This window comes from Streptomyces sp. NPDC060049, from assembly GCF_042736715.1.
In the GTDB taxonomy this organism is placed as follows: Bacteria; Actinomycetota; Actinomycetes; order Streptomycetales; family Streptomycetaceae; genus Streptomyces.
In genome coordinates this window covers 57672-115342 of sequence record NZ_JBHWVV010000008.1, presented here as the reverse complement: position 1 = coordinate 115342, position 57671 = coordinate 57672, and the positions used below count along the sequence as shown (strand labels likewise).

Below are 57671 nucleotides of genomic sequence, written 5' to 3'. Positions count from 1 at the left end.
CGTCCATGGTGCGGGTGGCCACGGCGAGGACGCGCAGGCCCCGACGGTTGTTGTCCTCGGCGATGCGGGTGACGTGCCAGCGCAGCTGCTCGGTCAGTTCGACCCGCTGCCCGCGGTCCCTCATGTGGCTGCAGAGATCGAGGACCTCCTCGACCGCGCCCTTGGTGATCATGACGTGTTCGGGGCGGCCGAGGTCGCCCACGATGCTGTTGCGGTTCAGGACCACGGACATCCTGCGGCGGGCGAAGTCGAAGGGGATCTCGTCGACCATCTTGAACCGGGCATCGACGACAACCTCCTCGGCCTCGCCCACGCGGTCGATGACCGCCTGGTCCATCAGGTTCTTCAGGCCGGTCTGGAAGTGCGAGTTGAGGTAGCCGTACTCCAGGACCTCGTTGTCGTCGTTCCCGTGCACGTCCAGGTAGCGGTCCAGGACGATCCGGTCCTCGGTGAGGGTGCCGGTCTTGTCCGTGCAGAGCACGTCCATGGCGCCCAGGTTCTGGATCGCGTTGAGCCGCTTGACGACGACCTTGCGCTTGGACATGGCGACCGCGCCGCGCGCCAGGTTGGCGGAGACCACCATCGGCAGCATCTCGGGCGTCAGGCCCACCGCCACGGCGATGCCGAGGAGGAAGGCCGCGTTCCAGTCGCCCTTGGTGAAGCCGTTGATCATGAAGACGACGGGGACCATCACCAGCATGAAGCGGATCAGCAGGAAGCTGACCTTGCGCACGCCGGTGTCGAAGTTGGTCTGCGGGCGCTCGCCGGACAGTGAGCCGGCCATCGAGCCGAAGTAGGTGTCGGCGCCCGTGGCGACGACGACTCCGGTGGCGGTGCCGGAGGTGACCGAAGTGCCCATCAGGCAGAGGTTGTCGGCCTCGACCGGGTCGGTGGTCTCGAACTGCCCGAAGTCCTCGGTCCGGGTGTCGGCCTTGGCGACCGGCAGGGACTCGCCGGACAGGGCGGCCTGGCTGACCATCAGGTCCTTGGACGTGATGAGCCGCAGGTCGGCCGGGATCAGGTCGCCGGCGGCCAGCTTGACCATGTCGCCGGGGACCACCTGGTCCATCGGGACTTCGAAGGTGGTCGGTCCGGAGCCGCTGCCCGCCCGGCGCTGCACGGCGCAGGTGGTGGTGACGAGCTTCTGGAGCGCGTCGGCGGCGCGGCCCGAGCGGAATTCCTGCCAGAAGCGCAGCAGTCCGCTGATCCCGACCATCACCGAGAGGATGATGACGCCGGGGTCGGCCGGGTCCTGCCAGTACATGACGGCGGCCAGGAAGATCAGGACCCCGATGAACGGGTTCCAGTAGGCCTTCGCGAGCTGGAACCACCAGCGCGGGGCCCGGTCGTGGGCGATGACGTTCGCGCCGTGGTGCTCCAGGCGCAGTGCGGCCTCGGTGTGCGTGAGGCCGTTGCGCGAAGCGTCCACTTCCTGCAGGACCTGGACGCTGGAGCGGGCGCTGGACGCGGCGAGCCGCTCGCCGGAGGCCCGGGTGCGGGCCTCCAGCTCGGCGGCCTTGCGCTCGCGGCGTGCCGAGCCCGGCGGTGCGAGCTTCGTGGGGGTACGAGGGGTGAGCATGGTCATGACGAAAAACTCCCTCCGTGGTGCCGGACAGCACGAAGCCGAACGGTCACGTGGAGTGATCATGGGGCGGCGCGAAGGGGCACGTACGGCCACGGGGCACGCCGGTGGGCATGGGTGACGCAGGCCTGACGGAACCGTCAGGTCATGCGGAAGGAATCACGAAGGTGAATGCAGAAACGCACGGGGGCGGCACGGAGCCGCGGCCGTACACGCTCGGGAAAGGCCGACCCGCCCGTGGGCGGTCAGCCGGAGAGAGCGCTGCAAGGACTTCGATCGGGACTCATCCCGAACACCTCCTCGCGTCGCGCTGTCATGACAGGGGGCGCCCGATCCGGCCGTAAAAGACCGTAGAAGAACGACGCCTCAGCGACCGTAGCACGCCACTGATGGATGTTTCTCTCATACTTATGACCCATAGTGGCCGATTCGTGCTGCGTCGGCCCCTTGACGTCTCGAGGCGCAAAGGCTCGACTTAAGGTTCACAAGTTGGAGAGACGCCGGGGTCTCGGAGCACGCAGCCGCTACGGTCCCGGCCGGGGGGCGACGGCTTGCCGTCGCTTATGGGCAGGAGTGGATGAGTCGTGCAGACTCCCGGATCGCAGTCTTCACTGCATCGCGCGAATCTGGAGCGCGTCGTACGGGCGGTGCGGCTCGCGGGTTCTCTGACCCAGGCCGAGATCGCCCGGAGCACGGGGCTGTCGGCGGCCACGGTCTCCAACATCGTGCGCGAGCTCAGGGAGGCCGGGACCGTCGAGGTCACGGACACCTCCGCGGGCGGCCGGCGCGCGCGCAGCGTCTCGCTCAGCGGTGACGCGGGCATCGTGATCGGCGTCGACTTCGGCCACACCCACCTGCGGGTGGCCGTCGGCAACCTGGCGCACCAGGTACTGGCAGAGGAGTCCGAGCCACTGGACGTGGACGCCTCCTGGGTGGACGGCTTCGACCGGGCGGAAGCCCTGGTCGGACGGCTCATCGAGGGCATAGGGGTCGGCCGCGACAAGGTCATCGGCGTCGGCCTCGGCGTACCGGGCCCCATCGACGTGGAGTCGGGCACCCTCGGGTCCACCGCGATCCTGCCGGGCTGGGCCGGGATCAACCCGCGCCAGGAGCTCTCGCGCCGCCTCGGCGTGCCCGTGTACGTCGACAACGACGCGAACCTCGGGGCGCTGGGGGAGCTCGTGTGGGGGAGCGGGCGCGGGGTGAAGGACCTGGCCTACATCAAGGTCGCCAGTGGTGTCGGCGCGGGGCTGGTGATCAACGGCCAGATCTACCGCGGACCCGGCGGCACGGCCGGCGAGATCGGGCACATCACGCTGGACGAGTCGGGCCCGGTCTGCCGCTGCGGCAACCGCGGCTGCCTGGAGACCTTCGCCGCCGCCCGGTACGTCCTGCCGCTCCTGCAGAGCAGCCACGGACCGGAGTTGACGATGGAGCGGGTGGTGGAGCTCGCCCGGGAGGGCGACCCCGGCTGCCGCCGGGTGATCACCGACGTGGGCCGCCACATCGGCAGTGGCGTGGCCAGCCTGTGCAACCTCCTGAACCCGAGCCGGGTGGTCCTGGGCGGTTCGCTGGCGGACGCCGGCGAACTGGTGCTGGCCCCCATACGCGAGTCCGTGGGCAGGTACGCCATCCCCAGCGCGGCCAGGCAGTTGTCGGTCCTGACCGGGTCGCTGGGCGGCCGCGCCGAGGTGCTGGGAGCGCTCGCCCTCGTGCTCAGTGAAATGGGTGATTCGACGCTTTTGGCGGAAGAGGGCAGTGGGGTGCGAGCGCCGGCCGTCTTGTCTTCAGTTAGATAACGGATGGCACCGTTGTCATCTCGTTAAGGATTCACTCCTTGACGGCAAACTCGCGGCCGGGGTTGACTCACATCCACCTCGGCCGCAGTGTTGCGGCCTCGTCAGGGAGGTTCAAGTAATGAACACGCGTATGCGCAGAGCCGCCGTAGCCGTCGCCGCCAGCGCCATGGCCGTCTCGCTCGCCGCTTGCGGCAGTGCGAAGGAGTCCGGCGACAGCAAGGGCTCTACCGCCACCGTCAAGGGCAACGCGATCAAGGTCGGCCTGCTCCTGCCGGAGAACCAGACCGCTCGTTACGAGAAGTTCGACAAGCCGCTCATCGAGAAGGCCGTCGCCGACCTCACCGCGGGCAAGGGCGAGGTCGTCTACGCCAACGCCAAGCAGGACGCGACCACGCAGAACTCGCAGGTCGACACGATGATCACCAACAAGGTGAACGTCCTGATCATCGACGCCGTGGACTCCAAGGCCATCGCGGGCTCGGTCAAGAAGGCCAAGGAGGCCGGCATCCCGGTCGTGGCCTACGACCGTCTGGCCGAGGGCCCGATCGACGCCTACACCTCCTTCGACAACGAAGAGGTCGGCAAGGTCCAGGGCAAGGCGCTCCTGGAGGCCCTGGGCGACAAGGCCAAGGACGGCCAGATCGTCATGATGAACGGCTCGGTCACCGACCCGAACGCCAAGCTCTTCAAGTCCGGTGCGCACTCCGTCCTCGACGGCAAGGTGAACATCGGCAAGGAGTACGACACCGTCGAGTGGAAGCCGGAGAACGCCAACACCAACATGGCGGCCGCTCTCTCGGCGCTCGGCAAGGACAAGGTCGTCGGCGTCTACTCCGCCAACGACGGCATGGCCGGCGGCATCATCACCGCCCTCAAGGCGGCCGGTGTGTCCACGCTTCCCCCGGTCACCGGTCAGGACGCCGAACTCGCCGGTGTGCAGCGCATCGTCGCCGGTGAGCAGTTCATGAGCGTCTACAAGCCGTACGCCCCCGAGGCCGAGGCCGCCGCAAAGATGGCCGTCGCCCTCGCGAAGGGCGACCGGCTCGAGGTCATCACCACCTCCAAGGTGGACAGCCCCTCCGCCAAGGGCGTTCCGTCCCTGCTGATCCCCGTCGTCTCGCTGACCAAGGCGAACATCAAGGACACGGTCATCCGGGACAACGTCTACTCGGCCGACGAGATCTGCACCGACAAGTACGCGGCCGCCTGCGCCACCCTCGGCCTGAAGTAAGGCCCCCGCCGCTCGCCCCGCGAGCCGGCCCCATGCCTGTCCGGCGCCCCCGCCTCCATCCCGCCACTGGCGGGGCGCCGGACAGAAACGTTTCACCTCATCAGATATCCCCGTGGTCCTGCTTCTTTTGCACGACATCCCCGCCGGTCAGGCGGCAAGGAGATGGTTCATGTGTCCGCTGCGCCCGTACTGGCGTTGCGAGGGGTCTCGAAGCGGTTCGGCGCCGTTCAGGCCCTGACCGACGTAGAACTCGAGATCCACTCCGGCGAGGTGGTCGCCCTCGTCGGCGACAACGGCGCCGGCAAGTCCACGCTGGTCAAGACGATCGCCGGCGTGCACCCCATCGATGACGGTGTCATCGAATGGGAGGGCCGCCCGGTCTCGATCACCAAGCCCCACGACGCCCAGAACCTGGGCATTGCGACGGTCTACCAGGACCTCGCGCTGTGCGACAACATCGATGTCGTCGGCAACCTCTTCCTCGGCCGCGAGCTCAAGCGGCGCGGCGTCCTCGACGAGGTGGAGATGGAGCGGCGCGCCCGCGAGCTCCTGACCACCCTGTCCATCCGGATCCCCAGCGTCCGCATCCCCATCGCCTCGCTCTCGGGCGGCCAGCGCCAGACCGTGGCGATCGCCCGCTCCATGCTGGGCGAGCCCCAGCTCGTCATCCTCGACGAGCCCACCGCCGCCCTCGGCGTCGAGCAGACCGCACAGGTGCTCGACCTGGTGGAGCGGCTGCGCGAGCGCGGCCACGCCGTCATCCTCATCAGCCACAACATGGCCGATGTGAAGGCCGTGGCCGACAAGGTGGCCGTACTGCGGCTGGGCCGCAACAACGGCGTCTTCTCCGTGAAGAACACCTCGCAGGAAGAGATCATCTCCGCCATCACCGGGGCCACGGACAACGCCGTGACCCGCCGGGCGGCCCGTACGGGGGAGGCCCGCAAGTGAGCACCCATAAGCATGCCGCCGGTCCGCTGGGCAAGGGCCCCGCAGGCCGGACGCGGCACATCGACCCGGTCAACCCGGCCGCCGCGCACGACGCGATCCCGGCCGTGGACCCCCGGCTGCTCGTGCGCGAGCAGGGCCTCGCCGGATACATGAACGAGTTCGGCCGCAAGCTCAAGGCCGGCGACCTGGGCTCCGTGCCCGTCGTCCTCGGCCTGATCATCATCTGGAGCATCTTCCAGGGCCTGAACTCGAACTTCCTCGGCCCCGAGAACCTCACCAACATCGCGATCACGATGACGGCCACCGGCATGATGGCGGTCGGCATCATCTTCGTGCTGCTGCTCGGCGAGATCGACCTCTCGGTCGGCTCGGTCAGCGGTGTCTCGGGCGCGATCGTCGCGGTCCTCGCGGTCACCCACGGCGTCAACGAATGGCTGTCCCTCGTCGCGGCGGTCGCCGGAGGCGCCCTGATCGGCTCCATCCACGGCTTCTTCTTCGCCAGGATCGGCGCTCCGGCCTTCGCCGTCACCCTTTCGGGCCTGCTCTTCTGGTCCGGCGCGATGCTGCAGATCCTCGGCAGCAACGGCACGATCAACCTCGACTCCGACGGCGTGGTCGGGCAGCTGACCACGTACTTCTTCTCGGACGTGGCCGTCGGCTACGGGCTCGCCGGCCTCACCGTGGCGGGGTACTTCCTCGGCACGTTCTTCGACGCGCGGCGCCGCGCGGCCGCGGGCGTCCCCTCCCGCCCGCTCGGCGACATCCTGCTGCGCACCGCGCTCCTCGCGGTGTTCACCTTCGGTCCCGCCGTCGTGTTCAACCAGTACAAGGGACTGCCGCTCGCGGTGGTGCTCTTCCTGCTGGCCCTGGTCGTCTCGGACTTCGTGCTGCGGCGCACGACCTTCGGTCGTCAGGTCTTCGCGCTCGGCGGCAGTGTCGAGGCCTCCCGGCGCGCCGGCATCAACGTCAACCGGGTCCGGATCACGGTGTTCGCGATCTCCGGCACCTTCGCGGCGATCGGCGGCCTCTTCTGGGCCTCCAAGATCGCGGCGGCTAACCAGAGCGCCGGCTCCGGCGACCTGCTGATGAACGTGATCGCGGCGGCCGTCATCGGCGGCACCAGCCTCTTCGGCGGCCGCGGCCGGACCTGGAACGCCCTCCTCGGCGTCATGGTCATCACGTCCATCCAGTACGGTCTGGCCCTGGAGGGAATCGCGACGCCGATCCAGTACATGATCACCGGTGCGGTACTGCTCGCCACCGTGGTGATCGACTCGGTCACCCGCAAGACGCAGAAGACGGCCGGACGTGCCTGATTCAGCGGTCCGCGAGTGACGCGGCGGTAAGAACCGTCACAGTGCCCGGTGCCACTACGAGTGGTGCCGGGCACCTGTGCGTAGATATTTGCGTATATCTGTACGGGTGTGCGCCCGTTTGACGGGTGTGGCTTCGCGCAGGTGCGTACAGGTATGACAAAGCTGTGACCCCGACCGGTACCGCCCGATGATGCCCGCCGCGAGCGGAACATTAGACTCGACGGACCAGCTGGCAACTGCAAGGAGGCACGGGTGCTGCTGACCCGCATCAAGGGACCGCGCGATCTGGACCGGCTCAGCCAGGAGGAGCTCGAACAGCTCGCCGCCGAGATCAGGTCCTTCCTCGTCGACGCCGTCTCCAAGACCGGCGGGCACCTCGGCCCCAACCTCGGTGTGGTCGAGCTGACGATCGCCCTTCACCGGGTCTTCGACTCGCCCAAGGACAAGGTCCTCTTCGACACCGGCCACCAGGCCTACGTCCACAAGCTGCTCACCGGCCGCCAGGACTTCGGGAGCCTGCGCTCCAAGGGCGGCCTGTCGGGCTACCCCTCGCGCGCCGAGTCCGCCCACGACGTGATCGAGAACTCGCACGCCTCCACCGTGCTGGGCTGGGCCGACGGCATCGCCAAGGCCAACGAGGTGCTCGGCCGCGAGGACCACCACGTCGCCGCGGTCATCGGTGACGGAGCCCTGACCGGCGGCATGGCCTGGGAGGCGCTGAACAACATCGCCGCCGCCAAGGACCGCCCGCTCGTCATCGTCGTCAACGACAACGAGCGCTCCTACGGCCCCACCATCGGCGGCCTCGCCAACCACCTGGCCACCCTGCGCACCACGGACGGCTACGAGCGCTTCCTGGCCCGCGGCAAGGACCTGCTGGAACGCACCCCGGTCGTCGGGAAGCCGCTCTACGAGACCCTGCACGGCGCCAAGAAGGGCCTCAAGGACTTCATCGCCCCGCAGGGCATGTTCGAGGACCTGGGCCTGAAGTACATCGGGCCCATCGACGGCCACGACATCGAGGCCCTGGAGTCCGCCCTGCAGCGCGCCAAGCGTTTCAGCGGACCGGTCATCGTCCACTGCCTCACCCAGAAGGGCCGCGGCTACGAGCCGGCCGTCCAGGACGAGGCGGACCGCTTCCACGCGGTCGGCGTCATCCACCCCGACACCGGGCTCCCCGTCAGCACCGACGCCGCCAGCTGGACTTCGGTCTTCGCCGACGAGATGGTCAAGCTCGGCAAGGAGCGCAAGGACATCGTCGCCATCACCGCGGCCATGCTCCAGCCCGTCGGCCTGAAGAAGTTCGCCGACGCCTACCCGGACCGGATCTTCGACGTCGGCATCGCCGAGCAGCACGGCGCCACCTCGGCGGCGGGCCTGGCGACCGGCGGAGCCCACCCGGTCTTCGCGGTGTACGCCACCTTCCTCAACCGCGCGTTCGACCAGGTCCTGATGGACGTGGCCCTGCACAAGTGCGGAGTCACCTTCGTCCTGGACCGGGCCGGTGTCACCGGCACCGACGGAGCCTCCCACAACGGCATGTGGGACATGTCCATCCTCCAGGTCGTCCCCGGACTGCGCCTGGCCGCCCCGCGCGACGCGGAGCAGCTGCGGGCCCAGCTGAACGAGGCCGTCCTGGTGAAGGACGCGCCGACCGTGGTGCGCTTCTCCAAGGGCGTCGTCGGCCCGGCCGTTCCGGCCGTCGGCAAGGTCGGCGGCATGGACGTGCTGCGCCGTCCGGGCGACGAGGTCACCCGGCCGGACGTACTGCTCGTATCGGTCGGCGCGCTCGCCCCGATGTGCCTGGAGATCGCCGACCTCCTCGACCGGCAGGGCATCTCGACGACCGTGGTCGACCCCCGCTGGGTCAAGCCGGTGGACGAGGCCCTGGCGCCGCTCGCGGACCGCCACCGCGTGGTCGTCACCGTCGAGGACAACAGCCGCGCCGGCGGCGTGGGCTCCGCCATCGCGCAGGCCCTGCGGGACGCGGGCGTCGACGTACCGCTGCGCGACTTCGGCATTCCGCAGCGCTTCCTGGACCACGCCACGCGCAAGGAGGTCATGGCCGAGATCGGTCTGACCGCCCCGGACATCGCGCGGCAGGTCACCGGCCTGGTGGCCAAGCTGGACAGGCGCTACGACAGCGAGCCGGCGGCCGCCGTCGACTAGGACGGGTACCGCGCACTAGATCGCCGCGCGGTTGCACGGCACGGGCCGGGAGATCACTCTTGAGGAGTGGGCCTCCCGGCCCGTTCGCGTGCGTGCACACCTGTTTCGGAGGTGCGTCGGTGAGTAGGGATATGCACAGCCCCTTCCGCACCAAGTCGGTGGAGCAGTCCATCCGCGACACGGAGGAGCCGGAACACGCGCTCCGCAAGTCGCTCTCCGCCAAGGACCTGACGGTTTTCGGTGTGGGTGTCATCATCGGCACCGGCATCTTCGTCCTCACGGGCATCGCGGCCCGGAACAACGCCGGACCCGCCACCGCCCTCGCCTTCGTGGCAGCGGGCGTCGTCTGCGCCCTCGCGGCGCTCTGTTACGCCGAGTTCGCGTCCACCGTGCCGGTGGCCGGCTCGGCGTACACGTTCTCGTACGCCTCGATCGGTGAGCTGCCCGCCTGGATCATCGGATGGGACCTGGTGCTCGAATTCGCGCTCGGCACCGCCGTCGTGGCGGTCGGCTGGTCCGGGTACGTGCGCCACCTCATGCACACCAACCTCGGCTGGGACCTGCCCGTCGCGCTGTCCGGGCCCGACGCGGGAGGGACCTTCGACCTGCTGGCCTTCCTGCTGATCCTGGCGCTGACCGCGATTTTGGTCGTCGGGACGAAACTCTCGGCGCGGATCACCGCGATCGTGGTCGCCATCAAGGTCGCCGTGGTGCTGCTGGTCATCATCGCGGGCCTGTTCTTCATCAAGGCCGACAACTACTCGCCGTTCATCCCCCCGGCCCAGCCACAGGAGGCGGGCAACGGTCTGCACGCGCCACTGATCCAGCTGCTCTTCGGATACGCGCCCACCAACTTCGGCGTCATGGGCATCTTCACCGCTGCCTCGCTCATCTTCTTCGCCTTCATCGGCTTCGACGTCGTGGCCACCGCGGCCGAGGAGACCAAGAACCCGCAGCGGGACATGCCGCGCGGCATTCTCGGCTCCCTGGTGATCTGCACGCTGCTCTACGTCGCGGTGACGCTGGTGGTCACGGGCATGCAGCACTACACGAAGATGTCGGCGAGCGCCCCGCTCGCCGAAGCCTTCAAATCGGTGGACCAGCCCTTCTTCGCCGGTGCCATCAGCCTCGGGGCGGCCGTCGGCCTGATCACCGTGAGCATGATCCTGCTCCTCGGCCAGACCCGGGTGTTCTTCGCGATGAGCCGTGACGGACTGCTGCCGCGCTTCTTCTCGGTCACCCACCCCAAGTACCGCACCCCCTACCGGGCGACCATCCTGCTCGGTGTGGTCATCGCCGTCCTCGCGGGCTTCACCAGCCTCGAGAAGCTCGCGGAGCTGGTGAACATCGGCACCCTGTTCGCCTTCGTGCTCGTCGCCCTCGGCGTGATCATCCTGCGCCGGACCCGCCCCGACCTGCACCGGGCCTTCCGCACCCCGTGGGTGCCGCTGATTCCGATCCTGTCGATCCTGGCCTCGCTCTGGCTCATGCTCAACCTGCCGGCCGAGACCTGGATCCGCTTCGGGATCTGGATGGCGATCGGCATCGTCGTCTACTTCGCGTACGGACGCCGCAACAGCCGCCTCGGCAAGGCCGGCGCGGACGCGAAGTACTAGGTGTGAAAGCCGGAAGCCGGCCGTACGGGTCACCCGTACAGCCGGCTTCGTGCGCGCGGGGCCCGTCAGCCGCCCGTGGCGGGGGACTTCTTCGCCGAGGCGGGGATCGTCTTGTCGTTGCGCAGGGCTTCCCACAGCTGGCCGGCCTGCGGCTCCGCCGCGACGACGCGGTTGATGTCCACCTTGTCGTAGGCGACCGGCATCATGATCGTCTCCATGGTGTCGGGATCCACGCCCTTCATGCTCTGGGCGAAGTCCGACAGGCCCTTGAGGGAGCCGAGTTCGGAGTCGGTGGTCAGCGACTTCGTGCCGGCGTCGGCGAGCTTGTAGAGCCGCGTCGGGTTGCCGAAGGTGTCCTGCCGCTTGATCTCGGACAGCATCGCCATCATGAACTTCTGCTGCAGGCCTATGCGCCCGAGGTCGCTGCCGTCGCCGTAGCCGTGGCGGGTGCGGACGAACTTCAGGGAGTCGGTGCCGTCCAGGCGGTGCGTCCCCGCGTCCAGCTTCAGGCCGCCCGACCCGCCGTTGATCGGCTTCTCGAGGGTGACGCTCACTCCGCCGAGCGCGTCCACCAGGCCCTTGAAGCCGGCGAAGTCCACCTCGACGAAGTGGTCGACACGGATGCCCGACATCTGCTCGACGGTCTTGACGACACAGGCGGGGCCGGCGATGGAGTAGACGGAGTTGAACATGACGCGGTTCGCCGTCTTGACGGTCTTGCCGTCGCCGTCCTTGCACTCCGGCCGGGTGACGAGGGTGTCGCGCGGGATGCTCACCGCGGTGGCCTTCTTGCGGCCCTCGGGTACGTGCACGAGCATCGCGGTGTCCGAGCGGGCGCCGCTGACGTCGCCGTGATCGAGTTCACCGTTGGCCCCGGCGCGCGAGTCGGAGCCCAGTACGAGGATGTTCTGCGCACCGGCGACGACCTTCGCCGGCCGGTTGTCGACACCGATCGCCTGGTCCAGGTCGACGCTGTCGATGTTGCCGTTGAGGTGGCTGTACGCCCACCAGCCGGCGCCGCCGGCTATGAGGAGCAGGGCGAGCAGAACGAGTGAGACGACGCGGAACACCCGCTTCTTACGGCTGCTTCTGCGCGGGGCCTTGCGGGAGCGCGGCGGTGCGTCGGTTGCCTGAGTCATGCCGTAGAAGTCCTCTGATCCCGGTGGTAGGCGGTCGTAGGATGCGAGCGCCAGCATGTGGGGAGGCGCGAGCGGCCGGATGTGCGTGTGCGGCGGACCTCGAGCCGGGTTCTGGAGTCGCCCGCGCGGCGCGTTACCGGGGCCACTATAGGCAAACGTGCACGTCGAACGGGAGTGCCCTTATCGTGGGCGCCGACCACGTGCGGAAACACGCGGCGGGCAAGGAAAAGGAGCGGGATCCATGGGGTACTCGGCCGGTCGTCGAAGAGGTGACCGCCGCGGCACCGAGCCGCAGCCCACGGGGCCGCTCGCGGCGACGGCGGACAGCAGCCGGATCCTCATCGTCACCCCCGGGCCGGGCACGGCCGCCGTGTTCCTGCGCGAGGAGTCCGGTTCCGGGCCGGTCACCGTGCTCTGCCTGGAGGCGGGTACCGCTCAGGAGCGGGCCGAGTTCAACCTCGCCGCGGAGGAGGCCGCCGGCCGCGGCCGCTCCGTGGAAGGCGCCCCGCGGGTCCTGCCCGCCGACGATCCGGTCCGGGCGCTGGCGCGGGAACTGCGCGCCGCGGCGCCGGACCGGGTACTGACCTGCGACCCGCTGGCCCTGCGGGAGGAGGGCGCCGAGGGGGAGCGGGAGAGCGCCCTGGCGATGGCGGTGCTCGACGCGGTCGAGGAGTACCAGGCCGAGACCGGGCGCCCCGTCTTCACCGACTGCCGGATCCTGGACCACGGGGCGTGGCCGGCCCCGGCCTCGCGCTCGCGGTACCCGGCGCCCGCGGCCTGGGCGGTGTGCGGCACCGACGGCAGGGTCTCCGCCTATCTGCCGGTGCCGGGGGCGGTCGCACGGTGGACCGAGGGCGCGGACGGGAACTGGGCGGGGCCCCAGCTGCTGGAGGCCCCCGGCATGCTGCCCGCCCTGACGGTCCTGCAGGATCCCGACGGCTACGTGGAGCTGATGGCCCTGCGCCGGACGGGGCCCGCCGGGGGCGAGTGGAACATCGACGTCGGACACGTGACCCAGTACCAGTCGGGCCGGCCGCCGGGCCCCTGGTACCACCACATGAACCCGCACCGCGCCGAGCCGCTGCGCGGGCGTTTCATCGGCGTGCCCGTCGCCGCCTACGACGCCGACGGGACGCTGCACGTCTTCGTCCGCAACGACGGGCACCACGTGAACACCTGCCGCAGGAGGCGTGACGGGGTCTGGTCGAGCTGGGGCCTGCTCAGGGGCGCCAGGGTCGCCGACGAGATGGTCGCGCTGCGGAATCCGGACGGCAAGGTCGAGCTCTACGCACGCCACGAGGACAAGCCGGGCCTCGTCCGCTGGTACCGCGGCCCGGACGCGAAGTGGGCGGTGGATTTCAGCCCGAACGTCCACGCCCTCGCGGGGAGTCTCGCCGCGGCGCCCGAGAGCGGGGCGCTCAGGTACCGGTACGCCGAGAACGGCGAGCTGTGCCAGTGGCCGCTCGGCGCGTACGGGCCGCTGAGCCTGAACGGCCCGGCGGCGCGCGGCATGGTGCACGGTGCGGCGGGCGTCCACATCGACGGCTGGAGCTGCACGGTGCTGGCCGTCGAGGACGAGCAGGGCAAGTGCGCGATCGGGGCGTATGTGGACGGACGCCCCGACAGCGGCGTTTGGTGGATTTCCACCGCCCAGCGGACCCTGATGCCTCCCGTGGCCGTTCGGAAGCACGACGGCACGGTGATCGTCCTCACAATCGGGTCCGGCGCCCGCCTCGCGGTGGCCCGCCAGGTGGCCGACGGCCCCGGGCTGGAATTCGAGCCCTGGCTTGATCTATGCAGGTAGCGGAGGCGGACGGGCGGACTCCGCACGGCGCTTAGAACTGCTCGGCGTTTTATGCGTTACTTACCTGTTACCTGATTGAGGGGTACGATCGCCACTCCAGGTAAAGGTCGGGTGAAGGCTTGATGTCGTCACGGGGAAGCCTTCCGGACGTCATCGCGACGTCCGGACCCGTTGGTTGATGCGGCCTCAGCCTCAGAGGGAAGAGGTCGAAGCGTGATTGCCGCGCTGATTCGCCATGCGGAGATCAGCAAGGACCGGAACGTTCTCGTTCTCCTCCTGCTGCTGGGCAGCTATCTGGGCATGCTCGTCGCGGCCGTGCTCGGTATGTTCTGGGTTTTCACCGCAGCGCTCGCAGGCAGTTACTTTTCGGACATCTACCTCCACAAGCACGAGCCGGACCTCATCAAGTTCCTCGGCAAGCTCAAGTGGGGCCTCAGCATTCGCGTCATGGTGCGCGAACTGGCCGTCCTGGTCGTACTGCGCGGCATAACCGGCGTCGGCGGCGAGGAATTCATCGTCGTCTTCCTCGGTTTCGTCGCGGTGCACGCGCTGCGCCTCGCCTACACGTTCCTCTGCATGTTCATCAAGCGCCGCCGCGCGCTGCCGGTCCGTGTGCGCAACCTCGACCTGAGCAAGCTCAACATGCCCGAACCGCCGCCGGAGCGCGCGTTCAAGAGCTACGAACGCAAGCTGCTGTACCTGGACACCGGAGTCATCGTCGGCGCGCTCGTCACCGAGTACACGGACATCGTCGGTTTCAGCGTCCTCGGCGTCGCCCTCTCCGTCACCATCGCGGTGGTCGGCATGCTCATGCTGCTGCCGACCGTCAGCGCGTGCCGCAAGGTCCCGAGCCACGAGCGTACCTTCAAGATCCTCAACGAGCAGGTCGCCAAGTACCAGCCCGAGGTGGTCCTCTACTTCAGCTACGCGGCCGGCGCGCGCGACTCCGCGTACCAGGTCAACATGTGGCTGGACACCCTCGCGCGCCTCGGCCGCCGCCCGCTCATCGTGCTCCGCGAGGTCACGACGCTGCGCTTCCTCGCCTACACCCCGCTGCCGGTGGTCTGCATACCCAAGGCCGACGACCTCAGCCTGCTCGAACTTCCCGACGCGCGGGTGATCCTCTACCCCGCCAACGCCGGCAAGAACGTGCACATGCTGCGCATCGCGGAGGCCAAGCACGTCTTCATCGGACACGGCGACAGCGACAAGCTCGCCAGCTCCAACCGCGTCAGCAAGGTCTACGACGAGATATGGACCGCCGGCGAGGCCGGCGAGGACCGCTACCAGCGACTGCGCGGCACCATCCCCTCCTCGGCCGTCGTGCGCGTGGGCCGCCCACAGCTCCACGCGGTCGAGACCGTCGGGCCCCGCCCGCCGGAGCACATGACCACCATCATGTACGCGCCCACCTGGGAAGGCTGGACGGCCGACCCCTACCACACCTCTCTCGTCCTGATGGGCGTGAAGATCATCCGGATGCTGCTGAACCAGACCGATCCGGTCCGGATCATCTACAAGCCGCACCCGCTGACGGGCAAGCGCTCCGCCGAGGCCACGCGCGCCCACCGCAAGATCGTCGAGATGCTCGAGGCCGACAACGCCCGCCGCGACAAGCTCGCCGGCACCAACGCGGGCAAGTCCCTGGCCCGGGGGGACAAGAAGCTCTCCGAGCTCGAAGCCCGCATGGGCAAGCTCAAGGCCTGGACCGTCGTCGGTGTGTACGGCGTCTGGGACAAGGACCGTGCCGCCCTCGCCAAGCCGCCGAAGGAGGGCTGGGACGCCCTGCAGAGCGAGTGGCACGACACCTTCTGGCGTTCCCGCGGAGGCGACCGGCACCAGGTCGTCACCGGCCAGCTGCCCTCCCTGTACAGCTGCTACAACGAGTCCGACCTGATGATCAGCGACATCTCCAGCGTCGTCTCGGACTTCGTGCAGAGCGAGAAGCCGTACGCGGTCTCCAACCCCTCCGGCATGGACCCCGAGCTCTTCAAGCAGCTCAACCCGGCGGCTTCGGCGGCGTACATCCTCGGCCCGGCCTGCGACGAACTGCTCCAGTGCGTGGACGCCGCGGACATGGCGGGCGGGGACCGGCTCGCCGACCACCGCGCCATCCTCAAGCGCTACCTGCTCGGCGACGGGGACTCGATGGTCCGCTTCAACGACGCGGTCAACGCGCTCTTCGCGCAGGGCATCACGGAATTCCCGTCCGGGGAGATCGCGGAGCCGATCCTGGCGAACCCGTTCACCCGGGGCCGCACCGTGAGGCACGACGAAACCATGCCGATCCGAGTGATCAGACAGCAGCCGCAGTCCATGCAGCAGTACTTCTGAGCCCACGCTCCCCGCCGCCGCCCGGCTCCCGCCGGCCGCACCGGCAGCCCGCAAGCCCCGCGTTCAATCCTCGAGGAGTCGACTTGTCCCGCAACGCCCGTACCATCGCCGTGGTTCTCGCCGGCGGTACCGGTCAAAGGGTCGGTCTCGCCATCCCCAAGCAGCTCGTCAAGATCGCCGGCCGGACGATCCTCGAGCACACGCTCACGATCTTCCAGGACAACGGCTCGGTCGACGAGATCCTCGTCGTCATGCACCCCGACCACGTCGAGGAGGTCGAGCGCATCGTCGCGGCGGCGGGCCTCGACAAGGTGACCGGGGTCATCGCGGGCGGTTCCACGCGCAACGAGACGACCTGCCGGGCCATCGACGCCATCACCGCCACCCTCGCCGAGGGCGACCCGGACCCCAAGCTCCTCTTCCACGACGCGGTCCGCCCGCTGCTCTCCCAGCGCGTCATCGACGACTGCGTGGTGGCCCTGGACAGGTACGAGGCCGTGGACGTGGCCATCCCGTCCGCCGACACCATCATCGTCACCCGCACCCACGGCGACGACGGCGAGTTCATCACCGAGATCCCGGACCGCTCCCGGCTGCGCCGCGGCCAGACGCCCCAGGGCTTCCTGCTGTCGACCATCCGCCGCGCCTACTCCGTGGCCGCCGCCGACCCGAACTTCGAAGCCACCGACGACTGCTCCGTCGTCCTGCGCTACCTCCCCGACGTACCGATCCACGTGGTCGAGGGCGAGGAGCACAACATGAAGGTGACCCACCCGGTCGACATCTTCATCGCCGACAAGTTCTTCCAGCTCGCCCACCAGGCGGCCCCCGCGCACGGTGACGACGAGACCTACCGCGCCGCCCTGGCCGGCAAGAGCCTTGTCGTCTTCGGCGCCAGCTACGGCATAGGCGCCGACGTCGCCGACTTCGCCGAGTCCTACGGCGCCACCGTCTTCCGCTTCAGCCGCTCCGGCACCGGCACGTACGTCGAAGACCCCGCCCACGTGGAGAAGGCCCTGGCCGAGGCCTACGACAGCGCCGGGCGGATCGACTACGTCGTCAACACCGCGGGCGTGCTGCGCACCGGCAAGCTCGCCGAGACCGACCACGAGACCATCGAGACGGCGACGCTCGTCAACTACCTCGCGCCGGTCCACATCGCGCGCGCCAGCCACCAGTACCTCGCCAAGACCGGCGGCCAGCTGCTCCTGTACACCTCCAGCAGCTACACCCGCGGCCGGGCCGGCTACAGCCTCTACTCCTCCGCCAAGGCCGCCACGGTCAACCTGACCCAGGCACTGGCCGACGAGTGGGCCGTCGACGGCATCCGCGTCAACTGCGTCAACCCCGAGCGGACCCGCACCCCGATGCGCACCAAGGCGTTCGGCCAGGAGCCCGCGGACTCGCTGCTGACCTCCGAGTCCGTCGCCCGCACCTCCGTCGACGTCCTCATCTCGCAGTTCACCGGTCACGTCATCGACGTCCGCCGGCTGGACCCCTTCAAGACGGTGGTGGTCCCGGAGGGCGACCTCGCGGACGCGTTCGCGAAGTCCGACGACGAGATCTGAGCGCGATGACGGCGATGTACGGGCATGAGGCCCCGCGCAGGCGGATGTTCGTGACCGGTGACTCCACCGTCGTGACGCGCTCGGTGGACTTCCTTCCGATGGCGGGCTGGGGACAGACGCTGGGTCTGTTCCTCACACCGGACCTGGAGATAGTCAACTGCGCGCGGGCCCGGGCCAGTTCGAAGAGCTTCTACGAACGCGGCCGCTACCAGTGGATCCTCGACAGGGTCAGCCCGGGCGACTACGTCCTGATCTGCTTCGGCGCCGTGGACTGGGAGCCGGAGAAGGGCCTGCACACCGAGCCCTTCGAGGAGTACCAGGAGTACCTGCGCCAGATGGTGAACCTGGCCCGTCGGGCGCAGGCCCATCCGATCCTCGTACTCACCCACGAGCGACGGAAGTACGACAACAGCAACAATCTGCTCCGCTTCCTCACCACCTACCCCATGGCCATGCGAGAGGTCGCGGAGGAGACGTCCACCGCGCTCATCGACCTCTACGACCAGAGCCTGGAGTGGTGGGACGACCTGGGCCGGGACGTCACCCGCGAACTGTTCGCCTACCTCAAGCCCCACGAGAACCCGGTCGCCAACCTCAAGGGCCACGACGACACCCACATGCGGGCCGACGGAGCGGTCGAGTGCGCCCGGTTCGTCGCCCGGGCGCTGCGCGACCAGGGCCTGGTCCCCGGCCACTGGGTGCGGGGACTCGACCGGCAGGAGTTCACCACCGAGGAGATCGGCTGGCTGGACGCCGAAACGGCCAACCGCCTGACCAAGGAGCGGGTGGCACCGGTACCCGAGGCGGCGCGGATCGGAGTGGAGAGATGACGTACCTGCTGACCGTGGTCCGGATCCAGGAACCCGGCGTCCCGGACAACGCGGCACGTGCCACGCTGCACAGCGAGGCGCATCCGCGCACCTCCGTGGCGCCCGGCCAGACCGTCAGCCTCGCGCTGACCGTGCAGGCCGGCCCCGCCGCCCGGCACGCCTACGGCTACCTCGCCGAGGACTCCATAGCCGAGGCCGCGGACGTACTCGCCGTCTCGGGAGCCGAGTACTCGCCCGCGCAGCGCTGGTACCGGGTACGCGCCCAGGCCGGCGCCGCGGAGACCGCCGTGCTGACCCTGCGCGTCCGCCCCGGGACCACCGCGCCCGCGCTGCGGCCCGAGATCGGCGCCGCGATTCCCGGCCAGGACCCCCGCAAGCTGCTGCGCGCCGACCCGCTCGCCCACGAGGGAGTCCGGATCCGGGGCCTGTTCGCACCGGGCCGCACCCTGAACATCCCCCCGCAGCACGCGCACGCCCCCGCGCTGATCGAGGTCCGCCACGGACTGCCGCAGGGCATCGTCCTGATCGGGCACAGCCAGCCGTCCGCGGGCATGGTGAGCGTCACCGCCGAAGGAGCGCTCGCCTTCCAGGCCGCGCCCGGGGCGATGGGCTACGACCACTTCCTGTACACCGTGCGGTCGCCCTCGGGGGAGCAGGCGGAAGGCCGGGTCGTCGTCTACATCGGTGACCTCTCCGCCACTCCCGGCCTGCTGACCCCGCCCGGGTTCAACGGCGTCGGCACGACGGGTCACCAGCCGTGGACCCAGCCGAAGGTCCGCGGACCGCTGCCCTGGCCCGCGGCTTCGCTCGCCGGCTGACCGCCGGGCCCTCGTACCACCCCCGTACGCAACGAAGTCTGGTGACCAGTGCCGTGAACGCCGCCCCCTCCCTCTACCCCAAGGAACAGCCCGACGTCAGTGTCATCGTCGACGCGCTGAACTGCGTGAACCAGGTCGGTGCCTGCCTCGACTCGGTGCTGGCCCAGTGCGAGGACGGACTGCGCGTCGAGGTGCTCGCCTTCGACCGCGGATCCGAGGACGGCACGCGGGAGACCCTGCGGCAATGGGCCGCCCAGCACCCGGCGCTGGTCCGGTTCGCCGCACTGGCACCGGCCGATTCCCCCGCCGAGGGCCGCAACTTCGGCATCGAGCAGTCCACCGGCCGCCACCTCTTCTTCCTCAGCGGCACCGACCAGCTCGCGCCGGGCGCCCTCCGGCAGATGGTGCGCAGCGCCGACGAGAACGACGCGGACGTCGTGCTCGGCAAGGTGGAGGGGCTCGACGGGCAGAAGGTCGGATCCTCCATGTTCGTCCGCGACTCCGCGGACGCCGACGTCTACACCTCCCGGGTGTACTGGTCGCTGAGCGCCGACAAGCTGTTCCGCCGCACCCTGGCCGACCGCTGTTTCCTGCGCTTCCCCGCCGACTGGCGCCTCGGCGAGGACCAGGTCTTCACCGCGCTGGCCTACCTCTACGCGGACCGGATCGCCGTCGTCGCCGACACGGTCTGCGTCAAGCAGGCCAAGCGCGTCGCCGGGGTCAACACGTCCCGGTACGCGGGCTCGCTGACCGAGCGGATGGCACTCACCCGGCAGATGATCGCCGTGGTCGCCGAACGCGTCCAGCCGGGCCCCGCCCGCGACCACCTGATGGCGCGCCACTTCGAGGTGGAACTCGCCAAGGCCACCGGGGCCGCCTACCGCGCTTGCGAAGACCCCGAGTTGCGCTGGCGCGTGATGTCCGAATGCCGTGACCTGCTGGAGGTGTACGCCACCCCCGCGGTGTTCCTGAAGCTGCCCCGCCCGCTCTCGGTCCGCCTGGAGCTGATCCGGCAGGGCCGGTTCGCCGAGGCCGAGCGGCTGATCGCCTTCGAACTCGACCGGGAGAAGGCCGAGCTCCTCATCGAGGGGGGCCGGGTCTTCCGCCGGTTCCCCTTCTTCCGGGACCCCGAGGTCGGCCTGCCCGACGAGTTCTTCGAAGTGACCCACACCCTGCGGGCCAAGCACCGGCTCAACAGGCTGAGCTGGTCCGGCACCACGCTCAACCTCGGGGGCCACGGCTACATCGAGCAGCTCCCCACCCGGGCACCGGGCGTCAAGGTGGTCCTGCGCGAGCGCGGGACCGGGGCCGAGCACCGCTTCCGGGTGTACAGCACCCCCTCGCCGAAGCTGAACGCCGCCACCAAGATGGAGCGCGGGGGAGCGGGCTTCGAAGCCCGCCTCGACCTCTCCGGGGCCGACGGCTACCACCCCATCACCCCCGGCCTGTGGGACATGTACCTCTACGTCTGCTACCAGGGCGTGGGCAAGGAGGTCCGGTTCGGCGGCGTGCGCGCCGCGGCCGTCCTGGACCAGACGCGCCAGGGCGTCGTCGTCGGTCCGCTCGACGCGACCGGCCTGGAGACGGTGGCGCACCTGTACGCGACGAAGGCCGGCAACCTGACCATCGAGGTCTCCTCCCGCCGCCCGCTGCCGGCCGGCGACGGCCGGTAGGGGCCGGACCGTGTGACCGTCGGGGCGTGCGGGGTCACGCCTGGATGAACGCGTGCACCGTGAGGGTCCGGTCCCCGGAGTCGCCGACGGCGAAGCCCGCGCACAGGCGGGGCTGGTCGGTCACCTGGACGGCGAGGCCCTCGGGTTCCCGGTGCGGAAGGCCGCTCGCGGCGTACACCCGCGCCCGTCCGGACGGCTCCCCGGTCCTCAGGTCGATCGCGCTCAGCCGCGCGTTGCCCTTGGAGGAGGGCGGGTTGCGGCCGTCCGCGCCGGTGTAGGCGGTACCGGCGAGCTGGTAGACGTGGTCGCCGAAGAGGGTGCAGCCCTGGAAGGTCTCCGAGGTCTTGCGGCCCACCTGCCGTACCGCGTGCAGCTCCTGGTAGCGCCCGGCCAGGAACTCGTCCCTGCGGTACACGGAGTACCACTGCTGGGCGGGCTTGTCCGTGGTCCAGTACGACACCATGACCCGGTCGCCCACCAGGTCGAGGACGGGCTGGTTCGCGACGGACCCGGGGACGGGGCGGTGGTGACGGACGGAGGGGTCGTCGCTGTCGAGGGTGCTGCCCGCCTTGAACGGCACCCGGGCCACGGCGCGGCCGTAGCCCGTCTTGGGGTCGGCGTCCGACTCGGTCCACAGCCACACACCGGACCGGCTCGGTTCGATCCCGATCGACACGCCGTGCCCGAAGCCGCGCAGGTACATGTACTCCGTCTTGCCGTTGCCGCTCACGGGGACCCGGGTGACGCACAGGTCTCCGTTGAGGGAGCGCTCGGCGCTCGTCAGCCGGTCCGGCTCGTCGTCCAGCCACAGTCCGCCCTGGACGATCTGTACCGCGTACAGGTCGCCGCGGGTGTCGTCGAAGGCGAAGGACTGCACCACGGTGGTGTTCATCAGCGGGGTGGGCGCGAGCAGTTGCTGGTCGGCGCTCGTGTCGAACACGCCGACGACGGGGGAGGAAGGAGGCTCGGGGAGGTCCCGGTCGCGGGCGGCTCCGGACAGCCGCCCGGTGAGCAGGGCCCCGGTCAGGGCGACACCGGTGGCTCCGCCGCCGAGGAGCATGGTCCGGCGCGAGATGTTGAACTGAGCCACCGAACGCTTCCCGCCTTGTTCTTCTCACCGCGAGGCCGTACACAAGACGAACACTCTTCGGTGCACATTCTTTCACGAAAGAACGACTGCCCGTCCGTGGAGGTTCCACGGACGGGCAGTCGGATGCGCCGGGATCGGGCGCCGAAGGATCAGACGGGAACGCTCGCCAGGCCCGGGGCCAGGAACTTCTTGCCGTTGACCCGCTCGGAGACGCCCTCGCGGTCCAGGTACGGCGTGATGCCGCCCAGGTGGAAGGGCCAGCCGGCGCCCGTGATGAGGCAGAGGTCGATGTCCTGGGCCTCGGCCACGACACCCTCCTCCAGCATCAGGCCGATCTCCTGCGCCACCGCGTCCAGGACGCGGTCGCGGACCTGCTCCTCGGTCAGGACGGCGTCGCCCTGGACGAGGAGGGCGGCGACCTCGGGGTCCAGCTCCGGCTTGCCGGAGTCGTAGACGTAGAAGCCGCGCTTGCCGGCCTTGACGACGGCAGCCAGGTTCGGCGAGACGGTGAAGCGCTCCGGGAAGGCGCGGTTCAGGGTCTCGGAGACGTGCAGGCCGATCGCCGGGCCGACGAGCTCGAGGAGCACCAGCGGGGACATCGGCAGGCCGAGCGGCTCGATGGCCTTCTCGGCGGTGACCACCGGGGTGCCCTCGTCGATGACGTTCTGGATCTCGCCCATGAAGCGGGTCAGGATGCGGTTCACGACGAACGCCGGGGCGTCCTTGGTGAGGACCGCGGTCTTCTTCAGCTTCCGTGCGACACCGAAGGCCGTGGCCAGCGAGGCGTCGTCGGTCTGCTCACCGCGGACGATCTCCAGCAGCGGGAGGATCGCGACCGGGTTGAAGAAGTGGAAGCCGACCACGCGCTCGGGGTGCTGGAGCTTCGAGGCCATCTCGGAGACCGACAGCGAGGAGGTGTTGGTGGCGAGGATCGCGTGCGCCGGGGCGACCGCCTCGACCTCCGCGAACACCTTCTGCTTGACGGACATCTCCTCGAACACGGCCTCGATGATGAAGTCCGCGTCCGCGAAGCCCTCGGCCTTGTCCAGGACGCCCGTCACCAGGGCGGTCAGGCGGTTGGCCTTGTCCTGGTTGATGCGGCCCTTGCCGAGCAGCTTCTGGATCTCGGCGTGGACGTAGCCCACACCCTTGTCCACGCGCTCCTGGTCGATGTCGGTGAGGACCACCGGCACCTCCAGGCGGCGCAGGAACAGCAGCGCCAGCTGCGAGGCCATCAGGCCCGCGCCGACGACGCCGACCTTGGTGACCGGGCGCGCCAGGGACTTGTCCGGAGCGCCGGCCGGGCGCTTGGCACGCTTCTGGACCAGGTTGAAGGCGTAGATGCCGGAGCGCAGTTCGCCGCCCATGATGAGGTCGGCCAGGGCCGTGTCCTCGGCGTCGAAGCCCTTCTGCAGGTCGCCGTCCTTGGCCGCCTCGATGATCTCCAGCGCGCGGTAGGCGGCCGGGGCCGCACCGTGCACCTTGGAGTCGGCGATGAAGCGGCCGCGGGCGACCGCCGCGTCCCAGGCCTCGCCGCGGTCGACCTCGGCGCGTACGACCTCGGTCTCGCCCTTGAGCACGCGGGCCGTCCACAGGAGCGACTGCTCCAGGAAGTCCGCACCCTCGAACAGCGCGTCCGCGATGCCGAGCTCGAAGACCTGCTTGCCCTTGAGCTGCCGGTTCTGGTTCAGCGAGTTCTCGATGATCACCGAGACCGCGCGGTCCGCGCCGATGAGGTTCGGCAGCAGGGCGCAGCCGCCCCAGCCGGGAACCAGGCCGAGGAAGACCTCGGGCAGGGAGAAGGCCGGGATGGCCTTGGAGACGGTGCGGTAGGTGCAGTGCAGACCGACCTCGACACCGCCGCCCATCGCGGCGCCGTTGTAGTAGGCGAAGGTGGGGACGGCCAGCGCGGCGAGGCGCTTGAAGACGTCGTGGCCGCCCTTGCCGATGGCGAGCGCCTCGTCGTGCTTCTTCAGCAGCTCGACGCCCTTGAGGTCGGCGCCGACCGCGAAGATGAACGGCTTGCCGGTCAGGCCCGCACCGACGATGGAGCCCGCGAGGGCCTCCTGCTCGACCTGGTCGATCGCCGCGTTCAGGTTGGCGAGGGACTGCGGGCCGAAGGTGGTCGGCTTGGTGTGGTCCAGGCCGTTGTCCAGCGTGACGAGCGCGAAGCGCCCGGCGCCGAAGGGCAGGTCCAGGTGGCGGACGAGCGCGCGCGTGACGACCTCGTCCGGGAACAGCTCGGCCGCGCCCTTCAGGAGTTCAGTGGTGGTGCTCACTTGCTGTCTCCCTCGGCGGTGAAGTTCGGGTTCTCCCAGACGACCGTGGCGCCCATGCCGAAGCCGACGCACATGGTGGTCAGGCCGTAGCGGACCTCCGGCTGCTCCTCGAACTGGCGGGCCAGCTGAGTCATCAGGCGGACGCCGGAGGAGGCGAGCGGGTGGCCGAAGGCGATGGCCCCGCCGTACTGGTTGACGCGGGCGTCGTCGTCGGCGATGCCGTAGTGCTCCAGGAACGCGAGGACCTGGACCGCGAACGCCTCGTTGACCTCGAAGAGGCCGATGTCGTCGATCGTCAGACCGGCCTGCGCGAGGGCCTTCTCGGTGGCCGGGATCGGGCCGTAGCCCATGACCTCCGGCTCGACACCCGCGAAGGAGTACGAGACGAGGCGCATCTTGACCGGGAGGTTGTTCTCGCGGGCGAAGTCCTCGGACGCGATGATCGCGGCGGTGGCACCGTCGTTGAGACCGGCGGCGTTGCCCGCGGTGACCTTGCCGTGGGTACGGAAGGGGGTCTTGAGGTTCGCCAGGTTCTCCAGGGTGGTCCCCGGACGCATCGGCTCGTCGGTGGTGACCAGGCCCCAGCCCGTCTCGCCCGCCGCCTCGTTGTTGTTGCGCACCGAGATCGGGACCAGGTCCTGCTGGATCTTGCCGTCGGCGTACGCCTTGGCGGCCTTCTCCTGCGAGCGCACGGCGTACTCGTCGGCGCGGAGCTTGGTGATCGTCGGGTACCGGTCGTGCAGGTTCTCGGCGGTCATGCCCATGAACAGGGCGGACTCGTCGACCAGCTTCTCGGAGACGAAGCGCGGGTTCGGGTCGACGCCCTCGCCCATGGGGTGGCGGCCCATGTGCTCGACACCGCCGGCGAGGGCGACGTCGTACGCACCGAAGGCCACTCCGCCCGCGACGGCGGTCACGGCGGTGAGCGCGCCGGCGCACATGCGGTCGATGGAGTACCCGGGGACGGACTGCGGGAGCCCGGCGAGGATTCCGGCGGTGCGGCCGAGGGTCAGACCCTGGTCACCGATCTGCGTGGTGGCGGCGATGGCCACCTCGTCGATCTTCGCGGGGTCCAGGTCCGGGTTGCGGCGCAGCAGCTCCCGGATCGCCTTGACGACGAGATCGTCGGCGCGGGTCTCGTTGTAGATGCCCTTCGGGCCCGCCTTGCCGAACGGGGTGCGGACGCCGTCGACGAAGACGACGTCCCTGACGGTACGAGGCACGTTGGCTCTCCTCCAGGTGCGGGTGTGCACTGCTGCGCGGGGGCGTGCCCATTGCTGAGCGCCCGCTCACCTCTCCATGCTACTTGCCGGTAACCGGCATGCACAGCCCCCCTGGGAGGAGCGGCGAAGGTCACACTCCGCCGCCCCCGTGCCGACGGGTCCGGGCGCCTGCGGGAAACGGCGCCGGGGCGGGTACGGGTACGGCCCGGGCGTCGGCGCTCATGGCGGCCGCCATGGGGGACGAGGCGCGGACCGTGTCCGCCACGAAGGCCGGCGGCGGACGCCCAGGGTGCGCAGGGCCGGGCCGTGGTCCACGGCGACCATCGCGGCCGCGCCGGCGAGCAGGGCCCGCCAGGCCAGGGCCGCCGCCCGGCGGACGGGGGCGGGCAGGGGCGCCAGCGCCTCGCGCAGGCGCAGGCAGTGGAAGGGGACGTGGCGCTCCTCGTCGGCGAGGATCCGGCGCGCGACTTCCGAGGCCAGTGGATCGGCGGCACCGTCCCGCACCGCCCGGTAGTACCGCAGGGCCACCGCCTCCGCGACCATCAGCACCAGCAGTTCCACCCGCAGCCCCAGCAGTCTGCGCAGTCCGACGAAGGCGGTATCGCTCCAGTGGGCGGACAGGGTCCCCCCGCCCTCGGCGTGCAGCAGCAGCGCCATCATCCGCGCGTGGTTCTGCTCCTCCGCCACGAAGAGCCGTACGGCCCGCGCGTAGACCGGATCGCCCGCCCGGTCGGCCTTGCCGACCAGCTCGGCACCGTCCCCGCCCTCTCCCAACTGGAACCGCTGCAGGCTTCGGACCAGCTCCGGAGGGAGCGTGGCGCCCCCGCTCCAGTCCGGATCGCCCCGCTCCGCCCGTCGCTCGCGCTCGGCCTCGAAGTCGGCCACCCACGCCTCGTAACCCCACCCATGTTTGATCACGTTCAAAACGTACTGCTCTTTGAGCGTGTTCAAAAGAGGTGTGGGGCTGTAGCGGAACCGGGGCACGGCAGAGCCCCCCGGCCGTAAGGTCCGGAGGGCTCCACCGCGAAACGCGCGGCGCGTCAGTCGGTCGTGGCCCCGGGCTCGGCCTCGGCCTCGGCCTCGGGCGGGGGCGGGGTCGTGGCCAGCGCCGCGACCAGCGCCGCCGACACCTGTTCGATCTGCCACGGGCGGGCCCCGTAGCCGGCCAGCGCCTCGGCCACCGCGTCGGCCTCCAGCCGCTGCGGCGGCTCCCAGCACAGCCGGCGGACGGTGTCGGGGGCGATCAGGTTCTCCTGGGGCAGGTTCAGCCCCTCCGCCAGCGCCGAGACGGCCGTCCGGGCCGCCGCCAGACGCGCGGCGGCCTCCGGGTCCTTGTCCGCCCAGGAGCGCGGCGGCGGGGGACCCGCCGGGGTCGCGCCCGGCAGCGGCAGCTCGTGCTCGGGCAGGCCCCTCGCCCGGTCCACGGCGGCCATCCACTGGTCCAGCTGGCGGCGGCCCATGCGCTGCCCGTAGCCCGGCAGGGCGGAGAGGGCCTGGGCGTTCAGCGGCATGGCGAGCGCGGCCTCGACGATCGCCGCGTCACCCAGGACCTTGCCCGGCGACACGTCACGCCGCTGAGCGATCCGGTCGCGCGACTCCCACAGCTCCCGTACGACGGCCATCTGCCGGCGCCGGCGCACCTTGTGCATGCCGGACGTACGGCGCCACGGGTCCTTGCGTGGCGGCGCCGGCGGGGCGGCGGCGATGGCGTCGAACTCCTGGCGGGCCCATTCCAGCTTGCCCTGCCGGTCCAGCTCCTTCTCCAGCGCGTCGCGCAGGTCCACGAGCAGCTCCACGTCGAGCGCGGCGTAGCGCAGCCACGGCTCGGGGAGCGGCCGGGTGGACCAGTCGACGGCGGAGTGGCCCTTCTCCAGCACGTAGCCGAGGACGCCCTCGACCATCGCGCCGAGTCCGACCCGGGGGAAGCCGGCGAGGCGTCCGGCGAGCTCGGTGTCGAAGAGGGAGGTGGGGGTCATGCCTATTTCGCGCAGGCACGGAAGGTCCTGGGTGGCGGCGTGCAGGATCCACTCGGTGCCGGACAGGGCCTCGCCCAGGGAGGAGAGGTCGGGGCAGCCCACCGGGTCGATGAGCGCGGAGCCCGCGCCCTCGCGGCGCAGCTGTACGAGGTACGCGCGCTGCCCGTAGCGGTAGCCGGAGGCGCGTTCGGCGTCCACGGCGACGGGGCCGGTGCCCGCGGCGAAGGCCGCGACCACCTCGGCGAGAGCTTCGGCGTCGGCGACCACCGGGGGGATGCCCTCGCGCGGTTCCAGCAAGGGGACGGGCAGCCCTTCGGACGAAACCTCGTCGTCCGGGGGGCCGCCCCCGGTGGTGGTGCGCAGGCCTGCTGCGGTTTCTTGGGCGTCGGTCACCGCTCAAGGGTATCCGTGGATGCAACGCGCCCGTCGCCGGAACGATCCGGCGACGGGCGCGAAGGGGAAGGTCGTGCCTTTCCCCGGATTCCCCGGTTGCTGGCCCGGGGTATTGCGGGTGGTATCGGCGGGTTCAGTGGATGATCCCGGTGCGCAGGGCGACGGCGACCATCCCGGCCCGGTCGCCGGTGCCCAGCTTGCGGGCGATCCGTGCGAGGTGGGACTTGACGGTCAGGGCGGACAGGCCCATCGAGACTCCGATGGCCTTGTTGGACTGGCCCTCCGCGACGAGGCGCAGGACCTCTACCTCGCGGCCGGAGAGCTCTCGGTAGCCGCCCGGGTGGCTCGGGGCACCCGGGGGGCGGCGGTGCATACGGGCCGCGGCGGCGCCGATGGGGGCGGCGCCGGGCCGGGACGGGAGCCCGATGTTGGTCCGGGTGCCGGTGACGACGTAGCCCTTCACTCCGCCCGCGAGGGCGTTGCGCACGGCGCCGATGTCGTCGGCGGCGGACAGGGCCAGGCCGTTCGGCCAACCGGCGGCGCGGGTCTCGGAGAGCAGGGTGAGACCGGAACCGTCGGGCAGGTGTACGTCGGCCACGCAGATGTCGCGCGGGCTGCCGACGCGGGGGCGGGCCTCCGCGATGGACGACGCCTCGATCACGTCACGTACTCCGAGGGCCCACAAATGGCGGGTCACGGTGGAACGCACGCGCGGGTCGGCCACGACGACCATGGCCGTCGGCTTGTTCGGGCGGTAGGCGACCAGGCTTGCGGGCTGCTCGAGAAGAACGGACACCTAGGCCTCCTGGGGGAGTGGCGGGACGGCCGGCTCGGGGAAGGAAGCCGGTGCGAACCGTGCGGATGGTCACTGACTCCTTCGGCACGTCACCCGCCCGGCTTTAGGGAATGATCACGATTTGGTGAGTAACAATTCGGGCAATTCGGACGCACGATCGATCATAGGGTGATCAGAAGCCCGCAAGGGACGCCCCGTTCCGACACCCCGCTCGGGGTTTCAGCGCCTGATCAGGGGTGCCGTCAGTTCCGTCCGGCCGCTCCGCGGCCCCTCTCCGGGCCTCGGCCCGAAGGTCCCCGCCCCGCGCGTTCACGGCCGGACAGGGCTGGTGGGAGGCCGCGCGGCGGCCTCCGGCGTGCTATCCCTGCGGATGGTGCGGGCCCCGCCGCTGGGGCAGCGACACCACACCCGTCGCCGTCTCCGTCGGCCCGACCGGAGGCAGTCCCGCGATCTGGCACAGCAGTTCGCACCACGCCGCCAGGTGTGCGGAGGTGTCAGGCACCCCGCCCACCCCCTCGCGCGGCGTCCACGAGGCCCTGATCTCGATCTGGGTCGCCGGCCGGCGCTCGCCCAGCCCGCCGAAGTAGTGCGAGGCGGCCATGGTCACGGTCCCGCTCGGCTCCCCGTACGTCAGCCCGCGGGCGTCGAGCGCCCCCGTCAGCCAGGACCAGCACACCTCCGGGAGCAGCGGGTCCACCGCCATCTCCTGCTCCAGTTCCGCCCGTACGAGCGTCACCAGCCGGAAGGTGCCCTGCCAGGCGTCGTGGCCGGCCGGGTCGTGCAGGAGGATGAGCCGGCCGTCGGCCAGGTCCTCGTCCCCGTCCACGACCGCCGCCTCCAGCGCGTAGGCGTGCGGGGCCAGTCTCTGCGGCGGCTTGGTGGGGTCGATCTCGATCCCCTGCCGCAGCCTCGCCTTCTTCAAGCCGTCGACCGCCCGCCGGAACGGGAGCGGGACGGAGCTCTCCTTCGCGCTGTCCACACCGTCAGCGCCATCTGAAAATCGTCCCTGAGCCGCAGCCATGCGGGGAAGACTAGGCGGAACGAGCGGCCGTACGGCGCAGGGACACCCGCGCCGGGCCGGGCACTTCTTCATACGTGCGAAGATTTGAGTCGTGAGCGCCAACACCCGCCCCACGGGCACGCCGAGCCAGACGTACGATTCCGCCTTCCTCAAGGCGTGCCGGCGGGAGCCGGTGCCGCACACCCCGGTGTGGTTCATGCGCCAGGCGGGTCGCTCCCTCCCCGAGTACCGCAAGCTGCGCGAGGGCACGCAGATGCTGGAATCCTGCATGCGGCCCGACCTGGTCACGGAGATCACGCTGCAGCCGGTCCGCCGCCACAACGTGGACGCGGCGATCTTCTTCTCCGACATCGTGGTCCCGCTGAAGGCCATCGGCATCGACCTGGACATCAAACCGGGCATCGGCCCGGTCGTCGCCCAGCCGATCCGCCGCCGCGAGGACCTCGCACAGTTGCGCGACCTCACCCCTGAGGACGTCTCGTACGTCACCGAGGCGATCGGCATGCTCACGGGTGAACTGGGCTCCACGCCGTTGATCGGTTTCGCCGGCGCGCCCTTCACCCTCGCGAGCTACCTCGTCGAGGGCGGCCCGTCCAAGAACCACGAGCACACCAAGGCCCTCATGTACGGGGACCCGGAGCTGTGGGCCGACCTGCTGGACCGCCTCGCCGAGATCACCTCGGCCTTCCTCAAGGTCCAGATCGAGGCGGGCGTCTCCGCCGTCCAGCTCTTCGACTCCTGGGTCGGCGCCCTCGCCCCGGCGGACTACCGCCGGTCGGTGATGCCCGCTTCGGCGAAGGTCCTGGAGTCCGTCGCCTCGTACGGGGTCCCGCGCATCCACTTCGGCGTGGGCACGGGCGAGCTCCTCGGCCTCATGGGCGAGGCCGGCGCGGACGTCATGGGCGTCGACTACCGGGTCCCGCTCAGCGAGGCCGTCAAGCGGGTCGGCCCCGGCAAGGCGCTCCAGGGCAACCTGGACCCGGCCGTGCTCTTCTCCACGGAGGAGGCCGTACGGACGAAGACCGACGAGGTCCTCACCGCGGCGGCCGGCCTGGAGGGCCACATCTTCAACCTGGGCCACGGCGTCCTCCCGACGACGGACCCGGACGCCCTGACCCGCCTGGTCGACTACGTCCACACGCGGACGGCCGTCTAGACACCCCCCGGGCGGCCCGGACCCGGCCGCCCGGGCCGCCGGGTCCGGGCGCGGCCCGGCGGGCGCTCCCTATCCGGCCCCCCGCACCGCGGAGACGGCCTTGCGGGCCGCCACCAGGATCGGGTCCCACACGGGGGAGAACGGCGGCGCGTAGCCCAGGTCCAGGGACACCACCTGGTCCACCGTCATACCGGCCGTCAGAGCCACCGCCGCCACGTCCACCCGCTTCGCGGAACCCGCGCCCCCGACGATCTGGACGCCCAGCAGCCGCCCCGTCCGCCGCTCCGCCAGCATCTTCACCGTCATCTCGGCCGCCCCCGGGTAGTACCCCGCCGTGTTGGTCGAGGTGATCGTGGCCGTCACGAACCGCAGCCCCGCCTCCAGCGCGTCCCGCTCCCGCAGCCCCGTACGCGCGATCTCCAGGTCGCAGACCTTGCTCACGGCCGTACCCACCACGCCCGGGAACGTCGCGTAGCCGCCTCCCACGCCCGAGCCGATGACCTGGCCGTGCTTGTTGGCGTGCGTACCCAGCGGGATGTGCCGCATGCGGCCCGCCACGAGGTCCCAGACCTCCACGCAGTCGCCGCCCGCCCACACGTTCTCGTGCCCGCGCACCCGCATCGACAGATCCGTCAGCAGGCCGCCCGACCCGCCCAGCGGCAGTCCCGCCGCGCGCGCCAGCGCCGTGCGCGGCTCGACGCCGATGCCGAGGACGACGACGTCCGCGGGGTACCGGTCACCCGACGCCGCCGCGACCGCGTACACCCGGCCCTCCTCGTCGTGCAGGATCTCCGTCACCTCGGCGCCGGCCACCGTACGGATCCCCATGCCGTTCATCGCACGGTGCACCAGGGCGCCCATGTCCGGGTCCAGCGTGGACATGGGCTGCTCGCCCCGGTGCAGCACGGTGACCTCGAAGCCCCGGTTGACCAGTGCCTCCGCCATCTCCACGCCGATGTAGCCCGCGCCGACCACGACCGCCCGGCGGCTGCGCGTCCGCTCCGGACCCTCCTCGCGGTCCAAGGCGGCCACCAGGCGCTGCCCGTCGTCCAGGGTCTGCACGCCGTGCACCCCGTGAGCCCCTATACCGGGCAGCCTCGGGCGGACCGGGCGGGCGCCGGTGGCCAGGACGAGCTTGTCGTAGCCCGTCCAGGACTCGGCGCCCGATTCGAGGTCCCGGGCGCGCACCCGCTGCCCCTGGAGGTCCAGCTCCACGACCTCCGTCCGCATCCGCAGGTCGATGTCCCGGGCACGGTGCTCGTCGGGCGTCCGGGCGATCAGCTCGTCCGGGCCGCCGACCAGGCCGCCGATCCAGTACGGGATCCCGCACGCGGAATAGGAGGTGAAGTGCCCGCGCTCGAAGGCGGTGACCGCCAGCTCCGCCGGCCCCTTGAGCCGGCGGGCCTGTGACGCGGCGGACATGCCCGCCGCGTCACCGCCGACCACCACCAGCCGTTCCCTGGAACTCCCCATCGCCCGTACCGTCCTTCCCCGCCGCCGATGCCTGCGGGCCCACGCTACGTGCGGACGGGTGGTCAGTCCCGCACGTCAGCCCGGGGGCTCGCCGGATCCGCCGCGTCCGCGGCATCCGTCGGCTTCGCCGCAGGGCCTGCCGGGGGCGTCCCGCGCACCGGCCCGGTCCGCGCCGCGGCCCGCTGCGACGGCAGGCCCGTCTTCGGCTTCGCCGGCCGCCACGTGCGGTACCGCCGGTAGCCGAGCAGCAGCGCCGCGCCCGTCAACAGGAAGGGGGAGGCCGCGGCGATCGCCATCAGCAGGAACCGCACCAGCGAGGCGAAGACGTTCCAGCCGCCGGCCAGGGCGTCGAGGAAGCCGGGCTCCGCCTTCTCCTCCGGCTCCCGCGCCGGCTTCGCCGGCTCGGAGAACGTCAGCGTGATCGTGCCGAGCGAGGTCTGGTCCTTCAGCGCCGTCTGCTGCGCGAGCAGCGACTCCAGATCGGACTGGCGCTTGCTGAGCTCGCCCTCCAGCATGACCACGTCGCCCAGACCCGAGGCCTTCTCCATCATCTCGCGCACCCGCGCCACGCTCGCCTGCTGCGACGTGACCCGGCTGTCGACGTCCGCGACCTTCTGCGTCACGTCCTGCGCCTCGACCTTGCGGTCGAGCAGTTTCCCGCTGCCCTCCATCGCGGCCAGCACCGCGTCGAAGCGCTCGCCCGGCACCCGCAGGGTCACCGTCGAGGTCATCGCCCCGTCGGAGCCGCGCTTGGTCGTCTCGTTGCCGACGTAGCCGCCCGCCTTCTCCGCCGCCGTCCGGGCCCCGGCCGTCGCCTTCTGGGCGTCCTCCGTCTCCACGCCCAGCGTCGCCGTGCGGATGACCTGCGTGCGCACGGGGGCCTGCGGCTGGTTCTTGTCCGAGGGCGGCGCGGGTGCGCCCGACGCGGCCGGAGCCGCCGCCGCGCCCTTCCCGGCGGCCTCCTGCTGCCGGGGAGCCGCCCCCTCCGCCGCCGTGTCCGCCGCCTTGTCGCCGCCACCGCCGGCGCAGCCGGTGAGCGCGAGCGCCCCCGTCAGGGAGATCGCTGCCAGGGCCGTCGCGGTACGCCGTCCGAACCGGCCCGACCTTCTGTGCTGGGTGTGCATCGCCAGGTACCCCCGAGGAATCGCCGGATGCGCGGACCGACCGCCGCGCTGGTGTCGACGTTGTGACGTACGGGCTCCCGCCGCGGGTTTCGTACGCGCGGTCCCGAGGTGATCCCGAAGCGGTCACGGTCAGGCCTCGGTGATCGCCCGGTGAGCGGTCTGAGACGATGTGTCCATGCACGAAGCGGACATGCGTACGGACGGGTCGGCCCCCGCCGGTCACGTCGTCGTCATCGGCGGCGGTATCGCCGGACTCGCCGCGGCCCACCGGCTGCTCCGCGACGGCGTCCGCGTCACCCTCCTGGAGGCCGGACCGCGCCTCGGCGGCAAGCTGTTCGCGGGCGAGCTGGCCGGGCTGCGCGTGGACCTCGGCGCCGAATCCGTGCTCGCCCGACGTCCCGAAGCCCTCGAACTGGCCCGTGCCGTTGGCCTCGGCGACGCCCTGCAGCCGCCCGCCACCGCGACCGCCCACCTGTGGACCCGCGGCGAGCTGCGGCCCATGCCGCGCGGCCACGTCATGGGCGTCCCCGGTGACCTGGCCCCGCTCGCCGCCTCCGGAGTGCTCTCCGCCGAGGGCCTGGCCCGGATCGGTGCCGAAACCGCGCTGGCGCCCGCCGAGATCGGCGAGGACGTGGCCGTCGGCGAGTACGTCGCGGCCCGCCTCGGCCACGAGGTCGTCGACCGGCTCGTGGAACCCCTGCTCGGCGGGGTCTACGCCGGCAACGCCTACCGCATCTCGATGCGGGCCGCCGTCCCCCAGCTCTTCGAAGCCGCCCGCACGCACGCCTCGCTGGGCGAGGGCGTACGCGAACTGCAGCGCCGGGCTGCCGCGACCGCGCAGGCCGGCCCCGTCTTCACCGGCATCGACGGCGGCATCGGGCGGCTCCCGCTCGCCGTCGCCGAGGCCTGCCGGGCAGCCGGAGCCCGCCTCCTCACCGACACCCCGGCGCGCGAGCTGACCCGTACGGCCACCGGCTGGCGCGTGGTCGCCGCAACCCCCGACGGCCCGGAGGCCATCGACGCCGACGGTGTGGTCCTGGCCACCCCGGCCGGGCCCGCCGCCCGCCTGCTGGACGGGTCCGCGCCCGCGGCGGCCGCCGAACTGCGCGGCGTCGAGTACGCCTCCATGGCCCTGGTCACGATGGCCTTCCGGCGCTGCGACCTGCCGGCCCCGATCACCGAGGGCGGCGCGAGCGGCTTCCTCGTACCGCCCGTGGACGGCCGCACGATCAAGGCGTCGACCTTCTCCAGCAACAAGTGGGCCTGGGCCGGGGCGGATCCGGAGCTGTTCCTGCTGCGCACGTCCGTCGGCCGGCACGGCGACGAGGTCGACCTCGGCCGCTCCGACGAGGAGCTCGTCGACGTCTCCCGCGCCGACCTCGGCGAGGCCGTGGGCCTCGCCGCGGCCGCCCGCCCGGTCGCCTCCACCGTCACGCGCTGGGACGGCGGCCTGCCCCAGTACCCCGTCGGCCACCTCGGCCGGGTGGCGCGCATCCGTGCCGCCGTGGCGGCCCTCCCGGGACTCGCGGTGTGCGGCGCGCTGTACGACGGGGTCGGGATCCCGGCCTGCATCGCGAGCGCCCGCGAGGCGGCGGACGTGGTGATCGCCACGTTGGGCACCCGTGGGGCACCCCTGGCACCGACCACTGATCAGCGCACGGGACAATAGACACATGACTGCACCAGAGAAGATTCCCAACGCGGGGAAGAAGGCGAAGGACCTCAACGAGGTCATCCGCTACACCCTGTGGTCCGTCTTCAAGCTGAAGGACGTCCTGCCCGAGAACCGCGCCGGCTTCGCCGACGAGGTCCAGGAACTGTTCGACCAGCTGGCCGCCAAGGACATCACCGTCCGAGGCACCTATGACGTCTCCGGCCTGCGCGCCGACGCGGACATCATGATCTGGTGGCACGCGGAGACCTCCGACGAGCTGCAGAGCGCCTACAACCTGTTCCGCCGCACCAAGCTGGGCCGCGCCCTGGAGCCGGTCTGGTCGAACATGGCCCTGCACCGTCCGGCCGAGTTCAACAAGTCGCACATCCCGGCCTTCCTGGCCGACGAGACTCCGCGCGACTACGTCAGCGTCTACCCCTTCGTGCGCAGTTACGACTGGTACCTGCTGCCCGACGAGGACCGTCGGCGCATGCTCAAGGACCACGGCATGATGGCCCGCGGCTACCCCGACGTGCGCGCCAACACCGTCGCCTCCTTCTCGCTCGGCGACTACGAGTGGCTGCTGGCCTTCGAGGCCGACGAGCTGTACCGCATCGTCGACCTCATGCGCCACCTGCGCGCTTCCGAGGCCCGCATGCACGTCCGCGAAGAGGTGCCCTTCTACACCGGGCGCCGCAAGTCCGTCGCCGATCTGGTGGCCGGGCTCGCCTGAGACCTCCCCTGGGGGGAAGGACCGGAGGACCGCTGACCCGCGGCCTCCGGTGGATCGGGAGGCCCTGCCCCCGAATCGACGCAGCCGGAGATCCCGCCCGGAAGTTCAGACGACTGGCGGCAGCAGTGCCCTGGGGTGCCCCGGGGCCGTCGCTGCCCGGTCGTCCAGCGACACCGGTGCGGGCTCCGGATGCGGCGCACAGACGACATGCCGGCCGGGGGTCTCACCCGTCAGCAAGTACCGCTCCACGTGGGCGTCGACGCAGTCATTGCGTCCGCCGGCCACCCCGTGGTTGCCGGCCCCTTCCTCGGTCACCAGCCCCGCCCGCGGCCCCAGCCGCCGCTGGAGCTCCAGGGCGCCCGGATACGGGGTCGCGCCGTCCCGCTCGGCCGCGACGATCAGCGTGCCGGGGAGCGCGCCGGCCACCCCGGAACCCACGTCCACCGGGCGCTGCCGCTCGTGCACCGGCCAGAAGGCGCAGGGCAGGTTCAGGAAGGCGTTGGCCCAGGTCTCGAAGGGGGCCGTGCGGGCCAGTTCGCCGTTGTCGCGGTCCCAGGTCTCCCAGTCGCCGGGCCACGGGGCGTCGTTGCACAGCGTCGCCGTGTAGACGGCCGCCGCGTTCTCGCCCTCGGCGGCCGTCGTCGGATCCGGGGCGGCGATCTCGACGAGCGGACCCGGATCGCCGCGAAGGAAGGCAGCCAGGGCGGCCGCGCGGCCCGGCCAGACCTCGTCGTAGTACGCGGCCCGCAGGTACGCGGAGTGCAACTGCCCGGTGCCGACCACCCCGCCCGCCGGTTCGCGGGCGAGTGCGGCGCGGACCCTCTCGTAGGCCGCCCGGACGGCGCCGGGAGTGTTGCCGAGCCCGTAGACGGAGTGGTGGCGGGCCACCCAGGCCCGGAAGTCGGCCCAGCGGCGTTCGAAACCGGCCGCCTGGGCGAGGTTGTCGCGGTACCAGACGTGCCGCGGATCGGGGTCGACGGCCGAGTCGAAGACCATCCGGCGGACGCGGCCCGGGTAGAGCGTGGCGTAGACGGCGCCCAGGTATGTGCCGTACGAGGCCCCCATGAAGCTCAGCTTCGGCTCGCCGAGCGCGGCGCGCAGCACGTGGAGGTCCCGGACGTTGTTCAGGGTCGTGTAGGAGGCGAGAGCGGCGCCGGACCGCCGCCCGCAGCCACGGGCGTAGTCCCGGGCCTCGGCGACGCGCCGTTGCTTGTACGCGGCGTCCGGCTCCACGGGCGGGGCCTGCGAGGGGGCGCCGGCGTACCGCGCCGGGTCCTCACAGGACAGCGGGGGCCCCGAGCGGCCGACTCCGCGCGGGGCGTAGCCGACGAGGTCGTAGGCGGCGGCGACGCGCCGCCACTCCGGCAGGCCGGCCACGAGCGGGAAGAACATCCCGTTCCCGCCGGGCCCGCCGGGGTTGTACACGAGCGCCCCCTGGCGCGCGGCCCCGCCCGCTCCGGAGGCGGCGACCCGGCTGACGGTGATCCCGACCTGCGTCCCGTGGGGCCGCGCGTAGTCGAGCGGAACCCGGAGCGTGGCACACCGCGCGTCCGGATCGAGCCCCTCGACGGCCGCACAGGGTCCGAAGTCCAGCCCGTAGCCCGCGATCCGGCTGCCCGGGACCGCCGTGGCGGCGGCCGCCGCGCGCCGGGCGGCGAGCTCGGCTCCGGCGGCCTCGGCGATCGCGGTGCCGACGGCCGCGGGGGCGGTGGGCAGGGCCCGTACGGCGGGCGGGGCTTGGGCGCCGGGCAGGGCCTGGGCGGCCGGCGGGGCGGGCAGTAACGCCAGGGAGCCGGTCAGCGCGAGGACCAGTGTGGCGCGGCGCGCGGGGATCGTCCTGTGCATGACGGACCCTCATCTCATCGGATGGTCCGATGAGATCCGGCGAGGGGCCTCCTGTACAGGACCGCCGGCCGGTGTCGCCGTCAATGCCCCCGCTGCCGGGGGATCAGCCCCCGCCTGCCGTAGGCGAGCGCCGCCCGCACCTCGCGGTCCTCGACCGCACGCGGCCCCCGCAGGGCTTCCGAAGCGTGAGCGGGTCGTGACGGACCCGTGATGGGGGGTCAGGAACTGCTGCCGCAGCTGGAACTGGACGAACTGCCGCAACTCGAACCGCTGGAGCAGCTCGAACCGCTGCTGCCGGACGACCCGCAGCTGCTTCCGGACGACCCGCAGCCCGACCCCGAGGACCCGCCGCAGCTCGACCCCGATCCGCAGCCCGACCCGCCTGATCCGCCCGAGCCGCCGCCGTCGGATCCCGCGCACCAGACGACCGGGAGCAGCTCGGCCCCGGTCCCCCAGGAGGCCTGCGAGCCGCTGGAGCCCGTACGGGACTGGGCCGCCGCCAGCCGGGTCCCGCGGGCCGCCGGAACCAGCTGTTCGCGCAGGTACGGATCCCGCAGCCCGGCCAGCCCGAACAGCGAGGTCTGGACGTACGGGCTCTGGTCGGCCCGGTAGTGGGCGCGGATGTCGCGCAGGGCGGCCGTCCCCGCCGGCGTGATCCGCTGCCGGGCGCGCGCGGCGCCGGCGATGCCCATGACGATTCCGCCCAGCAGGACGGGAAACACCTCGATGACGAACGGCACCCGCACGGAGCCGTCCCCGAGCGCGAAGGCGACGAAGGAGAGCGGGATCGACAGGGCCAGCACCACCCCGCAGACCACCGCCTGGGCCACCCCCCAGCGCAGCCGGCCGTGCCGGCTGCCGGGCGCCGCGATCAGTCCGCGGGCGGCCAGCGCGTCGCCGGTCTCCTGGACGGCCGGATCCCGCATGGCGCAGTAGCGGATCTGGTAGAGCCAGCCGGACGGCGCGCCCTGGTGGGCCTGGAGCACGGCCCGCTCGGCGGGATCCGCCGCCCGCACCCCGGGCCGCAGCTGGACGATGCCCGGTCCGCCGACCACCATCCGGCCGTCGCAGAGCAGTGCGACGAGCGCGGCGTCCACCACGGCGCCGGGCCCGCCCGCCATGAAGGCGGCCTCGGACAGGTCGTGCAGCCGCGGGGCGGGGCCGAGGGTGGAGGGCTGCGAGCGCCGCAGGGCGCGCAGGAGGCGGACGGTGGAGACGATGACGCCGATCCAGACGGCGACGGCGAGGAAGTCGAAGAAGGTCATGCCGCTCTCCCCACCAGCGCACGGGCCCAGCGCACGACGCGGCGCGGCGGCCGCACCCCGGCCCGGTCCTGCCACCAGAGCGTGAGCCGGCGGCGGGCGGCGGGATCGGCGGGCAGGTCCCGGATCAGCAGGTGTTCGGCGAAGTCCAGCGCGTCACGCCGGTAGCCCGAGGCCATGGGCCGCTGCCGGGCGTAGCCGAGGAAGGCCTCGCGGTACGGCTTCTCCCCGCCCAGGATCGCCGGGAGTTCGGGGGCCAGCCGGGCGACGACCCCGGCCCGCTTGGCCGCGAGCGCCCGGGCCTGCACCCGGACGCGCTGCCGGTCGAACCCCTCGGGCACGGGCGTACCGGCCACCAGCGCCGACAGCAGCGCGGCCTGCCCGAGCCCGACCCGCGTCCGGGCCTTCTCGCTCCCTTCGACACCGTCCGGTCCCGCCGCACCTGCGGCGCCCGGGGCACGCGTCCGGGTCGAGCCCGGAGAACGACGGGGGGCCGGTCCGGCGGCGGGCGCGGCGGGGCCGGCGAGAACGCCCCGGATCGCGGTCAGCTCGCCGGCCAGCTCCGCCTCCGGCGGGAAGTCGTCGTCCCGCTCCAGCAGCACCCCGGGCGGATCCACCCGGGCCCGGAGTTCCGCGAGGACGTCCAGCACCACCCCCGGCACGGGATGGGCGTGCGTGTCGTGCCACACCCCGTCCCGCTCCACACCTCCGGCGACGTGCACGTACGCCAGAGCCTCCAGCGGGATCCCGTCCAGTACGGCGGCCGGGTCCTCCCCCCGGTTCACGCGGTTGGTGTGCAGGTTGGCCACGTCGATCAGCAGTCGCACGCCCGTACGCTCCACCAGCTCCGTCAGGAACTGTCCCTCCGTGAGCTCCTCCCCGGGCCACGACAGCAGCGCGGCGATGTTCTCCAGCGCGAGCGGCACCGGCAGGGCGTCCTGCGCGATCCGCACGTTCTCGCACAGCACGTCGAGGGCGTCCCGGGTCCGCGCCACGGGCAGCAGGTGCCCGGCCTCCAGCGCCGGCGACGCCCCCAGCGCGCCGGCCCGTACGAAGGCGATGTGCTCGGTGACGATCGGCGCCCCCAGCGCCTGCGCCCGCTCGGCGAGCGCGGCCAGCTTCGCCGGGTCCGGCCGCTCCGCGCCGCCGAGTCCCAGCGAGACCCCGTGCGGCACGACGCGGACCCCGCGGTCGAGCAGCCGCAGCAGCGACTCCGGCAGATGGCCGGGGCAGATGTTCTCGGCCACCACCTCGACCCAGTCCAGCCCCGGCAGGCCCTCCACCGCTCGCGCGATCTCCGGCCGCCAGCCGATGCCCACCCCCAGGTGTGCCATGGGCTCCATGTCCCCTCGCCCCCGCTCGTCGTCCGTGTGTCGATGTCATGGCCCCGCCGGAGTCGGGCCAACCGCGCAGAGGGACGTTCAGAGCAACATTTGAGGTTCCCGGCCTCCGGGCAGCGGCCGGGAGCGGGGGCGGGTGGGGCGGGTGGGCCGGCGGGGCAGACCTAGAGCCGCGTGCGCAGGGCGGGGTGGTCCGCGACCACGGTGCACGAGCCCGGCGCGATCTCCGTGAACCCGGCGTCGCGCACCACGGGCAGCCCGCTCCCGGACAGCTCCGTCCACCGCTCGCGCGCGGCCGTCCGTACGGCCAGCAGGAAACCGGACTCCCGCCAGGCGGCGCGCTCCGCACCGGTCAGCTCCCACCAGGCCAGCTGCGCGGCGTGCCCGGCCTGGGCCATGGCCTTGCCGGCGGACATGTCCAGATCCGGGTTGAGCCACAGGACCGGCAGTCCGGCGCCGGCCGCGGCGACCGGCCGCGGGTCGTCCAGGTCGGTGCCCGACACCTGGAGCTTGGCCAGCTCCTTGGGCCAGCCGTCGAGCGGGACCGGCGGGAAGACCCGTACCTGCGCCACCTCACCCCGCACCGTGACGCCCGGCAGCGCTTCGGCCTTGCGCCACTCCGCCCCGCGCGCCCGGCGGACCACCTTGCGGATCCGCGCGTCCTGCCAGTCCCGCACGGCCTCGGCCCACTCGCCCCCGCCGGCCGACCGCTCGTCCGTCAGCAGCACCAGCACCGCGCGGGCCGCCGTCTCCAGGGCGTCCGTCCGCGCCGGCGGCCCGGCCTTCTCGATCCGCACCACCAGCGGCAGCACGAACTGCGGCGCCTCGTCGCGGGCGATCCGCTCCGGCCGGAACGGGCTGTCCGCCCCGACCGCGGGTACGTCGGTGTGCGCTTGCGTGTCCTCGGTGCTCATCCGGCCGATTCTGCCAGTCCGCGCCATCGGGGCGACCGCGCAGGGGTCCCGGCCGACCGGCGCCCCCGGGAGCGGTCGGCCGGGCTGAGTAGGCTGGTACCCATGGACCCGATCGAGCAGGACACCGGCTACTGCCCCGCCCCCGCGGCGCCCGCCGGGCGGGTGGCCGGGCCGCCGTACGCCGACTGCGTACAGTGCGGCGAGGCCACCGAGTACGGGACCGCGACACCGGGCGTGGTGCTGTGCCCGGTGTGCGAATGGCAGGAGGCCCAGCGCACCGCCTGCTCGGGCTGAGCCCGCGGCGCGGTCCGCCCCGTCGTCCGCCCGGCGCTCGCCCGCGCTGCTACTTCCCGACGAGCTCGGAGACCTTGACGAACCGGAAGCCGCGCTTGCGCAGCTCCGGGACGATCTTCCGGATGGCTTCCTCGGTGACCGGGGCGGCGCTGCGCGTGCAGTGCATGACGACGACCGATCCGGGTTTCACCCCGGCCAGGACCTGTTCGGCCACCGCGTCGGGATCCTTCGCGAAGGCGTCCCCGCTGACCACGTCCCACTGGACGGCCGTGACCTTGGCCGTGGAGATCGCCCGCAGCGCCCGGTCGTCGTAGCAGCCGCCGGGGAAGCGGAAGTAAGGGACGGTGTTGACCGCTCCCGCCTTGCGGAAGGACTCGAAGGCCCGGTCCACATCGGCTCGGGCGGCGGCCTCGTCGAGGGCCGGGAGCCCGTAGCAGGGGGAGGTGAAGGCGTGGTGGCTGTACGAGTGGTTCGCGATCTCGAAGTTCGGATCGGTGCCGATGGACTTGGCCTGGTCCGGGTACTCCTCGGCCCAGCGGCCGGTCATGAAGACCGTCGAGGGCACCTTGAGCGTGCGCAGCGTGGAGATCAGCTGCGGGTTGTCGAAGTGCTCCCCGTTCGCCGCGCGCGGCCCCTGGTCGGAGGTCATGTCGGCGTCGAAGGTCAGTGCCACGGTCTTGTCCGTCCGCTGCTTCGCCCGGTCGAAGACGGGGGTCAGGCCGTTCGGGCCGGGCGCGATCGTCGGAGCCTTGCCGGGTGCGCCGGCTTGGGGGGAGCCGGGCTGCGGGGTGGCGGAGGCGCCGGGGGCAGCGGAGGCGCCGGCCGCGTCGGGGGAGCCGCTCTGCCCGGTCGCCGGGGCGGGCGTGGAGGCCGGGGCTCCCATGCGCGCCCGGCCGCCGGTGTCCGGCGTACCGGCGCCGCCCCCGCAGGCGGTGAGGGCGGTGCTGAGAGCTGCCAGGGCCGCGACGGCGGCCGTTCTGCGCAGTGAGATGGTCACATGGGCAAAATATATGACTATGTGGCAAGTAGGCGTGCGCGGCACTCCTCGACGTCGAAGTCGGCCTCGGGGTACCGCGGCGCGAGGGCCTCCAAATGCTCCAGCAGCAGTTTGCTGATCGCCCAGTTGCGGTACCACTTGCGGTCCGCGGGGACGACGTACCAGGGCGCGGCGTCCGAGGAACAGCGCTCCAGGGCCAGCTCGTACGCCCGTTGGTACGCGGGCCACGCGGCGCGCTCCTCGATGTCGCCCGGGCTGAACTTCCAGTGCTTGTCCGGATTGTCGAGCCGCTCCAGGAGCCGCGCGCGCTGCTCCTCGTAGCTGATGTGGAGGAAGACCTTCACCACGCTCACGCCGTCGTCGGCGAGGGACTTCTCGAACCGGTTGATCTGCGCGTAGCGCCGGCCCAGCCGACTGCGCGGCACCAGGTCGCGGACGCGGGCGATGAGGACGTCCTCGTAGTGCGAACGGTCGAAGATGCCGATCTCGCCGGGCTGGGGGAGCGCCTTCGTGACGCGCCAGAGGAAGGGGTGGTTCCGCTCCTCGGCCGTAGGCGCCTTGAAGGCCTTGATCCGGCAGCCTGAGGGGTTGAACTGGCCGATCACGTGCTTGAGCGTGCCGCCCTTGCCGCTGGTGTCCATGCCCTGGAGGACGAGGAGGACGCGGCGGCGGTCGCCGGCGGTGCTGGCGGCGTAGAGCCGCTCCTGGAGGGAGGCGAGCCGCTCGGCCATCCCGGCGGTGGCCGCCACGCCGGCCGCCTTGCCGGCGGGACCGGCCGGGGTGGCACGGGGGTCGAGGCGGGCGAGGTCGACGTGCTCGCCGGCGGGGACGCGGAGCAACGGGCCCAGCGCGCCGGAACCCTGACCGGCCGCGGACTCGGCGGCCTTACGGCCCTTCCCGGCGGCGGCCTCCGCGGCCGTGCCGGCCTCTCCCGCCTTCTTGGCCTCGGCCGCCTTCTTCCCCGCCTTCGCGGGGGCCGCCGCCGCGGCGGCCTTGGTCGGTCCGGGCGACTCCGGGGCCTTCGTGGGCTTCGCCGCCCTGGCGGGCTTCGCGGTCCCGGCCGCCCCGGACGGCTTCGCGGCCCTGGCAGGCCCCGTGGGCCCCGTCGGCTTCGTGCTCTCCTTCTTGGCCACCGCTACCTACCTCGATCCCGTCGGTCCCCTTCGATCCTCCAACAGATCGGAGGGGACCGCGAGGTGTCGAAAGATCAGGCCGACCGGGCCGTAGGGCGGGGCGGGGCACCCTTCAGGTCACTGCCAGGGGCCCGTCACGGCGAAGGTGGTTCCGGGCGTGTAGGCGTTGACGTACATCGTGCGGGCGTCCGGTGAGAAGGTGACGCCCGCGAACTCGCCCCACTCCGGCGCCCCGGGCTTGCCGATGTCGTCGGCGTTGCGGGCCATCGGGTAGACCTCGCCGCCGCGGGTCACCCCGAAGACGTATTGCGCGCCGCCGCCGTCCTCGCACACCAGCAGGCCGCCGTCCGGGGCCAGGCAGATGTTGTCGGGGGAGTCGCCGGGAAGCCGGATGTCGGCGGCCGGGCCGAACAGCACGTCCAGACGGAGGCTCGCGTGCAGCGGGTCGTAGAACCAGACCTGGCCGTGGTGGTCGGCGGGGGAGCCCTCGGCGGTGCGTGAGTAGCTGGAGACGAAGTACACGCCGTCGCCGCCCCAGTAGCAGCCCTCCAGCTTCTGCGCGTGGGTGATCCCGCCGGGGCCGAAGTCCTGGAGCCGGATCGGGGTCCCGGCCGCCGACGGGTCCGGGACGGGCACCCACTCCACCGGGAACCGGGCCCCGGGCTCGTCCACCACTGCCAGGTTCGCCAGTCCGGGGACGCGTAGCGCCTCCAGCGTGCCGCCCGCGCGCAGGGAGCCGGGGCCGCCGAGCGGGCGGGCGGGCAGGAACCGGTAGAAGAGTCCGAAGGGTTCGACGAAGGCGTCCTCGGTCTCGTAGACCACCCCGAGGTACGGGTCGACGGCGACGGCCTCGTGTGCGAAGCGGCCCATCGCGGTGAGCGGGACCGCGCCGGAGCGGCGGGGGTCGGCGGGGTCGACTTCGAAGACGTAGCCGTGGTCGCGGGCGTAGCCGGCGGTGCCCGCCCGGTCCTCGGTCTCCTCGCAGGACAGCCATGTGTTCCAGGGAGTCCGGCCGCCCGCGCAGTTGACGGCCGTACCGGCGAGGGCGACGCGCTCGCCGGTGACGCGGCCCGCGGGGTCGAGGTCGAGGAGGGTGCAGCCGCCGAGAGCGTGCGGGTCGTAGGTGAGCCCCTCGACGGGCGGTACGCGCAGGGCCGCGGTGGTCCGGTTCTCGTGGTTGCGGACCAGCCGGACGCGGCCGCCTCCGGCGCCGAAGGCGGCCATGCCGTCGCAGTTGCCCGGAACGGTGCCCTCACCGGAGCGCAGCGGGTCGCCGGCCCGCGAGAGCACGCGGTACGCGAACCCGGCCGGGAGGTCCAGCAGCCCGGCGGGGTCGGCCACGAGCGGGCCGTAGCCGCGGGTGGCGGCGCCCGTCCTGGTGCCCGCCCCGGTGCCCGCCCCGGTGCCCGGCCCGGCGGCGGCGAAGAGCGCGCCGAGCGCGCCGGTGAAGGCGACGGAGCCGGCGGCGAGCAGGCTGCGCCTGCTGAGGGGCATCGGCGGCATCGGCAACTCCCGGGGGTGGGTCAGGACGTACGTCCGAGCCGTGGTACCACGGGCGCCCAGCCGGGCCCGGGCCGCCGCGCCGCCGCGCGCGCCCGGAGGGACGTACACCCCACCACCGGGTGCGGTCGCTCCCCGTGCGATCGTGCCCGACCGCGCCCGGAGCCTGTCGCCGAAGCGGCCCCTGGCCCGGCGCCGCTTCGACGACGGGCTCCAGGCGCCGGTCCCGGCCCCGCGGGAGCCCGGAGCGGCCGATACGGCCGCGCCGGGCATCCGGCGGGGATGCGGGAACGGTCAGGCCAGCTTCGCGCTGAGCGTGATCGTCGTGCCGGTCAGGGCCTGGCTGACCGGGCAGTTCTGCTTGGCGTCCTCGGCGGCGGCGACGAACGCGTCGTTGTCCAGGCCCGGCACCTCGCCCTCGACGGTGAGGTGGATCCCGGTGATGCCCTTGCCCGGGACGAAGGTGACGGCGGCCGAGGTGGTCAGCTTGGCCGGCGGGTTGCCCGCTTTGGCGAGGCCGTTGGAGAAGGCCATGTTGAAGCAGCTGGAGTGCGCGGCGGCGATGAGCTCCTCCGGGCTGGTCCGCCCGTTCGCCTCCTCGTCGGTCCGGGCGGGCCAGGAGACGGGGTAGCTGCCGAGGCCGGACGAGTCGAGCGTGACGACGCCCTTGCCTTCGAACAGGTCGCCTTCCCAGACGGCGTGTGCGTTGCGTGTGGCAGCCATGGTGGATCCCTTCGCAGAAGTGGAGACGGCCGGCCCGTGGAACGGGCCGACGCCTCCAAACCTACTGGGACACCAGGGGCTTCGCGTCGCGTGCCAGCGCGGTGAGCCGCGAGATGGCCCGGAAGTACTTCTTGCGGTAGCCGCCGTTCAGCATCTCTTCACTGAAGAGCTTGTCGAAGGGCACCCCGGAGGCCAGTACCGGTATCTCGCGGTCGTACAGGCGGTCCGCGAGGACGACCAGGCGCAGTGCGGTCGACTGGTCGGGGACCGGGCCGACGTCGGTGAGGCACACGGCCGCTATGCCGTCGGTCAGGGCCCCGTAGCGGCTGGGGTGGACCCGGGCGAGGTGCTCGAGCAGGCCGGGGAAGTCGTCGAGGCTGGCGCCGGGGGTCGCGTAGGCGGCCTTGGTCACCTGCTCGTCCGTGAAGGGGGACGGGGCCTCGGGGAGCCCGCGGTGGCGGTAGTCCTGGCCGTCGATGCGCAGCGGCCTGAAGTGCGCGGAGAGGCCCTGGATTTCCCGGAGGAAGTCGGCGGCGGCGAAACGGCCCTCACCGAGCTTGCCGGGCAGGGTGTTGGAGGTGGCGGCCAGTGCCACGCCCTGCTCGACCAGGCGGCGCAGGAGCGAGGACACCAGCACGGTGTCGCCCGGGTCGTCGAGCTCGAATTCGTCGATGCACAGGAGGCGGTGTCCGCCCAGGGTCTGCACGGTCTGCTGGAAGCCGAGCGCGCCGACGAGGTTGGTCAGCTCCACGAAGGTGCCGAAGGCCTTGAGCGCCGGCTCGGCCGGGGTGGCGTGCCAGAGCGAGGCGAGCAGGTGGGTCTTGCCGACACCGTATCCGCCGTCGAGGTAGATCCCCCGCGGGGCGGCGGGGGCGGTGTTCTTCGGGGTCCTCGCGAACCAGCGGCGCTTGCCGGCGCCACTGGCGTGGGCGCCGCCGAGGCCCGCGGCGAAGTCGGCGAGGACGGTGACGGCCTCGGACTGGCTCGGCTGGGCCGGGTCCGGTTCGTAGGTGTCGAAGCGCACCGAGTCGAAACGCGGGGGCGGCACCATCTCGGCCACGAGCCGCTCGGCGGGCACCCGCGGCTCGCGGGCGCAGAGGGCCTGGGGGCCCACGTCGGCTATCGGGGGCTGCCCGGAGGCTGACGCTGAGGGCGAGAGTGATGTTGACACAGCTCTTAACTCTACGGGGCGTGGCACACTGCACCGATGCGACGCCTGTTCCCTGTGACCGATCAGACAGCAGAAGACCAGACCGACCGGGAGTGGTCGCTGGACGAGCTCGCCGAGGCGTACGCGTACCCCTCCCTCGGCCCGGACGGCCACTGGCTGCGGGCCAACATGGTGTCCACCCTGGACGGCGCGGCCCAGCACGACGGGCGCTCGCAGCCCATCTCCGGCGAGACCGACATGCGGATCTTCGGCACCCTGCGGGCGCTGGCCGATGTGGTGGTCGTCGGTGCGGAAACGGTTCGCCAGGAGGGCTACCGCCCCGCGCGGGCCCGGGAGGCCTTCGCGGCCCGCCGCAGCGCCGCAGGTCAGGGCCCCGCCGCCGCCATCGCGGTGGTCACGGCGAGCCTGGAGCTCGACTTCGGGGCTCCGCTGTTCACCTCACCGCTGGTGCCGACCCTGCTGCTCACCGGAGCCGCAGCCCCCGCCGGCCGGGTGGCCGAGGCCGCCAAGGCCGGGGCCGAGGTCGTGGTGGCCGGCGAGGGCGCGGGCGTGGACCCGGCGCGCGTCGTACGGGAGCTCGCGGACCGGGGGCTGCGCCGCCAGCTCACCGAGGGCGGACCCCGGCTGCTGGGCCAGTTCGTGGCCGCCGACGCACTGGACGAGCTGTGCCTGACGATCTCGCCGACGCTCACGGCGGGTGGCGCCCAGCGGATCTCCGGCGGGCCCGGCGTCGCGGTTCCGCACCGGCTGGTGCCGGCCTGTCTGCTGGAAGAGGCCGGGTTTCTCTTCACGCGTTACCGTCGGATCTGAAGCGGAGCGGAATTTCGCGTTCCGCTTAGCGTCCGCTGGGCACATAACTGGGCAGGATGTCTCGGCAGGGCTCCGTGCGAGAGCGGGGCAGGATGGTTTCCGCAGGGGTCGGCCGGCCGGCCTCGGCCCACGAAGGAGAGGGCGTCCGTGTTCACGAGCGTATTGATGATCGAGCAGCCGCTGACCCCCGTCGACGTGGACTTCGTCACCACCCTCCACGGCGACGAGCCGGTCTCCTTCGTCGTCCTCATGCAACCCCGCGGCGACCGGGACCGGCTGCTGCGCGCCATCGACGACGTCGCGCTCGGTGAGCTTCCCGAGGCGATCCGCGAGGGCGACGAACCGGAGGGCGAGGCCGCCCGCGGCCCCGCCGAACGGGCGCTCGAACACTCCCTGGCGTCCCTGCGCGCCAAGGGCGCCAAGGCCGTCGGACAGATCATCGAGGACCACCCCCTCGACAAGCTCAAGGCCGTGGTGGACGAGACCGGCGCCGACGAGGTGATCGTCCTGACCGCCCCGCACTACGTCGAGGAGTTCTTCCACCGGGACTGGGCCTCCCGGGCCCGCCACAAGGTCGGCGTTCCGGTGCTCAAGCTCTTCGCCCACAAGGAATAGGGTGGAGTCCGCTGAACCCTCCGTGCTGAGCGGACGGGACCCAGCGGACCGCACGCCCTCGATCCTGGAGCTACCTGAATGAAGCCCGGCCTGCCGACCGCCATGGAACGGCCCCACTTCATCGGCATCGGCGGCGCCGGCATGTCCGGCATCGCGAAGATCCTCGCCCAGCGCGGCGCGCGGGTGGCCGGCAGCGACGCCCGTGACTCCGAGACCGCCCAGGCGCTGCGCGCCCACGGCGCCACGGTCCACATCGGGCACGCCGCCGGCCACCTCGCCGACGACGCCACCTGCGTGGTCGTCTCCAGCGCCATCCGCGCCGACAACCCCGAGCTGGCCCGCGCCGCCGAGCTCGGCATCCCGGTCGTGCACCGCTCCGACGCCCTGGCCGGCCTGATGGAGGGCCTGCGGCCCATCGCCGTCGCCGGCACCCACGGCAAGACCACCACCACCTCCATGCTGGCCGTCTCCCTCACGGCACTGGGCCTGGACCCCTCGTACGCCATCGGCGGCGACCTGGACGCCCCCGGCTCCAACGCCCATCACGGCGAGGGCGACATCTTCGTTGCCGAGGCGGACGAGAGCGACCGCAGCTTCCACACGTACACACCGCAGGTCGCGATCATCCTCAACGCCGAGCTCGACCACCACGCGAACTACGCGTCGATGGAAGAGATCTACGAGTCCTTCGAGACCTTCGTCGGCAAGGTCCCCGACGGCGGCACGCTGGTCATCGCCCACGGCCAGGCCGGCGCAGCCGAGATCGCCCGCCGGGTCCGCGGGAACGACGGGCTGAAGGTGGTCACCTACGGCGAGGAGCCCGGGGCCAACGTCCGGATCACGAAGATCACCCCGCGCGGGCTGACCAGCGAGGTCACGGTCGTCGTCGACGGCCGGATGCTCACCTTCACCGTCTCGGTGCCCGGCCGCCACTACGCGCACAACGCCGTCGCGGCCCTCGCCGCCGGTGTCGCGCTCGGCATCCCGGCGCACAACCTGGCCTCCGCGCTCGGCAAGTACACCGGGGTCAAGCGCCGCCTCCAGCTCAAGGGCGAGGCGGCCGGCGTGCAGGTCATCGACTCCTACGCGCACCACCCGACGGAGATGACCGCCGACCTGGAGGCCATCCGCGGCGCCGCCGGCGACTCCCGCATCCTGGTCGTCTTCCAGCCGCACCTCTTCTCCCGCACCCAGGAGCTCGGCGAGGAGATGGGCCGGGCCCTCGCCCTCGCGGACGCCTCCGTGGTCCTCGACATCTACCCCGCCCGCGAGGATCCGGTCCCCGGCGTGACCAGCGCGATCATCATCGACGCCGCCCGGGCGGCCGGCGCCGACATCACCCCCGAGCACGACAAGGGCGCCGTCGCCGACGTCGTCGCGGGAATGGCCAAGCCCGGCGATCTCGTTCTCACGATGGGGGCCGGCGACGTCACGGACCTGGGGCCCCAGATCCTCGCCCGCCTGTCCAGCTGACGGTTCTCAGGGAGCGCGAAGAGTCATGACGTACGAGGTAGAGAAGACGGACGAGCAGTGGCAGGCGGAACTGACCCCGTCCGAGTACCAGGTGCTGCGCCTCGCCGGCACCGAACCCGCCTTCCGCGGTGAGTACACCGACACCAAGACGGAGGGCGTCTACTCCTGCCGCGGCTGCGGCGGCGAACTGTTCCGCTCCACCGAGAAGTTCGAGTCGCACTGCGGCTGGCCGTCCTTCTACGACCCGAAGGACTCCGACGCCGTCGAGCTGAAGTCCGACATCTCGCACGGCATGGTCCGCACCGAGGTGCTCTGCGCGAAGTGCGGCTCCCACCTCGGCCACGTCTTCGAGGGCGAGGGCTACCCGACCCCCACGGACCAGCGGTACTGCATCAACTCCATCTCCCTGAGGCTCACTCCGAAGGAAGGCTGACCCTCCACCAGCGCCACGGCCCGCCGTGTGGTCCATGGAATGACGGCCACCGGTTCACAAGGCCGGTGGCCGCAACGGTGTGCCCGGCCCCCGGGGAGCTGTCGCTCGCCGGGGGCCCCGCGACGCGCTACACCTGGCGGGCGCTGGGCGACGCGCGGCGGCCGGGCCGCCAGGGGGTGAGTGCGAGGAGGTCCCGGACCGTCAGGGGGTGAGGGCGAGGAGGTCCCGGGGGGGCGGGTGAGGAGGTCCCGGGCGGGTCGGGTGAGGCGGGGAGGTACGCCCGTTGCCGGATGTGGCGCAAAGACGTCCGTGGGACGTAAACCGGCGTACGAGGGCTTCCGTTCTCCAGGTGTACGGCTCACTGTCACGAAAGCAACGCCGACCGGTACCCCGGGGCCGCTGTTCTTGGGGCGCCCCTCGACACCCCCCTCACCGTCTCACCCGCAGAGGTCGTCACGCCATGGCAGAACTCAACCGCCGCCGGTTCCTGCAGATCGCCGGCGGTACCGCCGCGATCACGATGCTGAACGAGAGCATCGCCCGCGCCGCCGCCATCTCGGCGCAGGGCAGCACCGGAACCATCCAGGACATCGAGCACATCGTCGTCCTCATGCAGGAGAACCGGTCCTTCGACCACTACTTCGGCGCCATGAAGGGGGTCCGGGGCTTCGGCGACCCGCGACCGGTCCTCCAGGACAACGGCAAGTCCGTCTTCCACCAGTCCAACGGCACGAAGGACATCCTGCCCTTCAACCCGCAGATCGAGGATCTCGGGATGCAGTTCCTGGAGGGCCTGAACCACGACTGGGCCGGCGGCCACCAGGCCTACAACAACGGCAAGTACGACAAGTGGGTTCCGGCCAAGACGGCCACGACCATGTCGTACATGACGCGGAACGACATCCCGTTCCACTACGCCCTCGCGGACGCCTTCACCGTGTGCGACGCCTACCACTGCTCCTTCATCGGCGCCACCGACCCCAACCGCTACTACATGTGGACGGGTCACACGGGCAACGACGGGGTGGGCGGCGGCCCCGTCCTCGGCAATCAGGAAGCGGGCTACGGCTGGAAGACCTACCCCGAGCGCCTGGAGTCGGCCGGGGTCTCCTGGAAGGTCTACCAGGACATCGGCGACGGCCTGAACGCGGCCGGCTCCTGGGGATGGATCAACGACGCCTTCCGCGGGAACTACGGCGACAACTCGCTGCTGTACTTCAACACCTACCGCAACGCCCAGCCCGGCAGCGCCCTGTACGAGAAGGCCCGCACCGGCACCGACGTCAAGGCGGGCGGGGGGTACTTCGACAAACTGCGCGCGGACGTGGTGAACGGCACCCTCCCGCAGATCTCCTGGATCGCCGCCCCGGAGGCGTTCAGCGAGCACTCGAACTGGCCGACGAACTTCGGCGCCTGGTACATCTCCCAGGTCCTGGACTCGCTGACGGCGAACCCGGCGGTGTGGGCGAAGACGGCCCTGTTCATCACCTACGACGAGAACGACGGCTTCTTCGACCACGTGGTCCCGCCGTACCCGCCCGCGTCCTCGGCCTGGGGCCTGTCCACGGCGGACGTGGCCAAGGACCTGTACGGCGGGGGCGGCGGCTACGCTGCCGGACCCTACGGGCTCGGCCCGCGCGTCCCGATGATCGTGGTCTCCCCCTGGAGCAAGGGCGGCTACGTCTGCTCCGAGACCTTCGACCACACCTCGGTGATCCGCTTCATGGAGCAGCGCTTCGGCGTGCGGGAGCCCAACATCTCGCCGTGGCGCCGCGCCGTCTGCGGTGACCTGACCTCGGCCTTCGACTTCACCCGCGCCGACGCCGCGCCCGCCCCGCTGCCCTCCACGGCCGGCTACCTCCCGCCGGATAAGGACCGCCACCCGTCCTACCACCCGACCCCGCCGTCCACGGGCACCCTGCCCCGGCAGGAGGCGGGCGGGAAGCCGACCCGCGCGCTCGGGTACCAGCCGTACGTGGACGGCCGGGCCACCGTCTCCACCGGCAAGTTCACCCTGACCTTCTCCTCCGGCCCCTCCCTCGGCGCCCACTTCCACAGCACCTCGGGCAACCGTACGGACGGCCCGTGGCCCTACACGGTCGAGGCGGGAAAGACCCTGTCGGACACCTGGAGCACGAGCGGCTCCACCGGCAACCAGGTCAACCTCACGGTCTGGGGCCCGAACGGATTCCTGCGGACCTGGAAGGGCCCGGCGAAGAAGGCCGGCCCCGAGGTCACGGCCCGCCACGACGCGGCCACCGGCAACCTCGGGCTGACCCTGACCAACGCGGGCACGGCGGCGGTCAACCTCACGGTGACCAACGCCTACGGAGGCGCCGCCCAGACCCTGCGGGTCGCGGCGGGCGGCACGGCGGCCTGCACGGTGGGCCTGTCCGCCACGGCCCGCTGGTACGACGTCAAGGTCGTCTCCGACGCGGACACCACCTTCCTGCGCCGTTTCGCCGGCCACGTCGAGACGGGCGCGGCCGGGGTCTCCGACCCGGCGATCAAGACCGTCTGACGCGGTCGTCCGCCGCCCGGCGGCCCTCGACCCGGCCGGACCGGGTCGAGGCCTCGGGCCGGTCCCGGCCCGAGGCCTTCGCAAACGAAGAAATCCCATGGGGCGTACGAGGAGAACCTCATACGCCCCATGGGATCAATAGGGTGAGTGACGGGACTTGAACCCGCGGCCACCTGGACCACAACCAGGTGCTCTACCAACTGAGCTACACCCACCACGAAGGGTGGCGGACCACCCGTTCGACGTGCAAGCACAGCATAGCCGATCAGCGGGGTGCTCCCGCGACGCCTTTGTCGCGCGACGGCAGGTCGCGGGCGGGAAGCCGCCCCACCACCGGGACCGGCGCCCCCCGCCCCGCCCCGCCCCCCGCCACGCCCGACCGGCGCGGCCACCGCCCTCGGCGGGCGGCTCACGGCAGGATCCCCGTATGGACCACGACTCCGCACATGACGCCGCCCACGACGCCGATCCCTTCACGGCCGCCGACTACGCCGCGCGGATGGACGCCGCCGCGCGGTCCGCCGCCGACGCGGGCCTGGCCGGCCTGCTGATCGCGCCCGGGCCCGACCTCGCCCACCTCACCGGTTACCGCCCCGTCGACACCGAGCGGCTGACCCTGCTCGTGCTCGCCGCCGGGCAGGACCCCGTGCTCGTCGTCCCCGCGCTCGAAGCCCCCGACGCGGCGAGGGCGCCCGGCGCGGGCGCGCTGACCCTGCGGGACTGGGCCGACGGGAAGGACCCGTACGCCGTCGCCGCCCCGCTGCTGGACGTCACGGGCCGCTTCGGGGTCAGCGACAACACCTGGGCCCTGCACCTGCTGGGCCTCCAGCGGGAGTTGCCGACCACGTCGTACGCGTCGCTGACCGACGCGCTGCCGATGCTGCGCGCGGTCAAGGACGAGCGCGAGCTCGCCCGGCTCGCGGCGGCCGGCGAGGCCGCGGACGCCGCGTACGCGCAGATCCTGCACGTGCCCTTCGCGGGCCGCCGGGAGAGTGACGTCGCCGCCGACCTGGCCGCGCTGCTGCGCGTCCACGGCCACTCCCAGGTCGACTTCACCGTCGTCGGATCCGGACCCAACGGGGCCAATCCGCACCACGAGGCCGGTGACCGCGTCATCGAGCACGGCGACATGGTGGTCCTGGACTTCGGCGGCCTCAAGCACGGCTACGGATCGGACATCTCCCGGACCGTCCACGTCGGCGAGCCCACGGACGAGGAGCAGCGCGTCCACGACATCGTCCGCGAGGCCCAGCTGGCGGGCGTGGCGGCGGCCCGGGCCGGCGCCGCCTGCCAGGACGTGGACCGGGCGGCCCGCGCCGTGATCACCGAGTTCGGCTACGGAGAGCGGTTCATCCACCGCACGGGACACGGCATCGGAGTCACCACGCACGAGCCGCCGTACATGGTCGAGGGGGAGGAGCGGCTGCTCGTCCCCGGCATGTGCTTCTCCGTGGAGCCGGGGATCTACCTCCCGGGGCGCTTCGGCGTCCGCATCGAGGACATCGTCACGATCACCGAGAGCGGCTGCCGCAGCTTCAACAACGCCTCGCGGGAGCTGGCGATCGTCGCATAGGCCGTACGAGCCCGCCCGCCGGAGCGGCGGGCGGGCGCGGCGCCGCTACGGTCCCAGGACCACCACCGACTCGGCCGGCACGTGGACCCGCCCCTCGGCGTCCGGACGGTCCACCGGCATCCAGGAGGCCAGTACCCGCACGCCGTTGCGGCCCAGCGCGATGGTCGTCGGCTCGGAGGAGAAGTTCACGACCACGCGGACGTCGCCCCGGCGGAAGGTCAGCCAGCGCCGCTCCTCGTCGTGGGCGGTCCGCACCGATGCCAGATCCGGATCGCGCAGGTCCGGGTGGGTGCGGCGGAGCGTGATCAGCGTGCGGTACCAGTCCAGCAGGCGGGCGTGGGGCTCCCGCTCGGGCTCGGCCCAGTCCAGGCAGGAGCGGTCCCGGGTGGCGGGGTCCTGCGGATCGGGGATCTCCTCGGGCTTCCAGCCGTGCTCCGCGAACTCCCGCCGCCGGCCCGCCCGTACGGCCTCCGCCAGCTCCGGGTCGGGGTGGTCGGTGAAGTACTGCCAGGGCGTGCCCGCCCCCCACTCCTCGCCCATGAACAGCATCGGCACGAACGGCCCGGTCAGCGCCACAGCGGCCGCGCACGCCAGCAGCCCGGGAGAGAGGGAAGCGCAGAGGCGGTCGCCCTGGGCCCGGTTGCCGATCTGGTCGTGGGTCTGGGTGTAGCCGAGGAACCGGTGGGCGGGGGTGCGGCCGCGGTCCAGCGGGCGGCCGTGGTGGCGGCCGCGGAAGGAGGACCAGGTCCCGTCGTGGAAGAAGGCCCGGGTCATGGTCTTGGTGAGGGCGGCGAGCGGGGCGGCCGCGAAGTCCGCGTAGTACGCCTGGGACTCGCCCGTCAGCACGCAGTGCAGGGCGTGGTGGAAGTCGTCGTTCCACTGCGCGTGCAAGCCGGTGCCGCCGGCGGTGCGGGGGGCCGTGGTGCGCGGATCGCACTGGTCGGACTCGGCGATCACGAACAGCGGCCGGCCGCTCTCGGCGGCCAGCTCGTCCACCGCGGCCGCCAGTTCCTCCAGGAAGGACAGCGCCCGCCCGTCGACGAGCGCGTGCACGGCGTCCAGGCGCAGGCCGTCGATCCGGTAGTCGCGCAGCCAGGCGAGCGCGCTGCCGAGGAGGTACGCGCGCACCTCGTCGGAGCCGGGCGCGTCCAGGTTCACCGCCGCGCCCCAGGGGGTGTGGTGGGTGTCGGTGAAGTACGGGCCGAAGGCGGGGAGGTGGTTGCCGGAGGGGCCGAGGTGGTTGTGGACCACGTCGAGCACGACGCCGAGCCCGGCGGCGTGCGCCGCCTCCACGAAGCGGGCCAGCCCGGCCGGACCCCCGTACGGCTCGTGCACGGCCCACGGCGCGACCCCGTCGTACCCCCAGCCGTGCCGTCCGGGGAAGGGACAGACCGGCATCAGCTCGACGTGGGTGACGCCGAGCCCGGTCAGGTGGCCGAGGCGGGCGGCGGCCGCGTCGAAGGTGCCCTCGGGGGTGAACGTGCCGATGTGCAGCTCGTACAGGACGGCGTCCTGCAACGGCACGCGCGGCGGCGCGGCCGGCTCCGCGGGCGTGAGCGCGGCGAAGTCGACGACCGCCGAGAGGCGGTCGGGGCCCTCGGGCAGCCGGCGCCCGCGCGGATCGGGGCGTACGGTGCCCTGCGGATCGTCGTCCGGGCCGCCGCCCAGCAGGAACCCGTACCGGGAGCCGTCGGCGGCCGGGGCCTCGGCGACCCACCAGCCGGCCCGCTCCGGATCGGGCGTCATCTCGTACGCGGCCCCGTCGAGCCACAGCGCGACCCGGCCTGTCAGCGGTGCCCACACCTCGAACTGCACGGACGGTCCCCTCGTCTTGCGGCGGTATCCCAACCTGCGTGACCGGTCCATCATCTCCGGCTCGGCGCGGGAGTTCTGGACACTCTGCCCCTGACGGGCCGACAATCACCCGGTGACGTCGAGTTTCGAGTTTCCCGCCTACCCCGCTCCGCGGCTGTCCGATGCCGAGCGCGACCGGGCGCTGGGCCAGCTCAGGGAGGGGGCAGCACTCGGGAAGCTGTCGCACGACACCTTCCTGCGCCGCATGGAGCTCGCCCTCGTCGCCCGCCGTTCCGAGGACCTCGCGGTGCTCACCGCGGACCTGCAGGGCCGGGAGGGCGCCGAAAGCCCCTGGACCCGGCGGCTGTTCGGCTGGGTGGGGCGGGCCTCGGCCGTATCGGTGGGCGTGCGGCGGGCCTGGGCCGCCGAGAAGCTGCCGAAACTGCTCCTCCCGCACCCGAGGGCCGAGCCGCTGCTGATCGGCCGCGACCCGGGCAGCGGCCTGCGCCTCAGCCACGAGACGGTCTCGCGGGCGCACGCGGAGCTGAGGATGCGGGACGGGGTGTGGGTGGTGACGGACCTCGGCTCGACCAACGGGACCACGGTCAACGGGCGCCGGGTCACCGGCTCGGCGGTCGTGAGGGACGGGGACCAGATCGGCTTCGGACGGATGACGTTCCGGCTGTCGGCGAGCTGAGGCCCGGGCCGGGGTCCGGCAGAGAGCGGGCCGGGAGCGGGCCGGGAGTAGTCCGGGAGTAGTCCGGGAGGACGGCCGGCACGGCCGGAGCGACCCGGACGTACGGCACGTGACGCCGCCGCGGAGGATGGCGTCCATGGAACACAACCCCGCCGCCCCCGTCGTACGGTCCGCACGCCCCGAGGACCTGCCCCGCCTGGTCGGTCTCATGCGCGAGCACATGGAGTACGAGAAGTCGGAGCCCCGCCCGGCCGAGCCCCTCGCCGCCCGGCTCGGCCCCCGGCTGTTCGCCGACGACGCCAGGATCTGGGTGCTGCTGGCCGAGATCCCGGACGGCGGCGTAGCCGGGTACGCCGCCTGCTCCGCCGAGTTCTCCTTCTGGGACGCCCGCCACTACCTCCACATGGACTGCCTCTACCTCGCCGCGGAAGCCCGCGGCCACGGCCTCGGGGCCGCCCTGATGGACGGCGTGCGGGGCCTCGCCCGGACGCTCGGACTCGGCCACGTCGAGTGGCAGACGCCCGACTGGAACGAAGGCGCGATCCGCTTCTACGACCGGCTCGGCGCGACCGGACGGCCGAAGATCCGCTACGCCCTGCCGACGCGGTAACCCCCGGCTCCGGCCCCCCGGCTCCGGCCCCTGGCTCCGGCCCCTGGCTCCGGCCCCTGGCTCCGGCCCCTGGCTCCGGCCCGCCGGCCTAGCGGCCGGCCGCCACGAGCCGGTCGTAGGCCGCCAGGACGATCCGGGACTGGTGCTCCACCTGCGTGGCCACCGGGACCCAGCGCGCCTGGAAGCGGGCCGCGAACTCCTCGCACCACTGCGCGACG

46 protein-coding genes and 1 tRNA gene (2 of these 47 cut by a window edge) are annotated in these 57671 nt (G+C 72.0%); 24 read left to right on the top strand and 23 right to left on the bottom strand.

Annotated elements, in window-relative coordinates:
- On the bottom strand, positions 1-1585 hold the 5' portion of the coding sequence (gene mgtA / locus ACFWBY_RS16945; protein WP_385332359.1) for a magnesium-translocating P-type ATPase. The gene continues 1136 nt to the left of window position 1, outside the view; only the first 1585 of its 2721 coding nucleotides appear in the window; it begins with the start codon at positions 1583-1585; its stop codon lies off the left edge, out of view.
- A gap of 581 nt (positions 1586-2166) precedes the next feature.
- Between mgtA and ACFWBY_RS16940 the strand changes: the two genes are divergently transcribed.
- The 6 genes from ACFWBY_RS16940 to ACFWBY_RS16915 all read left to right on the top strand — a co-directional run bounded on the left by ACFWBY_RS16940 (position 2167) and on the right by ACFWBY_RS16915 (position 10664).
- Positions 2167-3381, top strand: a complete 1215-nt coding sequence (locus ACFWBY_RS16940; protein WP_385332356.1) for an ROK family protein — start codon at positions 2167-2169, stop codon at positions 3379-3381.
- A gap of 118 nt (positions 3382-3499) precedes the next feature.
- Positions 3500-4612 (top strand): sugar ABC transporter substrate-binding protein, encoded by a 1113-nt coding sequence (locus ACFWBY_RS16935; RefSeq protein ID WP_385332353.1) that lies wholly within the window; start codon positions 3500-3502, stop codon positions 4610-4612.
- Positions 4613-4774: 162 nt separating this feature from the next.
- The gene (locus ACFWBY_RS16930) at positions 4775-5563 is read left to right on the top strand and encodes an ATP-binding cassette domain-containing protein (protein WP_385332350.1); all 789 of its coding nucleotides are present in this window, start codon (positions 4775-4777) and stop codon (positions 5561-5563) included.
- Between the two features lie 26 nt (positions 5564-5589).
- The gene (locus ACFWBY_RS16925; RefSeq protein ID WP_385332471.1) at positions 5590-6879 is read left to right on the top strand and encodes a sugar ABC transporter permease; all 1290 of its coding nucleotides are present in this window, start codon (positions 5590-5592) and stop codon (positions 6877-6879) included.
- Positions 6880-7131: 252 nt separating this feature from the next.
- Positions 7132-9048 (top strand): 1-deoxy-D-xylulose-5-phosphate synthase, encoded by a 1917-nt coding sequence (dxs, locus tag ACFWBY_RS16920; RefSeq protein WP_385332347.1) that lies wholly within the window; start codon positions 7132-7134, stop codon positions 9046-9048.
- A gap of 131 nt (positions 9049-9179) precedes the next feature.
- Positions 9180-10664 (top strand): amino acid permease, encoded by a 1485-nt coding sequence (locus tag ACFWBY_RS16915; protein ID WP_385332468.1) that lies wholly within the window; start codon positions 9180-9182, stop codon positions 10662-10664.
- Between the two features lie 65 nt (positions 10665-10729).
- Here ACFWBY_RS16915 and ACFWBY_RS16910 read toward each other — a convergent pair whose 3' ends face one another.
- On the bottom strand, positions 10730-11803 hold the full coding sequence (locus ACFWBY_RS16910) for an LCP family protein (protein WP_385332342.1): 1074 nt from the start codon (positions 11801-11803) through the stop codon (positions 10730-10732).
- A 241-nt stretch (positions 11804-12044) separates the two neighbouring features.
- Between ACFWBY_RS16910 and ACFWBY_RS16905 the strand changes: the two genes are divergently transcribed.
- The 6 genes from ACFWBY_RS16905 to ACFWBY_RS16880 all read left to right on the top strand — a co-directional run bounded on the left by ACFWBY_RS16905 (position 12045) and on the right by ACFWBY_RS16880 (position 20830).
- Positions 12045-13607, top strand: a complete 1563-nt coding sequence (locus tag ACFWBY_RS16905; RefSeq protein WP_385332339.1) for a hypothetical protein — start codon at positions 12045-12047, stop codon at positions 13605-13607.
- A 213-nt stretch (positions 13608-13820) separates the two neighbouring features.
- Positions 13821-15941, top strand: a complete 2121-nt coding sequence (locus ACFWBY_RS16900; RefSeq protein WP_385332337.1) for a hypothetical protein — start codon at positions 13821-13823, stop codon at positions 15939-15941.
- A gap of 83 nt (positions 15942-16024) precedes the next feature.
- Positions 16025-17509 (top strand): SDR family NAD(P)-dependent oxidoreductase, encoded by a 1485-nt coding sequence (locus ACFWBY_RS16895; protein ID WP_385332335.1) that lies wholly within the window; start codon positions 16025-16027, stop codon positions 17507-17509.
- Between the two features lie 14 nt (positions 17510-17523).
- Positions 17524-18339 carry a rhamnogalacturonan acetylesterase gene (locus ACFWBY_RS16890; protein ID WP_385332332.1) on the top strand — a complete coding sequence of 272 codons (816 nt, stop codon included), beginning with the start codon at positions 17524-17526 and terminating at the stop codon, positions 18337-18339.
- Complete coding sequence (locus tag ACFWBY_RS16885; protein WP_385332330.1) at positions 18336-19157, top strand: hypothetical protein; 822 nt, start codon at positions 18336-18338, stop codon at positions 19155-19157. Before ACFWBY_RS16890 ends, ACFWBY_RS16885 begins: the two co-directional genes overlap by 4 nt.
- Positions 19158-19198: 41 nt before the next feature.
- Positions 19199-20830, top strand: coding sequence for a glycosyltransferase family 2 protein (locus ACFWBY_RS16880; protein ID WP_385332328.1), 1632 nt, complete (start codon positions 19199-19201; stop codon positions 20828-20830).
- A gap of 34 nt (positions 20831-20864) precedes the next feature.
- Here the strand turns inward: ACFWBY_RS16880 and ACFWBY_RS16875 are convergent, their stop codons facing one another.
- The 7 genes from ACFWBY_RS16875 to ACFWBY_RS16845 all read right to left on the bottom strand — a co-directional run bounded on the left by ACFWBY_RS16875 (position 20865) and on the right by ACFWBY_RS16845 (position 29608).
- Entirely contained in the window at positions 20865-21920 is a 1056-nt protein-coding gene (locus ACFWBY_RS16875; RefSeq protein WP_385332326.1) for a signaling protein, read from the bottom strand.
- A 149-nt stretch (positions 21921-22069) separates the two neighbouring features.
- Positions 22070-24199, bottom strand: a complete 2130-nt coding sequence (locus ACFWBY_RS16870) for a 3-hydroxyacyl-CoA dehydrogenase NAD-binding domain-containing protein (RefSeq protein ID WP_385332324.1) — start codon at positions 24197-24199, stop codon at positions 22070-22072.
- Complete coding sequence (locus tag ACFWBY_RS16865) at positions 24196-25422, bottom strand: thiolase family protein (protein WP_385332322.1); 1227 nt, start codon at positions 25420-25422, stop codon at positions 24196-24198. The genes ACFWBY_RS16870 and ACFWBY_RS16865 overlap by 4 nt, the downstream gene beginning before the upstream one ends.
- A gap of 219 nt (positions 25423-25641) precedes the next feature.
- A complete protein-coding gene (locus ACFWBY_RS16860) occupies positions 25642-26340 on the bottom strand; it encodes a ferritin-like domain-containing protein (RefSeq protein ID WP_385332320.1) in 699 nt (232 codons plus the stop codon).
- 122 nt (positions 26341-26462) lie between these two features.
- A complete protein-coding gene (locus ACFWBY_RS16855) occupies positions 26463-27791 on the bottom strand; it encodes an HRDC domain-containing protein (protein WP_385332317.1) in 1329 nt (442 codons plus the stop codon).
- Between the two features lie 133 nt (positions 27792-27924).
- Positions 27925-28587, bottom strand: coding sequence for a response regulator transcription factor (locus ACFWBY_RS16850; RefSeq protein ID WP_069922445.1), 663 nt, complete (start codon positions 28585-28587; stop codon positions 27925-27927).
- 358 nt (positions 28588-28945) lie between these two features.
- Positions 28946-29608 (bottom strand): DUF3000 domain-containing protein, encoded by a 663-nt coding sequence (locus ACFWBY_RS16845; RefSeq protein ID WP_385332315.1) that lies wholly within the window; start codon positions 29606-29608, stop codon positions 28946-28948.
- 91 nt (positions 29609-29699) lie between these two features.
- On the opposite strand from ACFWBY_RS16845, the gene hemE reads away from it, so the two are divergent.
- A complete protein-coding gene (hemE, locus tag ACFWBY_RS16840; RefSeq protein WP_385332313.1) occupies positions 29700-30764 on the top strand; it encodes a uroporphyrinogen decarboxylase in 1065 nt (354 codons plus the stop codon).
- Positions 30765-30833: 69 nt separating this feature from the next.
- Here hemE and ACFWBY_RS16835 read toward each other — a convergent pair whose 3' ends face one another.
- A complete protein-coding gene (locus ACFWBY_RS16835; protein ID WP_385332311.1) occupies positions 30834-32237 on the bottom strand; it encodes an FAD-dependent oxidoreductase in 1404 nt (467 codons plus the stop codon).
- A 62-nt stretch (positions 32238-32299) separates the two neighbouring features.
- Positions 32300-33361: a DUF4349 domain-containing protein gene (locus ACFWBY_RS16830; protein ID WP_385332309.1), complete on the bottom strand. Its 1062-nt coding sequence runs from the start codon at positions 33359-33361 to the stop codon at positions 32300-32302.
- Positions 33362-33536: 175 nt separating this feature from the next.
- On the opposite strand from ACFWBY_RS16830, the gene hemG reads away from it, so the two are divergent.
- Positions 33537-35030, top strand: coding sequence for a protoporphyrinogen oxidase (gene hemG / locus ACFWBY_RS16825; protein WP_385332306.1), 1494 nt, complete (start codon positions 33537-33539; stop codon positions 35028-35030).
- Positions 35031-35034: 4 nt separating this feature from the next.
- Positions 35035-35748 (top strand): hydrogen peroxide-dependent heme synthase, encoded by a 714-nt coding sequence (gene hemQ / locus ACFWBY_RS16820; RefSeq protein WP_112447295.1) that lies wholly within the window; start codon positions 35035-35037, stop codon positions 35746-35748.
- Between the two features lie 105 nt (positions 35749-35853).
- Here the strand turns inward: hemQ and ACFWBY_RS16815 are convergent, their stop codons facing one another.
- From ACFWBY_RS16815 to ACFWBY_RS16800, 4 genes are all read right to left on the bottom strand, one after another.
- On the bottom strand, positions 35854-37593 hold the full coding sequence (locus ACFWBY_RS16815) for an alpha/beta hydrolase (RefSeq protein WP_385332303.1): 1740 nt from the start codon (positions 37591-37593) through the stop codon (positions 35854-35856).
- A gap of 218 nt (positions 37594-37811) precedes the next feature.
- Positions 37812-38858 carry a TIGR04222 domain-containing membrane protein gene (locus ACFWBY_RS16810; RefSeq protein ID WP_385332301.1) on the bottom strand — a complete coding sequence of 349 codons (1047 nt, stop codon included), beginning with the start codon at positions 38856-38858 and terminating at the stop codon, positions 37812-37814.
- Positions 38855-40198, bottom strand: a complete 1344-nt coding sequence (locus tag ACFWBY_RS16805; RefSeq protein ID WP_385332298.1) for a DUF692 domain-containing protein — start codon at positions 40196-40198, stop codon at positions 38855-38857. Before ACFWBY_RS16805 ends, ACFWBY_RS16810 begins: the two co-directional genes overlap by 4 nt.
- A 161-nt stretch (positions 40199-40359) precedes the next feature.
- Entirely contained in the window at positions 40360-41109 is a 750-nt protein-coding gene (locus ACFWBY_RS16800; protein ID WP_385332296.1) for an aminoacyl-tRNA hydrolase, read from the bottom strand.
- Between the two features lie 102 nt (positions 41110-41211).
- On the opposite strand from ACFWBY_RS16800, the gene ACFWBY_RS16795 reads away from it, so the two are divergent.
- Complete coding sequence (locus ACFWBY_RS16795; protein WP_385332293.1) at positions 41212-41403, top strand: hypothetical protein; 192 nt, start codon at positions 41212-41214, stop codon at positions 41401-41403.
- Between the two features lie 49 nt (positions 41404-41452).
- On the opposite strand, the gene ACFWBY_RS16790 is transcribed toward ACFWBY_RS16795, so the two are convergent.
- The 5 genes from ACFWBY_RS16790 to zapE all read right to left on the bottom strand — a co-directional run bounded on the left by ACFWBY_RS16790 (position 41453) and on the right by zapE (position 46879).
- Positions 41453-42400, bottom strand: coding sequence for a polysaccharide deacetylase family protein (locus ACFWBY_RS16790; protein WP_385332291.1), 948 nt, complete (start codon positions 42398-42400; stop codon positions 41453-41455).
- A 17-nt stretch (positions 42401-42417) separates the two neighbouring features.
- A complete protein-coding gene (locus tag ACFWBY_RS16785; protein ID WP_385332465.1) occupies positions 42418-43248 on the bottom strand; it encodes a PPK2 family polyphosphate kinase in 831 nt (276 codons plus the stop codon).
- 402 nt (positions 43249-43650) lie between these two features.
- Positions 43651-45036, bottom strand: coding sequence for an alkaline phosphatase PhoX (locus ACFWBY_RS16780; protein WP_385332289.1), 1386 nt, complete (start codon positions 45034-45036; stop codon positions 43651-43653).
- 291 nt (positions 45037-45327) lie between these two features.
- Positions 45328-45756 (bottom strand): OsmC family protein, encoded by a 429-nt coding sequence (locus tag ACFWBY_RS16775; RefSeq protein WP_385332286.1) that lies wholly within the window; start codon positions 45754-45756, stop codon positions 45328-45330.
- Positions 45757-45817: 61 nt separating this feature from the next.
- Positions 45818-46879, bottom strand: a complete 1062-nt coding sequence (zapE, locus tag ACFWBY_RS16770) for a cell division protein ZapE (protein WP_385332462.1) — start codon at positions 46877-46879, stop codon at positions 45818-45820.
- 84 nt (positions 46880-46963) lie between these two features.
- Between zapE and ACFWBY_RS16765 the strand changes: the two genes are divergently transcribed.
- The 5 genes from ACFWBY_RS16765 (at position 46964) to ACFWBY_RS16745 (ending at position 52779) form a co-directional block, all read left to right on the top strand.
- Positions 46964-47737 (top strand): pyrimidine reductase family protein, encoded by a 774-nt coding sequence (locus ACFWBY_RS16765; RefSeq protein ID WP_385332284.1) that lies wholly within the window; start codon positions 46964-46966, stop codon positions 47735-47737.
- A 147-nt stretch (positions 47738-47884) separates the two neighbouring features.
- Positions 47885-48352: an indole-3-glycerol phosphate synthase gene (locus tag ACFWBY_RS16760; RefSeq protein ID WP_385332282.1), complete on the top strand. Its 468-nt coding sequence runs from the start codon at positions 47885-47887 to the stop codon at positions 48350-48352.
- 78 nt (positions 48353-48430) lie between these two features.
- Positions 48431-49825: a UDP-N-acetylmuramate--L-alanine ligase gene (gene murC, locus ACFWBY_RS16755; RefSeq protein WP_385332279.1), complete on the top strand. Its 1395-nt coding sequence runs from the start codon at positions 48431-48433 to the stop codon at positions 49823-49825.
- A gap of 25 nt (positions 49826-49850) precedes the next feature.
- Complete coding sequence (gene msrB / locus ACFWBY_RS16750) at positions 49851-50258, top strand: peptide-methionine (R)-S-oxide reductase MsrB (protein WP_385332277.1); 408 nt, start codon at positions 49851-49853, stop codon at positions 50256-50258.
- Positions 50259-50718: 460 nt separating this feature from the next.
- Positions 50719-52779: a phosphocholine-specific phospholipase C gene (locus ACFWBY_RS16745; RefSeq protein WP_385332274.1), complete on the top strand. Its 2061-nt coding sequence runs from the start codon at positions 50719-50721 to the stop codon at positions 52777-52779.
- Positions 52780-52921: 142 nt separating this feature from the next.
- Here ACFWBY_RS16745 and ACFWBY_RS16740 read toward each other — a convergent pair.
- A tRNA-His gene (locus ACFWBY_RS16740) sits at positions 52922-52994 on the bottom strand.
- 212 nt (positions 52995-53206) lie between these two features.
- Between ACFWBY_RS16740 and ACFWBY_RS16735 the strand changes: the two genes are divergently transcribed.
- The gene (locus ACFWBY_RS16735; RefSeq protein ID WP_385332271.1) at positions 53207-54352 is read left to right on the top strand and encodes a M24 family metallopeptidase; all 1146 of its coding nucleotides are present in this window, start codon (positions 53207-53209) and stop codon (positions 54350-54352) included.
- A 45-nt stretch (positions 54353-54397) separates the two neighbouring features.
- Here the strand turns inward: ACFWBY_RS16735 and treZ are convergent, their stop codons facing one another.
- The gene (treZ, locus tag ACFWBY_RS16730; protein WP_385332268.1) at positions 54398-56167 is read right to left on the bottom strand and encodes a malto-oligosyltrehalose trehalohydrolase; all 1770 of its coding nucleotides are present in this window, start codon (positions 56165-56167) and stop codon (positions 54398-54400) included.
- Between the two features lie 112 nt (positions 56168-56279).
- Between treZ and ACFWBY_RS16725 the strand changes: the two genes are divergently transcribed.
- Positions 56280-56843 carry an FHA domain-containing protein gene (locus tag ACFWBY_RS16725; protein ID WP_385332266.1) on the top strand — a complete coding sequence of 188 codons (564 nt, stop codon included), beginning with the start codon at positions 56280-56282 and terminating at the stop codon, positions 56841-56843.
- A 136-nt stretch (positions 56844-56979) separates the two neighbouring features.
- Positions 56980-57453, top strand: coding sequence for a GNAT family N-acetyltransferase (locus ACFWBY_RS16720; protein WP_385332263.1), 474 nt, complete (start codon positions 56980-56982; stop codon positions 57451-57453).
- A gap of 88 nt (positions 57454-57541) precedes the next feature.
- On the opposite strand, the gene ACFWBY_RS16715 is transcribed toward ACFWBY_RS16720, so the two are convergent.
- On the bottom strand, positions 57542-57671 hold the 3' end of the coding sequence (locus ACFWBY_RS16715; RefSeq protein ID WP_385332261.1) for a M14 family zinc carboxypeptidase. Its footprint extends 1121 nt past the window's final position; 130 of the gene's 1251 nt are visible here — the last part of the coding sequence; the start codon falls outside the window, past its right edge — the gene reads right to left on this strand; its stop codon occupies positions 57542-57544.

What these genes read in the sequence shown, in the direction of transcription:
- ACFWBY_RS16935 (WP_385332353.1), top strand. Translation starts at nt 3,500, where the DNA reads ATGAACACGCGTATGCGCAGAGCCGCCGTAGCCGTCGCCGCCAGCGCC.
- ACFWBY_RS16930 (WP_385332350.1), top strand. Translation starts at nt 4,775, where the DNA reads ATGGTTCATGTGTCCGCTGCGCCCGTACTGGCGTTGCGAGGGGTCTCG.
- ACFWBY_RS16915 (WP_385332468.1), top strand. Translation starts at nt 9,180, where the DNA reads ATGCACAGCCCCTTCCGCACCAAGTCGGTGGAGCAGTCCATCCGCGAC.
- ACFWBY_RS16910 (WP_385332342.1), bottom strand. Translation starts at nt 11,803, where the DNA reads ATGACTCAGGCAACCGACGCACCGCCGCGCTCCCGCAAGGCCCCGCGC.
- ACFWBY_RS16905 (WP_385332339.1), top strand. Translation starts at nt 12,045, where the DNA reads ATGGGGTACTCGGCCGGTCGTCGAAGAGGTGACCGCCGCGGCACCGAG.
- ACFWBY_RS16890 (WP_385332332.1), top strand. Translation starts at nt 17,524, where the DNA reads ATGTACGGGCATGAGGCCCCGCGCAGGCGGATGTTCGTGACCGGTGAC.
- ACFWBY_RS16885 (WP_385332330.1), top strand. Translation starts at nt 18,336, where the DNA reads ATGACGTACCTGCTGACCGTGGTCCGGATCCAGGAACCCGGCGTCCCG.
- ACFWBY_RS16845 (WP_385332315.1), bottom strand. Translation starts at nt 29,608, where the DNA reads ATGGCTGCGGCTCAGGGACGATTTTCAGATGGCGCTGACGGTGTGGAC.
- ACFWBY_RS16835 (WP_385332311.1), bottom strand. Translation starts at nt 32,237, where the DNA reads ATGGGGAGTTCCAGGGAACGGCTGGTGGTGGTCGGCGGTGACGCGGCG.
- ACFWBY_RS16830 (WP_385332309.1), bottom strand. Translation starts at nt 33,361, where the DNA reads ATGCACACCCAGCACAGAAGGTCGGGCCGGTTCGGACGGCGTACCGCG.
- hemG (WP_385332306.1), top strand. Translation starts at nt 33,537, where the DNA reads ATGCACGAAGCGGACATGCGTACGGACGGGTCGGCCCCCGCCGGTCAC.
- hemQ (WP_112447295.1), top strand. Translation starts at nt 35,035, where the DNA reads ATGACTGCACCAGAGAAGATTCCCAACGCGGGGAAGAAGGCGAAGGAC.
- ACFWBY_RS16815 (WP_385332303.1), bottom strand. Translation starts at nt 37,593, where the DNA reads ATGCACAGGACGATCCCCGCGCGCCGCGCCACACTGGTCCTCGCGCTG.
- ACFWBY_RS16810 (WP_385332301.1), bottom strand. Translation starts at nt 38,858, where the DNA reads ATGACCTTCTTCGACTTCCTCGCCGTCGCCGTCTGGATCGGCGTCATC.
- ACFWBY_RS16805 (WP_385332298.1), bottom strand. Translation starts at nt 40,198, where the DNA reads ATGGAGCCCATGGCACACCTGGGGGTGGGCATCGGCTGGCGGCCGGAG.
- ACFWBY_RS16800 (WP_385332296.1), bottom strand. Translation starts at nt 41,109, where the DNA reads ATGAGCACCGAGGACACGCAAGCGCACACCGACGTACCCGCGGTCGGG.
- ACFWBY_RS16795 (WP_385332293.1), top strand. Translation starts at nt 41,212, where the DNA reads ATGGACCCGATCGAGCAGGACACCGGCTACTGCCCCGCCCCCGCGGCG.
- ACFWBY_RS16780 (WP_385332289.1), bottom strand. Translation starts at nt 45,036, where the DNA reads ATGCCGCCGATGCCCCTCAGCAGGCGCAGCCTGCTCGCCGCCGGCTCC.
- ACFWBY_RS16775 (WP_385332286.1), bottom strand. Translation starts at nt 45,756, where the DNA reads ATGGCTGCCACACGCAACGCACACGCCGTCTGGGAAGGCGACCTGTTC.
- ACFWBY_RS16765 (WP_385332284.1), top strand. Translation starts at nt 46,964, where the DNA reads ATGCGACGCCTGTTCCCTGTGACCGATCAGACAGCAGAAGACCAGACC.
- murC (WP_385332279.1), top strand. Translation starts at nt 48,431, where the DNA reads ATGAAGCCCGGCCTGCCGACCGCCATGGAACGGCCCCACTTCATCGGC.
- msrB (WP_385332277.1), top strand. Translation starts at nt 49,851, where the DNA reads ATGACGTACGAGGTAGAGAAGACGGACGAGCAGTGGCAGGCGGAACTG.
- ACFWBY_RS16745 (WP_385332274.1), top strand. Translation starts at nt 50,719, where the DNA reads ATGGCAGAACTCAACCGCCGCCGGTTCCTGCAGATCGCCGGCGGTACC.
- ACFWBY_RS16735 (WP_385332271.1), top strand. Translation starts at nt 53,207, where the DNA reads ATGGACCACGACTCCGCACATGACGCCGCCCACGACGCCGATCCCTTC.
- ACFWBY_RS16720 (WP_385332263.1), top strand. Translation starts at nt 56,980, where the DNA reads ATGGAACACAACCCCGCCGCCCCCGTCGTACGGTCCGCACGCCCCGAG.